The organism is Simiduia aestuariiviva, assembly GCF_014192475.1.
Taxonomy (GTDB): domain Bacteria; phylum Pseudomonadota; class Gammaproteobacteria; order Pseudomonadales; family Cellvibrionaceae; genus Simiduia; species Simiduia aestuariiviva.
Genome location: NZ_JACHXZ010000003.1, coordinates 115344 through 173014, shown reverse-complemented (window position 1 = coordinate 173014; position 57671 = coordinate 115344). Strand labels below are relative to the sequence as shown.

Genomic DNA, 57671 nt, shown 5'->3' with positions numbered 1-57671 from the left:
TGGCTGGCGGCCACTGGCAAGCGCAAAGACATAGTGCTCGCCACTAAAGTGGCGGGTCGCGGTGATGCCAATTCCGGTGTGGGCCATATTCGACAGGGGCCACGCCTGTCTGGCGATCACATCCGTCGGGCCGTGGAAGATTCACTGGAACGCTTGCAGACCGACTACATCGATCTCTATCAGGTACATTGGCCGGAGCGGCGCACAAATTTTTTTGGCCAGCTGGGCTACCAGCATCGCGAAGATGACGGGGTAGCCATTGAAGACACTTTGACGGCACTGCAAGAATTGGTCGACTGGGGCATGGTGCGCCATATTGGTATTTCCAATGAAACCCCGTGGGGCGTCATGGAATATTTGCGTTTGGCGCGCGAGCACGACCTGCCGCGCATCGCGTCCATTCAGAACCCCTACAATTTGCTCAATCGCAGTTTTGAAGTGGGCTTGGCCGAAATGGCCCTGCGCGAACAGGTGGACTTATTGGCCTATTCTCCACTCGCCTTTGGGATGCTTACCGGCAAGTATTTGCGGGGCGCTAAGCCCGCCGGTGCCAGACTGACACTGTTTGATCGCTTTGTGCGCTACGACAATGCCGAGGCCCGCGCGGCAACTGAAGCCTACGCGAACCTCGCCCAGCAACATGGGATGAGTTTGACGCAAATGGCCTTGGCGTTCGTCAACCAACAGGTGTTTTTGGGTAGTAATATCATTGGGGCCACCAGCCTCGAACAATTGAAAGAAAACATTGATAGTGCTGACATAACCTTGAGCGAAGTATTGCTGGCGGAGATTGAGGCCATTCATAAACGCTATACTGTGCCGGCGCCCTAACCATTTATTTGGCGCTTTTGACCCCAATAAGGAAGATTAACTCATGCAAAATATAACGCGCACACTGCACCTGATGTTCTCGGTAATGTGCTTAGCCGGCCTTTCGACGCTGGCAATGGCCGATCAAAAAGCCAGTAAAAGTGCCACGAATAAAGCGGGAATCTACTTAGGTATCAAAGGTATCTACACCGATCTCGCGCCCGAGGCCACCGAAAATGCGGGTGGTTTGGGAGTCTTAATGGCCGAGCATTACGCCAATGGTTTGGGCGTTGAAGTCGAGCTCAACCGGAGTCAAGCGGATGTTAATTTGCTCGACCTCAACACCGATTACACCTTGGATACAGCCGGCCTTTATGGCGTCTATCGCTCGCCCGGCGCGCTTTATGTGAAGGTGCGGGGCGGTCTATTGTGGAAGCGAATCAGCGTGGGCAATGATTCAACCAATAAAACGGGCTTCGGCGGCGGCATTGGCGGCGGGTATGATTTTGGCACGCTGTTACTTGAGGCCGAATACACTTATGTCGACAAAGATATCACGCAAATCGGTGTGTCATTGATCGGTAAGTTTTAAGGGCTCGCCGTGGAAACATCCCGCTTGACGGTCTACGGTGATCGCCGTTCCGGCAATTGCTATAAAGTGCAGTTGGTACTTGCGTTGCTTGCCAAAGAACACGAGTGGGTTGATATCGATATATTGGCGGGTGACACAAAAACCCCTGACTTTTTGCAAAAAAATCCCAACGGAAAGATTCCGCTTTTGGCGTTGCCAGCGGGTCAATTTTTGTGGGAGTCCAACGCCATCATTAATTTTTTGGCAGCGGGTACGCCCCTGTTGCCGACCGATGCGTTTGCCCTTGCCAAAGTTCAGCAGTGGCAGTTTTTTGAGCAATATAGCCACGAGCCGTTTATTGCCGTTGCGCGATTTATTAATAAATATTTGGGGCTACCTGAGTCGCGCCGCGCGGAATATGAGGCCAAACAGGTCGGTGGCTACAAGGCATTGGAGGTCATGGAGCAGCAGTTATCCCGCACGCCTTTCTTGGTGGGAGGCCAGTGCACCACGGCGGATATTGCACTTTACGGCTATACCCCGGTGGCCCATGAAGGCGGCTTTGAGCTCACCTCCTTTCCCGCAATTCAGCGCTGGATTAGCCGCGTGGCGAGTTTGCCCGGATTTGTTCCGATGGATTGATGCAATAACAGGCCAGTGAAGGATTATTTTTCATTGGCTTCTTTTTTCCCCATGGTCTGCTCGGCCAGTGCATAGCCCCGTTCAATGAGTTCTTTTGCCCGATCAAAATCCATAGTGCCACAGGCATTGCGCGGCAGCGTTATGGTGATATCCGGTGGATAGGCGGCCAGCATTTGCCGCGCGATACTGGCCTGCATGGCGTCAAATGCCTGATCGGCGATATCGTGGGCACTTCGACGATCATCGTTGGGGTTGTCGCCCGGTAGCCAATTGTCGGTAATGTGATCAATAAATTGCTGAATTTTGGGGTGTAGAAGGTTGGACTCCTGCTCTTGTTTGGCAGGTTTTTTTGGCTGACTCGGCTCTGGTTCACCGCCTAGGTTGACCGCCAATGTTATGTCCGAATGATCCCCAAAGGTGGGTGCAATGGGCACTGGATTGAGCACGCCGCCGTCCACAAGGGTTTTGCCATTTAAGGTATAGGGGGTAAAAAATAACGGCAGTGAAATGGATGCGCGAATGGCGTCGAATAAGGGGCCACTTTGAATCCAAACCTCCTTTTCAGTTTTCAAATTTGCCGCCACTGCCGTGAATTTAATCGCCAGATTTTCAATGTCGTGATTGCCCACTTTTTCAATCAGTGCGTTAATAATTTTGTCGCCTTTGAGCAGACCACTGCGTTGCCAGGAAAAATCCATGAGCCGTACAATATCCATGCGATTGAGGGCGGTAATCCACTTCTCAAAGTCCGGCAATTTTCCGCAGGCATAAACGCCACCTATCAACGCGCCAATACTGGCGCCACTAACGGACACAATCTTGTAATTATTTTCCTCCAGCCATTTAATCACCCCAATGTGCGCCATGCCGCGTGCACCGCCGCTACCCAATACCAGTGAAACGGACTTTTTTTGCTTGTCAGTCATGGGTTTTATTCACCTTGGCTTCATGAGATGTCGTTGCGCCCGCTAGCGCAGCCTCAAGTTTGTGGGCGCGCTCGCCGGGTGTGGCTGCGCGGTGTGCAAATAAATTATAGGCAGCGGGCACAATAAACAAGGTAAACAATGTGGCTGCCAACACACCATAAAACAGTGTGACTCCGATCATAGTGCGCGTTTCTGCTCCCGCGCCAAATGACAGTATAAGGGGTACTGCGCCAGCCATCGTTGTAATGCTGGTCATTATAATGGGTCGCAAACGAATCGCCGCAGCCTCGCGAATCGCGCCGCCAATGTCACGACCGGCGGTGCGCAGTTGGTTGGCGAACTCGACAATTAGAATGCCGTTTTTGGCGGCCAAACCGATGAGCATTAGCAGTGCGATTTGACTGTAAATGTTGAGAGAGTTGCCTGTGGACCAGAGCCCAAACAGGCCGCCCGCCATGGCCAGAGGTACGGTCAACATGATGATCATGGGGTGGATAAAACTTTCAAATTGAGCCGCCAATACCAAGAACACAACCACCAAGCCCAAGGCGAAAATAAAGGCGATGGACTGTCCGCTGGATTTATAGTCGAGTGAATCCCCTTTGTAATCGATCTGCGCGTACTCCGGCAGTTGGTCGGCTACCAATTGATCCAGAAACGCGAGTGCTTCACCCAGCGAGATGCCGTTTACATTGGCTTCGAGGGTGATGGCGCGGATGCGGTTATAGCGATTCAACGTGCCGGCGTCCGCAAAGGCTTCGAGGCTCACGAGGTTGGCCAGCGGAATCAACTGTTGGCTGCGCTGGGAGCGCACATAAATATTTTGCAAATCCGTGGGGCTGCGTTTATCGGCGCGCTCGCCTTCAATGATGACATCGTATTCTTCGCCATCGTCAATAAACGTGGTAACGCGGCGTGACCCCAAAAGGCTTTCGAGCGTCGTGCCGATGGCGTTGACCGTGACGCCCAGCTCCGCGGCTCGATCGTAGTTGATGATCACCTTGTATTGGGGTTTTGTCTCTTTGTAGTCCCAATCAATGTCCGTCAGGCCGGGGTTGTGTTCGGCCAAATGGGTGTTAATTTGATCGCGCCAAGCCGCCAATTCCTCGTAGGTGGCGCCGCCCAGCACAAACTGTATGGGCTTACTGGTGCCGCCGCGTATGCCTTGGCGCATGATAGGAAAAGCGCGCACGCCGGGTAAATCACCGAGCTTCGCGCGCAGCTCTGCCATAATATCCCAGGCTGAGCGGCGCTCGCTCCAATCGCTGAGCGAAAGAATGACCACGCCGCCGGAGAAGTCCGTGAGGTTGCCAAAGCTTCGCGGCGCGCGCACCAATACCCGCTGTGCCTCACCGGATTCGATGAGAAATTGTAGGCGCTGTTCAATTTCGTTCATGTAGTCCACCGTGTGCGCGTAACTGGCGCCCTCGGGCCCGCTGACGATGACAAAAAATGAACCGCGATCTTCTTTTGGAACATATTCATTGGGGATCTGTTGGTGCAACCAGCCGGCGAAGATGAGGAGCAATAGGGCTGCTAACCCCGCGATCCAGGGTTTGCGCAGGCTGACATCCAGCAGCTTTTGATAGCGCTGTTGCAGGCGGGTAAACACGCTATCCATGGCGTGCACTAGGGGCGATGGCGTGGAGTTTTTCTTTAACAGCTGCGCGGCCATGACCGGCGATAATGTCAACGCAACAAAGCTGGAAAAAATCACCGCCGCCGACAGGGTCAGGGCAAACTCGGTAAACAGTTGACCTAAATCACCTTCTAAAAAGGTAATGGGAATGAACACCGCCACCAGCAACAGGGTGGTGGCGATAACGGCAAAGCCCACCTGACGGGTGCCTTTAAAGGCGGCCAACAAGGGGTGTTCGTGTTTTTCCTCGATGCGCCGATGAATATTTTCCAGGACCACAATGGAGTCGTCTACCACCAAGCCGATGGCCAACACCAATGCCAAGAGCGTGAGTAGATTGATGGTGAAGCCCAAGGCAAACAAAATGATAGCGGTGGCAATCAGTGATACGGGTACCGTAATGGCCGGTATCAACATTGCGCGCAGGCTGCCTAAAAACAAATAGATAACCAACACTACCAACCCGATGGCGATGAACAGGGTCTTGTACACTTCGTTAATCGACGCCTCAATAAATACTGAAGAATCGTAACTGGGTTTAATGGCCATGCCCTCTGGCAACGTGGGATTGATACGTTCCATGGCCTCGCGGGCATTGCGCGCTACATCGATGGTGTTGGCGGTACTTTGCTTGGATATACCCAAGCCCACCATGGGTTCGCCGTTGCCGCGAAACAGCGTGCGGCTTTCTACCGTGCCCATTTCAACGCGCGCCACATCGGCCAAGCGCACTAGGTATCCGCTTTCGCCTTGGCGCAGCACCAGCTTTTTAAAATCATCGGCGGTTCTAAAGCTGCGTTCGACGCGCACGGTAAATTGGCGCTCCAAGGATTCGATTGATCCGGCGGGCAACTCCACATTTTCGGAGCGCAGTGCGGCTTCCACATCGGCGACGGTGAGATTCTGGGCTGCCAATGCTTGTCGATTGAGCCATATGCGCAGTGCGTAGCTTTGTGCGCCACCAATGCGCACCCGCGCGACTCCGGGTAGCACGCTGAATCGATCCACTAGATAGCGTTCGGCGTAATCGGTTAGCTCTGGCAGCGACATTTTTGTGCTCACCAAATTTAGCCAGATAATGGGCGAATCGTCGGCGTCCACTTTTTGAATGTCGGGTGCATCTGCCTCCCTTGGCAAGCTATCGCGCACACGGGACACCCGATCGCGGATATCGTTTGCGGCGGCGTCAATGTCGCGCGTGACGTCAAACTCCACCGTTACGCGAGAGCGACCGTCTTCGCTGGAAGACTGGATAAACTTGATACCCTCCACACCGGAGATCCGATCTTCAATCACCTTGGTTATGCGGGTTTCCACCACCGTGGCGCTGGCCCCGGGGTAGCGGGTGTCGATGGACACCACGGGCGGATCAATATCCGGATATTCGCGCAGTGGCAAACGATCGAAGGCCACTAGTCCGAAGGCCACTAGCAAAAGGGAAAACACTGTAGCCAGCACGGGCCGGCGAATGGAGAGGTCGGATAACAACATGATTTATTGCTCCGCCGCTTGCTCGAGGAGTTGGGGCAAGCGCTCGCCGTATTGCTGTTGCGCTAAAATTTTCACCTCGGAGCCGTGTCGAATTTTAACGGTGCCGTGGGTCACGACTAAATCGTTCGGCGCCAACCCGCTCAGAATTTCCACCTGACCTGGAATGCGGCTGCCCACCGTGACGACGACTTGTTCGATCGTGGCGGGATTCTGCTGGGTATTGACGCGCATCACCGATTGCGAGCGGCCTTCTGGGATCAATGCTTCTTCGGCAATGACCAGGGTTTGCCGAGAATTTTTGTAGAGTTCTACGCTCATCAATAAGCCTGGGCGCAACACGAAATTTGGGTTGTCGAGCAGGGCGCGCACACGCACAGAGCGGGTGATCGGGTCGACGCGGGAGTCGATGCTGGCAATGGAGCCGTTAAACGGGGTGTTATCCAAAGCCTTGGCCTGCGCACTAATGGGCAGGCCAACTTTAAGAAAGGGCAGGTAGGTCGATGGTACCGAAAAATCCAGTTTCATTACCGTGTCGTCGTCTAGCGTGGTAATCACCTGACCGGCAGACAATAGGGTGCCCACACTGACCGTGCGCAAGCCCAGTACGCCGGCAAAGGGCGCGACGATTTGCAGCTCTTGCATGCGCGCATCCAAGGCATCCAGACGGGCTTGCGCGGCTTGAAAGGTGCGCCGCTGTTCGTCCAGTTGCGATTGTGGCGCGAGGCCATCTTTGGCTAGTTTTTGCACGCGATCAAATTGCCTTTTGGCTTCATCGACCACTAAAAATTGTGCCTGCCGATCGGCCTTTTCCTCTAGGTTATTGAGTTCAACTAATAGATCGCCAGCCTGCACGCGCTGGCCATCGTTAAAGTGCAATTGGGTAATTCGATCAGTGACGCTGGTGGTGAGCGTGACGGACTCATTTGCGCGCAAGGTCCCAAGCGCTTCAACGCGGTCGGCGAATTCGGATACTTGCACGCGCTGGACGTAAACCCCAGTAGGCGCAGCGACGGCGCCGAGGGAAATGGTTAATAGGAGCAGGGGAAGTAGGCGCATGGGCATCTCCAAAAACGCATCGAGAATTGTGATATGAAAAAACGGATACGCACCAACGGTAGATTGGGATTAGTACGCGAGTGCCGCCAACTCTACAATATCTCAGGCCCCTGCGCACTTGCCTGGCTGGGGTTGTGCTGGGGCTGGGTGAGTAATATGACAAATGCTGTTAAAGATCGATAATCCTATTGAACTTTTTACGCAGGGCGCCTTCTAAGTACCATGAACGCTTACTGGCATTCATCTCTCTCCCCAACGTTATGCTTATTATGCCGCTTTAAAAGCGGCATTTTTTTTTCGATCAAGTTTAAGAAATTGTGCCCCTATTAACCGCCTTGTGTGAGTTGGCGCAGTTGCCACCAGCGGCGACTGTCGCGCCATATTTCATACGCCGACCACAAGCCAATGACTAGCAATATACTGTTGAGAGCCCGGTTGAAAACAGTCACTACCACCTCGCTTTCCGGCTTGGTACCAATGATTTGAGGAAGGCCGCCTTCTGGAACTGTCAGCAGGAGCGCAGTGACGCCAATGACTGCGGCGTTTAACAGCAGATTAGCCACAAGACTGTTGGCATCCCAGTGTGGGCGCAGACAGTGGTAGAGGTGTAGACCGGCGAATGAAATGAGAAGACTGCCAATGATGGGGGTCAATACGGCCATCAATTGCATAGTGCGGGCACTCGGGTATTCCAGTGCCAAGGTTTCTAGCGCTGGAAACCAGCCAAATACCATGCCAGCGAAAACCACATTCATGACTAAATTAAAGGCACTTTCGCCCCGTGAACAAGTGCTCCATTCGGGTCTCAGTGGGGGCAGTTGATCGGCCCGCCAGCTGTCTAAATCCAGCATCTTGCGCAGCTGGTTCTCGGCGAAATAGAACACGGCAGTGATGGCTGTGAAAAACCACACGAAGTGTTCAACGGTGTTGGTGATGATGAACAGCACCATGCCCACTGGGTGAACTTCGCTGTGCGACAGCCCATGCAGCAGTGCGTAGCCAGAAAAGACCCCCAGCAACACCCAGCAAATGTTGCGCAGCACCAATTTATAGACTTCAAACAGCGGTTGGCTAATCAGGGCTTGTTGAGTATGAAAGCCGCTGGCATAGCGCATCGGGTGGCCAAAGGATTGCACCAGGGCCTTGGCTTGCGCGTCTCTGGTGGGGCTATTGGGGTCGGCTTCGACCTCATCCCATTGATCGTTCATTTGTGCCAGCAGTTCGTCGCAGAGATCGTCGCGTTGTGATGCGGGGAAGTAGGGGCGTGCGGCCTGAATGTAGCGTTGAATCCAATTCATTCGTGGTTCTCCTTTGGGGCGTTTCGAATACGGTCCACCGAGTCAGCTAAGCTGCGCCACTCGGCTTCTAGTTGAGGTAGTAGGGCGTGTCCAAGCTCCGAGAGTTGGTAGAATCGTCGCTTGCGACCTGACGACTCGCGCCACTCGCTTTCAAGCAACGCATCTTTCTCCAACCGACGCACCAGTGGATAAAGGGTGCCTTCATCCACCGCCAGCCCGTGTTCGCCGAGGTATTTGCGCAGCGAATAGGCGTAGTGTTCCTCGCGGAATGCCAGCATGACGGCGAGCGAAAGGCTGCCGCGGCGCAGTTCCTGGGTCATCTTGTGAAGCAGCGTGTCTGTGTCCATGACGGTTTCCGTGTCATCCAACTATTACTGTGTGATACACAGTAAATACTATGCATCACACAGTATGGTGTCAACGGCCGATTGATATTTATTTCGCTGATGGCTGGGTGAGAACAAATAAAGTGAAATTAAATGGAACTTGGGGCGATTGAACGCATCAAAGCACTATATGAACGGCTCTGGTGTGTGTTTCATATTGTCTCCTCATTGAATATTGCTTGGCCGCGCCTTTTGGTGCGGCTTTTTTATGCCCGCTTTTTGGGTGCCAAAGAGCAGTGCTACGCCGGCGGCGTTTGGGCGCAACGGCGGGGCTTTAGGTGTCAGCAAAGAGGGGACTGAATCACGCCAGCAGGGCGTGATTCAGTAGTAGGTGCGAGCTTGGTAGCCGCCGGTAATGGCGCGAATGCCGTTGCCCTTGATGGCGGTTTTTGGGTGGCCGTGGTAGGTAATACGGCCCTGTCCCTCGGTATGGGCGGCGAGCTTTGCTTTGACATTGACTGTCATATGCGCGTCGCCGGCCACATGCAATTGCGCCGTGTGAGCCTGCAAGCGCGTTGCCGAACAGTCGCCACTGCCTTCCAAAACCCATTTAATGGATTGGGCTTTACCGGCCAGTGTGCAGCTAATCAGCCCGTTGAGGTGGCCCGTTAACTGTTGCACATCCATGCCGAGCGCTTCCAGATCGCCGGTGCCATTGAACGTTAATTTAAACGACTTGGTACCGAGATCATCTGTGTGCAAATCCACCGTGCCGTTGGCTGTTAGTGCCAGCGCTTCGTGTTTCAGGTGTTCAGCGCGCAGTTCGCCCAAGCCATTGAAGGTGACGTCGAGGGAGGGTTGGTTAATGTGGTGCACATGGGCCGCGAAGTGGCCGTTTAATGTCAGCGCTTGGGGATTCTTGAGCGTGACGTGATAGCGCACCTCCTGGTCGCCCACGTGATCGCCAATCATTTGCTGCCACCACTGCTTGGTTTTGTACCAAGTGGAATGGGTGCGGGTATCGACGACGTTGAGCGTGTCGTTCTGGTGCGTGAATTGAAGGTAGGGGGTGATATCTTCCCCTGCGATGACTTCCAAATTGTCCGCGGTACCCTGCGTCAGCTCGACGTGGCCATAGGCATCGAGCTGCACCTGCGATACGGCGTCGAGCGGGTAGGTGTGGCGGAAGTTGCCCGCCGCACCTACCCACATGCTCAGTGCGGAAATTGTCAAAAGCAAAGCTGTTGCAATTTTCACGTTCGCGTCCTTTAGATTTCGTAGCGGTTGTTGCGCAGCCAAATGGCGGCGTAGGTAATTCCGGCGGCGACAATCAAGCCCACCCATAGAGCTGGGCTGGCAATGAATTCACCCAGCGGGCTGATACCTGACTCGCTAAAGCGCACGTAGCCGCTGAAGCCATTGTCATCCACGGCGATACCGGGAATGCGATCACTGACCAGTTCCAGTAGCAGGTTGCTGTCGAAAATAATCTCTTCGGCAATCATCAGTACGGCAGGTGGCAGTATTGCCAGCATAAAGGGCGAGCGTTTGGCGGCCGCTGAGCAGAAGATTAACCACGCGAAGAACGGGAGGCTCCACAGTGCAACGCCCATGGCGGTAAACCAGTGGCCAATCGCCACGCTGAATAACTCGACACCCATCAAGATATCCCAGGGCGACGTGCTGGCGGCATAGCCGGCGACATAGAGCATGGTGAGTATGACAAATACGATGCCGACCACCAGCGCGCACAGGGAGGCAATGGTTGGCAGGGCCACCAGTGCGACACCGAGCTTGGTCAGTACTTGCTGTGTTTCCGATACGGGCATGGACTTCCAGAACAGAATGCTGTTGTCCTTGCGATCGGTGTACAGGCAAGACAGCAAATAATAAATGCTCACCATTAACATCAGTCCAGAAAACAAGGCATTAAATCCCGTTAACACATCGTTAACGCTTTCAATGTTGTCATCGGTAAAGCCGACATCTTCGGAGCGCTCGATTACCGTCACCGTTTCAGGAAAGCGGCGAATCTCGCTGGCTTTTGGTGCCGCCGGTTCGGGCGCGTCAGCGATGGCGCCATCTGCAGCGGGGGCTGCCGGTGCGACAGGTGCCACTGGCGGTACCCGGTGCATCGGTTGCTGCGCCAATTCGGCATCGATGCGCGCTATCTTGGTGTCGATGCGCTCAATTTCGCGATTTATTTGGCGACCCACCTCTTCACGGATTTTCCCGTGATCAATGCGAAGCTCAGTGCGCTTAATGGTGATGTCGATGCCTTGGCGATCCAGTTCTTTTTGCGCCTTGTCCAACTCTTTTTCAATGTCCACGCTCATGTCTTCGGTAAAGCGCTGGTGTACTTCATCACTCGCTTGTTGAAGATCTTTGCGCGCTTCTACGAGTGCGTCGCGCTCGATGATTAGGCGCTCTTCATGGCTGTGGGTTTTGTGGCTATCGGTGGTGATGTGAAAATCATCATCGGTTATCGAGTAGTTGATAACACCGCTTGCGTAGAGTGCTAACGCGGCAATCATGCACAGCGAGATGAGTGCTGCACTTATCACCGGCAGCCAGGTAAAGGTGCCCCTAAATTCCCAAAATTCACGTTTGATGGGTGTGATGTAGTTATTCATTGTGCGTGCCCCCATGCTACGTTCGGCTGAATTTTTGCGACAAACAAATCGGTAATGCTCGGTGTATGCAAACTACCCAATGCTTCCAATTGCGCGCGCTCTGCATTCTCAAAAATCGCCGTGTGACCACCAAGGCGCGGACTGACGTGAATGGGCTTTAATGCCGCAGCCTGATCCTGTTGCTGTTTGTTGATGTGAACTTCCACAAAGCGCTCGGCGATGTCTTCCATGGCGACGTTGAGCACCAGCTGGCCGTCGTTGATAAACACCAAATCGGTGAGGATGGTCTCCACTTCTTCCACTTGGTGCGTGGTAATTAAAATGGTTTTCTCAGCGTCGAAATAGTCGTTTAACAGCGACGTGTAAAATTGCTTGCGGTACAAGATGTCCAGCCCAAGCGTGGGTTCATCCAATACCAATAATTTGCTGTCAATGGCCATGATCAGTGAAAGGTGCAGTTGGGTGATCATGCCCTTGGACAGACTGCTGATTTTCGATTTCGGATTGATCTTTGTTTTTGCTAAAAATGCCTCGGCTTTCGCGCGATTGAATTTTGGGTGTACGCTGGCGGCGTATTCCACTGCCTCTGAAACTTTTAACCAGCGGGGCAATATCGCGGTATCTGCGATAAAGCTCACTTGCTCCAGCAATTCACGGCGCTGTTTGACGGGGTTCATGCCCAGTACGCTCAGTTCGCCCTCGACTTCAGCTAGACCTAAGATGCCCTTTAACGCAGTGGTCTTACCCGCGCCATTGGGACCGATGAGACCCACGATTCGCCCAGGGGCAATATCAAATGACACTTGGTTTAGGGCCTGGTGATTGCCGTAGCGCTTGGCGAGGCCACGGGCTTGAATGATCGGTTCCATTAGATGTTTTCCTCGGCCTGAGTAATGCGCTCGATCAGCTCATCCTTGCTGATACCTAATTGCATGATGCGTTGAAGTAACTGTGGAAATTCAACGTTCAAGAATTTTTCCTTTTCGGCTTTCAAGATGTTCTCTCTCGCACCTTCGATAACAAACATACCCAATCCTCTTCTTTTTTCTACCAGACCCTCGTCTACTAATTCTTGATAGGCTTTAGACACGGTCAGGTGATTAATTTGATATTCTGCGGAGACTGCTCGAACCGAGGGGATTGAATCCCCTTCTGCGTAGGCGCCTTCCATTATCAGTCCTACCATACGGTCACGTAGTTGACGGTAGATAGGCTGATCATCATTCCACTGCTGTTGCATAATTCTTACCTTGTGTGGAGGGCTTAGAAAATCACTTGGGAGAAGCTCCCAAGCTCTTCACGCTGCTAGCACCGCTGGTGTCAACTTTGACTAGTGGCTGGCCGAAGTACTGCACGTCTGAGGCGCCGCTGGCATCTACACGCAACTCTTCAGTTACCCAAACTGTTGCGTCTGCAGAGCCGCTTAAATCCATTTCCGCCATTTTACTTTTGAGGCCAGATGCCGAGTAATCACCAGAGCCTCCGATATCTACCGACTGACTAGTGACTTCACCGTTGCCGATAGCGGTGTCACCTGAGCCCGCCATTGATAGCTCTAAGCGCTCGGCATTCAGGCTATCGATGCGTGCATCGCCCGAACCGGCAGAGCTGATTTCGATTGTGGTTGCTACCTTTAGTGCGCCAATGTTGAGGTCGCCAGAGCCTGCGGAGCTCAACTCCACGGCGTGCGCTTGTACAGTGCCGGCCGTAAAGTCACCGGAGCCCGCAGAACTCATGTCGAGTTCCCGCACGGTAATGTCTTTAAAACGCATGTCTCCGGAGCCCGCGCTGTCGAGCTTAAGGTGATCTGCGTTTAGGTCGCTGGCCAGTTCAACATCCACTGAGCCCATGGACTTAATTTTGTTGAGCTGCTTAACGGTCAACTTATATTGGATGCCGTCGTCAATGCGGAAAAAGCCCCACTGACTGCCTTCCTTTAACCGCAAGCGCAGCGTGCTGCCATGGGCATCGACTTCAATTCGATCCATGATTTTTTCACTGGCAATGATCTCGAGGCTTTCACTGTCGCCCTGTGTGATGGTCAGCAGGCCAGGGCCGGCCACTTCCACTTGATCAATGTCTTCGATGGCGACACTTTTCTTTTGAATCGCTTCCGCCTGCAGGGTGGCACTAAACAGCAGCGCGACGGCGAGGCAACAGTTAGTGAGTAGGTGCGTAGTTTTCATGGTATCTCCCAGTGTTTTTATGTTTGAAATTAAAGACCGGCTAAATCAAGTGCTGATTTTGCGGTGTGTTGTGCAATTTTTTGGGCCATAGTGGCAACGATTTCAGTTACTTGAATTTCAATCAGTTGGCCATTGATGACATCGGTAAACTTCCAGCTGTTTGCGTCTTGAGCGACAAGTACCGGCTGAGCAACCGGCGCGGCATCGTACTGACTAGGCGCTTCTTCAACTGCGGCCAATGCCCATTGGGTATCAATGCTGGGCGTGGGCGCTTGAATGCTAGGGGTCGCTGCCATAGCGCTGGCGCTGGCGACGAGGGTTAGGGCGGAAAGGCAAAGGCTGCGCAATGTGTTCATGTCTGTATTCCTCAAAATATATGTGTCTGCGGGTGGATCGCAGAAATCTTCCTTGCTGATCCGGTGTTATACGTAACTATAACACTAGATTTGTATAGCGCAACAAATTTGTGCATTTAACGCGCAAAATTTTTGCGGCGACAAAAAATTCTTATAAAAAACAATTGGTTACGGATTTTTGGCTTATGGTGGTAGATGAGGACAAAGGGGTGGCGAGGTGTTTTTGGGGTGTTATAGGGCGTTACAGGGCGTTACAGGGCGTTACAGGGGGAGGCGGTCGATGGCGCTTTGCCAAAGGAAATTGCAGGGATGGCGCCTTTTTAGGCTATTCCTTGGTCATGGACGTGAGCCGTTCCATGATCTTGTTGAATTGCTTGCGCACAATGGCGCGGTTGGCTTCCAATAGCTCTGTTCGTTGCATGGCCTCATCCTCCATGGCTTTGAGCACTTGCTGTTGGCCCGGCGTGACCTTTTCGCCCGCTAACATGTGCGATTGGTCCACAATGCTTTGAATGATGCTGACGGTTTCATCTTTTTGGTACTTGTACTGGGCGTCTAGATTTTTGCTGATGGTCTGCATCATGTCATTGAGTTGTTCATAATTGGTGAGCCGCTTTTTCATGCCTTTTTGGAGGGCGACCTTTTCAGCCAAGCTCGAGGCAAAGCTGAATACCTGTGTCAGTACCTGCCGTTGATTTTGCGTTAAGGGCTTGGCCCGGTCTTGGTGTTTTAGAATGGCGCGCACATTGCGAAAGTGAAGGGTGATGTGTTTGCCAACGTCTTTAATGGGCAGATCCGGCTCGAAATTTAAATGTTCAATGAGCAGCTTGTCTTCTTTGGTCAGCTTGCCCATGGCGGCAATATCCACCTTGTTAGTACCCACCATGACGCGAATCAACGATTGAAAACTCATTTCGCTGACGGCGTGCTGCAATACGGTAATGAGGTCTTCAAGGGAGCCGGACTCGATGGCGTTTATCATAAATTCAGTGAGGAATTCAGCGCTGCTGTTGTTCGCGAGTAGGCCCGTTTCTTGCGCGTTGGCCTGCGCTTCAAATTCGCTAGATAAATTTTCGAGAATCTCTTCATCAGATTGATTCTGGTATTGCTCTTGTAGTTCTTCGCGCTGTACTTGTAGCTCCTTTAGGTGCGTGTGGAGGTTGTCCACTTCGTCTTCTAGGATCTTTATGCAACCTTCCGACTCCATAAGTGCGCGCTTTAGCTTTTCAAGTTCCGTGCGTTTGGCGTCGTCTTCTGCGCTGTCGCCTGTGAGTTCCGCTTCTAGCGCGGCGATGGTGTTCTCCATCGAAAGAATAGATTTGCGTTGATCGAAAATGGTTTTTTGTAGGCCGTCTAAATTTTTCCGGCTTTGGGTGCCGATATTTTGTGTATCGGCTACTAGGTCATCGAAAATATTACTGCTGCTGTCGTCGGAGTCTTTGTTGGCGCGGATGACGCTCAGCAAGGTCTCGCTTTGGCGTTCGCTGACCGGCACAGAATTAAAAGCTTCATCAACTTGATTTAATTTTTTCTGGGCGTCGCGCAAGGCCTTTTGCAGGCTGGCAGATTCGTGCTCCATTTTGTACAGCATGCGCTCGTACTCGGCGACTCGCTGCTCGAGGTCGCCGGTGTTTTTGCCCTCCTTAATCATCATGGTGAGGTTCTGGGTGTGCTGCTTTTGCTTCTCCAGTTGATCGAACAGTTCGATGCCACTGCCGGTGGCCTTCTTGGCCGACTGATGGGTAACGTCGACATCGCGGGCGAAGCGCAGTACATAGCCGGGTGGTTTTGTAATCTCGCCTTCGAGGACGCTGTTTTGATCAGCCCAATCTTTGTCGCCTAACTTTTCAAGGCGGTCTTTCAGCAGTTTAAGTTTCTGACGCAGGGCGGTGTTTTCTTTGCCGGTGCGCTTGGCTTCGGTAGATAGAATGCCGATGAGTTTATCGATCTCTTCTTTGAGCGCGAGCCAGTAGTCCTTGCTGTTTTCAGGGTTTTTGAGCGCGCGCCGCTCGGCGTTCAGGTAGGCGCAGCGAACGCTGGTAATCAGGGGGCTTAAATTGAGCTCCTTGCCAAGCTCGGTTTCTGATAGCGCGCGAGTGCGCTTGAGTTGCCCGACAAAGTAGGAGATGACGCTGACGTCTGTTTGGGTTTCTTCGCTGGCGCCGGCAATGCTCGGATTGAGGCGTTTGGCGAGCCGGGTTAAGCGTCGTTTGAGGCGGTACACCATGTACCCGCACAGGGCGCATACGAACAGCAGTTCCGCAATGATGACGATATAAAACAGGTCTGACATCTGGCGTTCTGAAGCCCCTGGCACAGTGAAGTTTATGGGCCGCCGTGACGTTGAAGTTATGCAAAGGGCGCGCCTGCCCTAAAGGTTAGTTGCCTTAGGTGAAAATCGCCATGTCCAGCGCTGTGCTTATTCCTCTACCCACTGCCAACGCAGCGGTTGGCCAAAATCGTCGTAGATGAGCTTTTTGCGGGGTTTGGGTGCCCGCCGGAGGGGTTTGTGCTGGCCTTTGTGCTGCCGGCGCTCCTCAATGGCGCTGATGACCTCGGTGACCAGCGTGCGATGCTGCTGGTCGCGATCGAAGCTGATAGGCAGTGGTGGGTGGGACGTGGGCTCGCGCCCGCTGGTGCCGCGCGGCACCGCAAGCACTTCGCCGCCTTGGGTTAAATAGGCCGCAATTTGGCTATCAATTTCATCGCGGATTTGGGCTTTTGTCTTTACGGGTTTCATGCCGGCCTTGGGTACGCTTGGCGCGCCTCTAAATACAACTCGACTGGATAGATTAGTACACGGGGGCCGTAGACAGCAACTTTACCCGTTTGCTGCGGCGGTGCAGAATGGCGCTGCCGGTGGATGTACGACAATAGGGAGAGACATCACGTGATTAAATTAGCAGCTTCAGATGCCGAAATTCAGGCGTGTTTGCCCGTAATGCGTCAATTAAGGCCGCATTTGATCGCCGATCGCTTCGTACCCTTGGTGCGGCAGATGCAGTCGGAGGGCTTTCAGCTGGCGATGGCGCAGGCAGAGAACCAAGTGGTCGCCGTGGCCGGGTTTCGCATTACCACCAATCTGCACCACGGTAAGAACTTATATGTGGATGATCTGGTGACCGACGCCGCGTGTCGATCGCAGGGCTATGGCGAGGAAATGGTGGCGTGGCTAGAAGCCTTTGGCAAGGTGCAGGGCTGTGTCACCTTGCATCTCGACAGTGGCTGTCAGCGCGATCAGGCCCATAAGTTCTATTTTTCGCAGGGGTTTACCATCGCGAGTTTCCATTTCGTTAAGTCATTAGTGGGCGCTTGATACTGACCGCAAGCAGGGCGGTGTGTCACACGGTGGGCAATCGAGTGCCTTTAAAATGCAATCTTTCCAGTAAATCTGCGCTCTAAGCGGGGCCCTTGTGTTGCTGCAAGCTCGGGTGGCTGGGATAATGCGCGGCTTTGGCGATTAAATAAGCGGGCAAATACTTGCAATTTCCTTTCCGATGGCTGAGCCACCACTCAGCGCTCTATGTATTAATCATTGGCTTTGCCGGCGCTCATCTGTTGCTTGCGCCCTGGCTTGGGCTGGGTGTGGATGAGGCTCACTACGCCTTATACGGTCAGCGTCCCGATTGGAGCTATTTTGATCACCCTCCGATGGTGGGCTGGCTCCACTGGGCGGGCCTGCAATTTGGCAGCTCAGAGTTCTTCGTTCGGCTGCCGGCGATGATCCTTTGGCCGCTCATTCTATTGATGGTGTGGCGTTTGGCCCGGCGTTGGTATGGCGCGTTAACGGTGGCCAATTTAGCCGTGGCGCTCTTGGTGTTTTCGCCCGTGGTAGTGGTATTGGGTTTTGGCCTGGTGCCCGATACTCCGTTAATGCTCGCGGTATTGTTGGCCTTGACCTTAATCGATCGACTGGATGCCGCAGAGGGGCGCAAGCTCGGCCATTGGCTCGGCCTTGGGGTGTTGCTGGGTGTCGCGGGTCTGAGCAAATACACAGCGGTGTTTTTGGCGGCGTCGTTATTGATTGTCATGGTCTTGAATCGCCGCTGGCACTGGCTGCGCAGACCGGGCCCATGGCTGGCCGTGATCATTGCCGCGTTGATGGTGGCGCCGGTGTTTTACTGGAACTGGCAGCACGACTGGTTATCCTTCAACTACCAAGTCGATCACGGCGCTGAAGGCGATTGGGCAGCGGTCAAGTCCCTGCGCTACGGTCTGGTATTGATCTTCAGTTATGGCCCGCTATTGACGCTCGCGGCTTGTATTGCCTTGGTGCGCCCCGAGGGCAATCGGCCGTCCATTGGCCGGCAGGCTAGCCACTGGTTGGCGGGACTCTTGTTGCTGGTGGCGCTCTGGTCGGCGGGCAATGGCGAAAACTTGCCCCATTGGACGGTTTTGACTTGGGTATTGTTGGCGCCGTCCGCGGCAAATTGGTTGTATGGCCGCGCTGGCACCGCTAAGCGCTGGTTTGTGGGTGTAGTTGGCGGCTTGTCGTTTATACTCAGCGGCCTCGTGTGGTGGTTGCTGGTTGCTCCCCCGTTACAGTGGCTGCCCCAATCGGCGGCGGCCGTGCGCGATTTACACGGCTGGCCGGAGGCGGCGGCGCGCGCCAATCAACTGCGTGCAGAGTGGCAGTTCGAGCAGCGCCTAGGGCGCGTGCAGTTGTGGGTTGGCAATTGGACGCAGGGCAGTCGCCTCGCTTGGTACAGCGGTCATCCAGTTCAGGTGGTGTCGGAAAAACCCAGTCAGTTTTCGTTGTGGTGGGGACGTCCACAGGCACCCGGACTTTTGGTGCGCGCCCAGCGCAAGGCATCAAAGCCGCGCGCCGTCGCTGCACCGGTTGGCGTCGAATGCCAGTTGGTAGACGAACTGGATTACCAGTTGCAGGGCGTAACGCTGAATTACTATGTGTTTTACCGCTGTGAATCTAGCGCTAATCTTGCGGATCAAAAGGAAGCTGCACAATGATGAGCCAACCCAGCCCGGCCAATCTATTTGGGTTGTTACAGGATGCCAAGGCACCCAGTCGAAATCCTGTGTTTGAAAACGCGCTCATAGCAGTGGCGTTAGTGTGTTTGGCGATGGGTGCGGCACTGCACAGTTTGCCCGCGTTGAATCAGTCGCTATTTCTGTCAGCTAATCAGGCGAGCGCGGCAATCCCCGCGGATCTGCGCGCCTTCGCCACTGTCTTTGGGGATGGATCCATCGCGGCTTGTTTGGCCATTGGCGTTTTTATTCGCAACCCGAGGGCACTGGCCTACATTTTTTTGGCCGCTGTGGTTGCCGGTATTTTGATTCAAGTGCCTAAGCATGTGTTCGATGCATCGCGCCCGCCAGGCGTGTTGGCTCTGGATCTGTTTTCTGTGGTGGGCAAAGCTCATAAATCCAACAGCTTTCCATCGGGGCACAGCGCTACGGCACTGGTTGCCGCGACGCTGGTGGGCCTGGCCTGTGGGCGCGTGTGGTTGGCCGTGTGTTTAATTGCAGCCGGTGCACTGGCTGCATTTTCACGCATCGCCGTGGGCGTGCATTGGCCGGCCGACGTATTGGCCGGTTCCGCCATCGGTATCCTGGTGGCAGTGCTGATGTTTCGCGGTTTTGCCGACCGCCCAGTGCAGCTGCCGCGCTGGGGTGCCTGGCTGCTTACATTGGCGCTGCTGGTGGTCAGTTTAAATGGCTTCATGCACGACACGGGCTATGAACAGTATGCCGGCGTCACCGGCTTGCGGTGGATTTCCTCGGGCATGGCGGCGGGTGTGGCGCTCTATTGGTTCGCGGTGTTGTTGTGGCCGGTGGCCGATTGGTTGGCTCAGAAATTATTCCGTGAGTCGGCCCGCCAATCGCTCACGCGCGTGTTTAAATTCGGCATGGTGGGCGGCAGTGGTTTTGTTGTTGATATGAGCCTCTATGCCCTATTTCACTCGGTACTAGGCATGAATTTATTGCTGGCGCGAGCCATTGCCTACTGGTTAACGTCTTCGTGGAATTGGTATTTAAACCGCATATTCACCTTTAAAGATGCCGACAATGGTCGCAAGCGCGATCAATGGGCCAAATATATTTTGATGTGCTTGATCAGCTTTGCGCCCAGCATGGGCACGTTTTATGGGCTGACTCACACCTCACAGTTTTTCATGGAACACAGTCAGCTGGCATTAATTGCCGGCGTACTGGCCGGCGCGCTATTTAATTATGTGGTGGCCGGCTTTTTAATTTTTAAGGTCTATGGGCAAGAAGACAGAGCTGCCGAGACCGTCGCAAAGGCAGAGAGTGCAAAACAATGAAAGTAGATACCATGCGCAAAATTGACCGTTGGGCAGGCATGCCCTTGTGTTTTTTGCTGTCGGTGTGGTTTTGGCTGTGGGAGCTAGTGTTTAAGCCGAAGCAGCAGCGCGCGCAAAAAGTATTGTTCTTGGAACTTTCAGAGATGGGCAGTGCGATCATTGCAGACCCTGCATTGCGCTATGTTAAAGCGCAGCCAGATGCCGAGGTTTTCTTTGCGATTTTTAAGAAAAATGTCAGCAGTTTGCATTTGTTAAACACTATTCCCAGCGACAATTTATACACCTTTCGCGAAGACAATTTATTGACCTTAGTGTGGGACACTTTGCGGTTTATGGTTTGGTGTCGGCGCAAGGGCATAGACACTGTCATTGACATGGAAATGTTTTCGCGCGTTTCGGCGCTGTTGTCGCGCGTGACCGGCGCCGTGAATCGAGTGGGTTTTGTGGCCTATCACAGCGAGGGGCTCTACCGCGGTAACTTTTTAACACGGCCGGTGGTGTACAACGCCCACCAACATATTGCCAAGAACTTTATGGCCCTTTCGCACTCCGCCATGATGGAAGAGGAGCAGGTGCCGTTCTGTAAGAGTTTGATTACCGACGATCAAGTGCAATTGGCTCAGGCGCGCCGCGATGATACCGCCATTGCAGCGGTGCAGGCGATTTTGAAATCGCTGTACGGGTCTTACGAAGTGGGCCAGCGCGTGGTGCTTATCAATCCCAATGCGAGCGATTTATTGCCGCAGCGGCGCTGGCCCGCGGAGCATTTTCAGGCGGTGATTGAGGACCTGTTGGCACGCTATGAAGATATTTTAGTGGTAATTACCGGTGCGCCAGGAGAGTTTCCGGGTGCACAAGCGCTGTGTGAGGCTGTAGACAATCCGCGCTGTGTAAATTCTGCGGGTAAATTTGCTTTCAGACAGTTGGTGCCTCTGTATTTTGTGGCCGACATGATGCTAACCAATGATTCTGGCCCCGGCCATTTCTCTGCGGTGACGCCCTTGCGCACATTTGTCATTTTTGGTCCAGAGACCCCCGCACTCTACAGTTCGTTGGGCAACTCCACCGCCCTGTACTTAGGTTTGGCGTGCTCGCCCTGTGTGAGCGCGGCCAATCATCGCAAAACGGATTGCGTGGATAATCGCTGCGTGAAGGATCTGCTGCCCCAGCAGGCGCTGGCGGCTATTTACCCGCACTTGGATCGCATCGAGGCGCGCGCGCAAGCGTAATCGATATCCATGTTCTATGGTTAAGCCGCCCGAGGGCGGCTTTTTTATTGGGGCGAGCCACTCGGTATTCTTGGTCTGTGGGGCCACTTCTGCTAGTATGCGCGCCCTTTTCGCGCAGTGCTAAGCTGTATCAAAATTTCTGGAATGAGCCATGTTTAATCTGATAAACGGCGCAGAGTCGAACGTTAAAAATGACATCCTCTCGGGCACCACGGTGGCCTTGGCGTTGGTGCCAGAGGCGGTGGCTTTTGCCTTTGTGGCGGGCGTCGAGCCCATGGTGGGGCTGTATGCTGCCTTTATGATGGGCCTGTTGACGTCATTATTTGGCGGCCGTCCCGGGATGATTTCTGGGGCGACGGGTGCGACGGCGGTGGTGATGGTTTCACTGGTTGCGCAACACGGCGTGCAGTATCTGTTTGCGATGGTGGTGCTGGCCGGTGTATTGCAGATGTTGGCGGGTATTTTCAAGCTTGGAAAATTCATTCGCATGGTGCCCTATCCGGTGATGCTGGGCTTCGTAAATGGCCTGGCCATTGTGATTTTTCTCGCGCAAATGGGGCAATTTAAATACGAAGTAACTGAAGGCACCATGACCTGGTTGCAGGGTGAAATGCTCTATACCATGGGCATATTGATCGCTGTGACTATGGCAATTATGCATTTTTTGCCCAAAATTACGCAGGCGGTACCGGCGGGGCTAGTGGCCATTGTGGCCGTTACCTTGGCGGTCTTGGGGCTGGATTTAGAAGCGCGCACCGTCATCGACTTTGTGCGCGACATGTTGCCCGCAGAGCAAGCTGCTACCGCTACTTTGACGGGCCAGTTGCCGAGCTTTGCCATTCCCGAGGTGCCGTTTAGCTGGGAAACCCTGCGCATTATTTTTCCTTACGCGCTGATTATCGCGGCAGTGGGTTTGATTGAATCGCTATTAACCCTGTCGTTGATTGACGAAATTACCGATACCCGCGGCAGCGGCAATCGCGAATGCCTGGGGCAGGGCGTCGCCAATACCGTCAATGGCTTCTTTGGCGGTATGGGCGGTTGCGCCATGATCGGCCAGAGCATGATCAACATTAACTCTGGCGGTCGCGGGCGCCTTTCGGGCGTCACTGCAGCGGTGGTGCTGTTGCTATTTATTTTGTTTGGCGCGCAATACATTGAAATGATTCCACTGGCGGCGCTGGTGGGGATTATGTTCATGGTGGTATTGGGTACGTTTGAGTGGTCGTCGCTGCGGATTATTGGCAAGATTCCACGTTCTGATGCACTCATTCTGATATTGGTTTCGGCAGTCACGGTGTTTTTCGATCTCGCGATCGCGGTGATTGTGGGTGTAATTGTGTCGGCGTTGGTATTCGCATGGCAGCACGCCAAGCGCATTCATGTTCACGCCTATGTGGATGAGCAGGGCTATAAAGTCTACGAATTGCGCGGTCCAATTTTCTTTGGCTCAGTATCTAACTTTAAAGAATTGTTTGATCCTGCCGGTGACCCAGAGCATGTGGTGATTGAATTTCAACGCTCTCGGGTGGCTGATCACTCTGCGCTTGAGGCCATCGATGGCTTGGCGGAAAAATACCGTGCTGCAGGCAAAACCTTGCACCTGCGCCATTTGAGCAAAGACTGTCGCAGATTATTGCGCAAAGCGGGCGATCTGGTGGAGGTAAATGTCTTGGAAGATCCTAGCTATCAAGTGGCGGTGGACGCTGAATAGTGGTTTCTTTGAGATACCCATAAGATAAAGCCGGCACTGCCGGCTTTTTTTTGGCCGCGTGTTGCGCCAGTATGCGTATTCAGAAATTGGCGGAGGCAACGATGAAAAGTTTGATTTTAGGTTTGGTGCTGCTCGGCGCGGCGGCGCAGGCTGCGCCCTTAACGGAGGTCGAGCAGGTGTTAACCCAGGCGGTGGCAGCGCGAGAGCCCGCGGGGCGACAACTCCTAGAGACCCTCGTAAATATTAACAGTGGCACTCGCAATCACGCCGGTGTTAAAGCGGTAGGTGATCAGTTGGCGCCGGCGTTTGAGGCCTTAGGTTTTAGCGTCGCCTGGGTGGATGGCCGGGCCTTTAAGCGCGCCGGTCATTTAGTGGCGCGCTTCGGCACGCGTGGCCCTAAGCTACTTTTGATTGGCCATCTCGATACCGTGTTTGCCGCCGATAGTAAATTTCAGCGCTACCAAGTGATCGATGAGCGCTATGTCAAAGGACCGGGCATTACCGATATGAAGGGCGGTAATGTGGTGATGCTGTTAGCGCTGCAGGCTTTGCACGATGCGGGGCTGTTGGATCAGTTGCAGGTGCAAGTCGTGCTCACGGGCGACGAAGAAGATCGAGGCGACCCGCTGTTGCTGGCCACTGAACCGCTGCGGCAAGCGGGGCGTTGGGCGGACATCGCCTTGGGCTTTGAGGACGGCGATGGCGATCCAGCCACTGCGGTGGTGGCGCGTCGCAGCTCTGCTAACTGGCGCTTAGAGGTCACCGGTCAGCCCGCCCACTCCTCACAAATTTTTCGAGAAGATATTGGCTTTGGCGCGGTTTACGAAATGGCGCGGGTGTTGGCAGGGTTTCGTGAGGCGCTCAAGGGTGAGCAGTTGCTAACCTTCAATCCCGGAGTCGTCGTGGCGGGAACCGACGTTCAGTTGTCGGATGACAACCGTGGCAGTGCCTTTGGCAAGACCAACGTCATTGCCCGCAAGGCGATAGTGGAGGGCGACCTGCGCGCACTGACGCCTGAGCAGCAAGCCAGAGCGTGGAGCGTTATGCAGCGCGTCGCTGACGCTAGCTTGGCGCACACGACATCGCGCTTTACCTATGCGGATCGATATCCAGCCATGGCGCCAACCGCCGGCAATACATCGCTTTTGGCGATGTACAGCCAAGCCAGCGAGGATTTGGGTTATGGGCCTGTGCGCGCCGTGGATCCGCGCCGCGCCGGCGCGGCCGATATCTCCTTTGTGGCGGGTGATGTCGCCCAGGCTTTAGATGGATTGGGGCTCATGGGGACCGGCGGCCACACCGACAATGAAGTGGCGGATATGCACACGTTAACCAGCCAGGCCCGTCGCGCAGCGCTACTGATGTACCGTTTGAGTAGTGTTGCCGATGGTCGCTAATAGTGCGCATGCACAAAAAATCGCTTTATTGTGCATATGCTTCAGGTTAGAATGTGATCACTAGCCAACTGGAGGTGAAATTCAATGTCAGCCTTGCAAATGAATCAACCCGAGGCAGCTGCCGTTTTGTGTAAGGCATTGCACAAAACCCAGCAAGCTTTTGGCTTGTCCAACGAAGAGCTGGGCCGTGTGATTGGCAAAGATCGCACGACCGTGGGGCGCATGTTTGATAAGGGACACTTATCACCTACCTCTAAGGAGGGGGAGCTGGCCTTGCTATTGGTGCGGGTTTACCGCAGCTTATTTGCGCTACTGGGGGGCAGCCAGAGCCAAATGCAGCACTGGCTCAATACCGCCAATAAACATCTGCAGGGCGAGCCCCGTGCGTTGATGACCAATGTACAGGGGTTGGTGAATCTAGTGGCCTACCTGGATGCCATGCGCGGGCGGGTGTAATGGATTTGTGGACCGAGTTAGACGGCCCAGAGAGCGTAGGTCCGCTAACCGTTGAGCTGGTGCGGGTGGTGGAATCGCAAGAGGAGATTGCCACGCTGTCACTCGTGGACAGCATGGAAGAGCAGGACATTCTAGAGTCACTGCTCGAACTGAGTAAGCCGGGTCACCTGCCGGCGCAATTGCATTATCTGCTTGCCAGCCCTTTTCGTTACCCGCCGCTGCAGTGGGGCAGTCGCTTTGGCCGCACCCATGAGCCGTCACTGTTTTATGGTTCGCTCAATATTGAAACGGCACTGACCGAGTGCGCATTCTACCGCTTCGTTTTTCTCGATGGCGTAGAGCAGCCTTTTGCAAAAGGCGTGGTATCGCAGCACACGAGTTTTCGCGTGCGTGGCCACGGTGAGCGTGGGGTCAATCTCACGCTGCCACCTTTTTCGGCGCACGCAGAAGCGCTGCGTTCGCCAGCGCAATATCAGCTATCGCAAGCGTTGGGGAGCGCCATGCGCGAGGCGGGTGTGCAGGTTATCATCTACCTTTCTGCGCGTGATCGACGGGCCAGTGCACTGAACGCTGCGGTGTTTGATCCGGCGGTGTTTACCAACAATCAGCCACAACGGTTTCAAGCGTGGACGTGTCACGCGACCAATGAATCGGTGCGTTTTGTGGCGGCACCGGGGGCGACGCCCGGTCGGGAAATATTTGCCTTTAAGCGCGAGGATTTTTTAGTGGGCGGCAACTTGCCCATGCCTCCGTCCTAATTGCGGCCACAAAAAAGCCCGCGTATGCGGGCTTTTTTTGCGTGAATCACACAATTAGACCAACCAAGTGGTCACATCTTCAATTTCTCGCTGTTCGCCAACGGCTTTCAATCCTTTCACGCAGCGCACGATGAACCAAACGAGCAGTGCCAGTGTCAGCAAAATGCCCAAACCAAATAGCGGCATGGTAACAATACAAATTACCCCGTACAGCAAGCTGATCCAAAACGTGCGAATCTGAAAGCGGTAGTGGTTATTACTCAGGCCCTCATCGCCATTTTTATTCACGTAGGCCATGATCAAGCCGATGATGGAGGTAATGCCCAGTAGTATGGAGGCGAGATACAGAACGTAGATTAATTTAACGTTATCTAATGATTGGGATGGTGCTGACACTTCATTCATAACAGGTCCCTGTAATGATTATTGTTGCAAAGCGCTAGTGTGTTGCGGCTGAGGTCGCTCGTCAAGCGTGGGTTTGGAACAATTTGAAAAGCAGCAGAATCAATAGATAAGGGTAGAAACTTCAAGCACTTTTGGATCCCAAGACAAACCTAAGCTTTTAGAGGGCGACATGCTGATACTGATACCCGGCAGGCCCTCGTCGTCGTACAAAATGAGCGCCACGCCGTGGTGCGCTTGCTTCAAGTTATTGCCGACGGTGACAGCGTGTTGGCTTTGCGCGTAGGTGCTTAGTGATGCTGGCTCGCGCTCCCCGTTGATGTAAATCGCGTGCAGTTTTGTGTTATCTGGCGCGCGATTTCGGTATACCGCGGCTAATTTTCCAGCGCCAATGGGTGAGCCAATTTTTTTAGTGAGCGCGTCGGCAAGGGCGTCGTCATTGACGACCAATATGTGCACGGCTTGCTGCTGGCTCACCGAGGCCTCAAAGGCCAGCAATTTAAGTAACAGCACACTGTTCAGTGCCGCGGGCAGCGGTTTAGCGCTAGCCAGTGACGACAGGAGGGCAACTCCTAGCAGCATAGATCGGCAGGCGTTTTTCATATCAAAACACCGCCCGTACATGCAGGCTGACAACCGGGCGGTTGACCTGGGGTATCAGCGAATTTTGGAAGCCGTCGTGGTCTGTATCGAAATCATTACCGCTGGCGGCCGACTCAACCCCGGGCTGCAAATAGTCTGCGCCCAGCACGTTGCGCACTTTTAGCCCCAGCTGCCAGGCGGAATGGCGATACAGTAACGTGGCGTCAAATTGGCTGTAGGCTTTGGCTTTTATACCCTGCGTGCGCAGTGGGTTTTCTGAGAATAACTTGCGCGCAGAGCGCCAGTGACCGCGTACATTGATATTCCAGTGTTCTGACAAGGGCAGATTCACAATGGCCGTTATTTTGTGGGGTGCGATATCGCCCTGATCATCCCAACGGGTGATCCAGTTACTGGCGAGTGGGTCGTACTGCTGCTCGGCGCGTGCGCGTGTAAAGGTGTAAAACACTTTGGCAGTCAGCGGTGAGTATTGGGTGAAGGGGTTTTTAAAGCGTGCGCTGGCGCGATATTCCAACCCATAAATGCGCCGCTGTCCCACATTCTGAGCGCCGGCAATGGCGTTTTCATAGTGTGCGAGAAACAGCGATGTTTCGTGTAGCGCCAGCGCACCTTGATAGATGCCAATGGCTTCCAAGTTATGTGCTTTTTCGGGAATTAACCGCTCGTTAGCGGGGCGCCCACTGAATTCTCCGTACAACTCTTTAGGCGAGGGCTCTTGAAACGCCTCCCCGTATACCAGTTTAAAGGTGGTGTCGGTGCGGTAGTGAAAGATTGCCGCGAGGCGGGGATTAACATCACTGCCATAGTCGCTGTTTTGATCCCACCGCAAGCCTGCATTAAAGCGCCATTGGCCCAGATCGTAGCGCCATTGGGTGTAGATGCCGGTGTCGGTGGTTTCGGCGCGGTTGTGTTTTGGAATTTGACGGTCTGCCAGTGAGGGCGGGAGGGGTGACGGGTTGTCGGAGCTGATGCTGTCGGCTGCGCGAATGCCGCTGCCGTCTGAGGTTCGACCGTCGATGGAATTTGCGGCCTGCGCAGGGCAAACCCCCGTGCCATTGAAATAGTTGCAAATCATGTAGAGTTTGGCCAGGGTCTTGCGTTCGTACTTGATGCCGGCACTCCAGGTGGTGCGCTCACTGGCGCGATAGGTCAGCGACTGCTCCAGTCGCCAAGCGCTGTTAAAGTTGTTCCAAGTGCTCAAGCTTACATCGCCTGCAAAGGATTCTACCCAGTCGCCCCCCACTCGGCTTTCTCGGTATACCAAATCGGTGCGGCCCTGCCAGCGATCGCTCCACTGGTCTTGATAGCGGCCAAACAATTGAGTGGATTCGTGTACCCACAAGGCGTTGGGTTGGCTATCTGCAAATGAATAGTAGGGGCCGTAGCCCTCCTCAGTTTGCCAATAACTTGCACCCAGCAGCCAGACACTGCCCTCGACTTCGGCGTAGATACCGCGATTGTCGCTGGGGTCTTGGTAGCGACCCAGTGGTGCGCCGTTCATCAACTCGGCGTCAGAGACTTGGCCATCGACATTGATGTCTCCCGAGGGGCTCACATTGCCCGTCGCAGGGTCTAGGCCGGCGCCGATGCCAGCGCCCCAGGTTCCAGGATCAGCCAGCCAGCGCTGCTCGGTATAACCCCAAGCGCTGTAGTCTTCAATGGGGGCCTCATCGCTGGAAAATAAGCGCGCGCCCAGGCTCCAGCTGATGTCGCTGTAGTTACCCAGCCACGCGAGGTCCACACTGCGCGACTGATAGCTACCCATATTGATCGAGGCCGTCAGCTGGTTGCTGTCGGCGCTCAATTGAGCGCCCTTGCGGGTAATGATATTGATCACGCCCAGAAATGCGTTGGGGCCGTAGACCGCCCCCGACGGGCCATAGAGCACCTCGACCCGGTCGATAATCTGCATGGGGTATTGCCGTGAAAACTGGGCTGCATGGTTCCACAGGTGGTTGTCAACGCGCCCATTGACGAGCAGGAGCGTACGCTGCGTCCACGGCGTGCGGTAGCCGCGTTGATAGGTCACCACTTGCTGTGTGCCATTGGTGATTATCGTGTCGAAGCCGGGCAGGTCGGCAACCAGCTCCTCCAGGCTGTCATAACCTCGGCGTTCAATCTCTTGCGCGTCAACCACCACCAGCGTCCCCGGCGCATCGCGCACGGTTTCTTTAATCGTTGAGGTGGTCTGGCTGTCGTCGTACAGCGCCGAGCGTTGGTTTAACAGTTGATCCAGGGTCATGCCGTCCAGCGTGCCGTCGCTAGACTGCGCATGCGCGCCAGCCAACGGAAGGCTCGCGATTAGCGCCAACCAGCGCGCTTGGCTTCGACGGGGCATCATTTGCACTGGTCTCGCGCCTGCGCAAATTGATGCAGCCCTGTAGTGAATATTAGGAAGATCATAGGCGGTAATTTATTCAGCTATCTACTAACCTGTCATTGTAGTTGCATACCATAGCGGCTGCGCGGACGGTGGCCCAGAAAATTCCTGCTCACTTCCTGTACTTTCGCCAGATTCGGGTAATTATGGCTAACGGAAAACCAGATAGCGCACTAGCGCAGACGCCGGCATCGGCGCATAACATCAGTCGCATGAGTGCGGGGCTGTTCGCGTCGGCGGTCATTCTCGTTGTCCCGCTGTTAGTCTTGGTCTACCTCTATTTGAGCGAAATTAACCGCGAACTCAAGACCCTAGAGAAGCAGATAGGCAGTATCAGTGTGCTACAGCAGCTGGTGGCCCTACAGATTCACTTGACGGATGAATACTACAGCCGATATTACCCCAGCCCTCGAGCCGTTGAATTGCTCGTTCACAAGCCGGCGCAGATAAAAACAAAAAGCACGAGTGGTGACTTGGCGTTGTGGCAGTTTCAATTGAATGCAATGGATGATGTCTTACAGGCCAATTTCAACCAAGATTTGGGGTGGGACGCTCTGCGTGCACAAATGGTACCGCTTTGGGAGAGTCAGAATTGGCATCAACAATTGGCCAACATTCGCGCGCTTGACGTACCCTCCACAGAATTTACCCAGCGTTTGATGGTGGCGGCAAACCTTATCTGGAGCCCAGAGCAATCCGTGCGCGAACAAGCAAAAATGCTGTTCATGGATTTGACCACGGCTAAGCAATCGTTGTTGCTCACTACCGAATCTATAGCGCAATACGTCCATAGCAGTGTTGAGGGCAACAGGGAAGAGGCCTATCAACAGCTGCAATTAATGCTGATGCAGCTGGCTAATCTAGAGCGTGAGGGTGAGTTCAGTGTGCCAGAAGGCATCGATACCCAACACATTGCCTATGGAAACATCATCGAATTTGCGCAAAAGGTATTAAAGAAAAAGCGCAGGCTTGATTTTTTGAGTGTCGTTGCAGGCTCAGCAGAAGACATGGGATTGGCGCTGGACGTTGAAAAGCTCCGAGGCCTTACTTGGGATAAGTACAGTGAGCTTAATCGGGTTCAATTGCAGATTGCCGGTCAGTTAAGTCAAAAGCTCAATGGCGCACTGGAGCGCGAGCGACAATGGCGCTTGGTAGTGATGTTTTGGGTTGGTCTGTTAATTATATCGGCCGTTGTGTTGGGTGGTTACGTTGTAGTGAATATTCGCGGCACGCAGATTTTTCTCGATGAAGAAAATCAAATGCTTGAAGCGCGCGTAAAATCGAGAACCCAGGAAATTATATCCGCAAAAAATGAAGCGGAGCAGCTCAATCGGATATTGGGTAAACAAACTCAAATATCTACTGAGCTGGCCCGCAAAGCTGAAATGGCAAGCTCGGCCAAAAGCCTGTTTTTGGCGGCCATGAGTCATGAAATTCGAACGCCACTGAATGCAGTCTTAGGTGGGGCCAATATTCTTAGTAAGTCGAAATTAGATGATCGACAAAAAGGGATATTGACACTCATTACCCAGTCGGGAAAAACGTTACTGGAGCTCATTAACGAAATATTGGACTTTTCCAAAATTGAGGCCAATCAATTGGAATTGGAGTCAGCCCCGTTTGATCTAGAACAGCAATTGCTTGAAATTATTGGCATGTTCACACTGAAGGCGCGTGAAAAGGATATTGAGCTGAGTTTGTTTTTCGACAGTCGATGTGAAGGGGAGTGGATAGGCGACGCGTTGCGGATTAAGCAAATCGTTATAAATTTGCTCAGCAATGCCGTCAAGTTTACCGCCCAAGGCAGCATCGCATTGCGCGCGACTTTGTCGGACGAGCAGCATTTGCTAATTAGCGTAGAGGACACTGGGATAGGTATCCGAACGGAGCAGCTCAACAGCCTGTTTGAGGCCTTCGTACAAAGCGATAGTTCTACCACTCGAAAATACGGTGGTACGGGGTTAGGTTTATCCATTAGCAAGCGTTTGGCGGAAATGCACGGCGGTAATATTTCTGTGGTGAGTACGCTGGGCAAGGGCTCCACCTTTGTGGTGGCGCTGCCGTTAAAGCATAAAACGATGCCGGAAGCGCTCGCACCCCACGAGCAGTTAAAAATTTGTTTGCTGTGCCAGGCCCCTGAGCTAGAGCGCCAATTGCGGCAGTGGTATGGGCGCCTGCACGTCGTCGAAAGTGCCTTGGCTCTGCGGCAATATTTGGATCAGCTATCCCCGTCCAAGAATGAAAATTTGGTGGTGGTGGCTGAAAGTACGGCATTGTTACGAGATCAGGATCGGTGGCAAGGGAATGAGCCTCAATTGCAGGCGATGAAGCTCGAGGTCCCTTGGGTACTGCTAACGAACCAAAACGCTATCGACAATGATGACGGCCAGCATCTGCAAGAATTTCTTCAGCAACTCGGGCCCAATGTGCAATTGCCTATGCTCAGCAAAGGGAGCAAGTTGCGAGAGGCTATTCACTATGCCGCTGAGCGCTCTGACGGCCCGGCTGTTGACTGGATGCAAACCGAGAGCGATGTGCAGGGCACTCGCTTTAAAGGCCGCGTGTTACTGGCGGAAGACGTGGAGTTTAATCGTATTATTGCCTGTGAAATACTTGAGGCCTGTGGCTTAACAGTGGATTGTGTCAATGATGGCGCGCAAGCAGTTCGATTTATTCGCAGCTATTACAATCAACCGGAAAGTGATGAGCTACCCGTTAAGTTGGTGCTCATGGATTTACATATGCCAGAGCTCAATGGCCTGGATGCCACGCGTCAAATCCGTGAGCTGGAACAAGTTGCCTGCTTACCCGCCATGCCCATTGTTGCTATGACGGCCGATGTGCTGGTAGATACTCGCGTTAAAATTACCGAAGTAGGGATGAATGGTTATCTGCCAAAGCCCTTCGAGGAAGAGGATCTCGTTGAGTTGCTGGCTAAATACTTCCCGGTTGACGACAGTCCGGAAAATGGATCACATCCCGCAACGCAGACTCTGATGGCGCGCAGTGTTGCCGCTAATCAATCGGTCGCCGCTCCGGAAAAGCTTGCGCAGAACAACGCTGCGCAAGGTGCGGCCAGCGCTGCTGATGTAAAACCAATTGATGCCAGTAGGTCAGAGGATCCTATATTTGATCACGAGGCGCTGTTGCGTCGCGTGCGCGGCCGCTATGATCGTATGTCTGAGTTGGTTCAATCCTTTTTGGCGTCGCTGCCCGATTCTGTAAATAATATGGCGGCATTAGTGACGGCGGCCGAATATTCGGAGTTGATTTTTGCGGCGCACACCCTGAAGGGCTCTTCCGCGAATTTGGGTGCGGTAGAATTGCAACGTCGCGTTAGTCGCATTGAAGATGCTGCACGCAAGTTGCAGTCAAATCCCAAAGACACAGAGACCAGAGCAGCGCTCGAATATGAGTGGTCGATGATCAATGACAGTGTGACGCAACTCACCGCCACAATGCGTGGCTATTTAGAAAACAATAAAGGCGCGCAGGTCACCTGAACGCCAATGATTCAGGGCTCCGATTGATCAACCTTTGCAAATAATTGTGTTGCTGCGACAGCGCGATGCCAGCGTTGCAGTAGCGTTTTATGCTGTTTGTCAGACAGTGCTGGGTTGCAGGAGGAGTGCGCGTGCCAAAGCGAATGAATATCCGTCAGCGTGTTGAGCCACCCCAATTGCAACGCTGTTAAATAGGCTGCGCCTAAGACAGTCATTTCCTCCTGCGCCGGCCGATAGATTGATAGCTGTAGAACATCCGCCAGGCATTGCAAAAACGCAGCATTGTTGGTCATGCCGCCATCGGTGCGCAACTCGGAAATTGCCACGCCGTCGGCATGCAACGCGCTGAGCAAATCGTGTGTTTGCAGGGCGATGGATTGCAAGGCCCCAACCACCAGGTCGGCCCGGCTGGTGTCACGGGTCAGACCGAAGACTGCGCCACGTGCCGCGGGGTCCCAGTAGGGGGCTCCTAAACCCGTAAACGCAGGTACCCATGTTACTGGACTGAGTTTGCCGGCGTAGTCGGCCATCAATTGGTTACACGCATGGGCGCTGTCTATTAAGCCCGCGCCGTCGCGTAGCCATTGCACTGCGGCGCCGGCCACAAACAGGGAGCCTTCGTTGGCGAAGGTACTTTCGCCATTGATTCGGTAGGCCAAGGTGGTGAGTAGGCGGTGTTGCGATTGGGGTATATCGCGGCCCGCATTGACCATTAAAAACGCACCGGTGCCGAAGGTGCATTTAGCCTGCCCCTTGGCTATACAGGCTTGTCCCAGTAGTGCAGCCTGTTGATCGCCCACCATGGCCAGTACGGGAATTGCGGCCCCGAACCAATGGCTCGCACAGCGCCCAAATTCCGCGGTATTGTCCGCCACTTCGGGCAGCAGGCTGCGGGGCACATCAAATTGATCCAGCAAATCGTCATCCCATTGGCCCGAGGTCAAGTTGTACAGTTGCGTGCGCGAGGCATTGGTGGCATCGGTTTTGTGTGCTTGCCCCTCGGTGAGTCGCCACAGCAGCCAGCTGTCGATGGTGCCGCAGGCCAGCTTGCCCTGTGCCGCGAGTGCTCGAGCACCGTCGGTGTTGTCCAATAGCCATTGAATTTTGGTGGCGGAAAAGTAGGGGTCTAGCAGCAGGCCGGTTTTAGCTTGAATCTGTGGCTCCAGGCCCTGCTCGCGCAATTGGGCGCAGCGCGGCTGCGTGCGGCGGTCCTGCCAGACAATGGCGGGCGCAATGGGCTGGCCGGTGTCTCTGTGCCACACCACCGTGGTTTCCCGTTGATTGGTAATGCCAATGCCCGCCACTTGATCGGCGCCGATGCCGGCCTGCTGAAGCGCGTCGCGGCAAGTGGATAGCACCGATTGCCAAATTTCCTCTGCGTCGTGTTCCACCCAGCCGTCGTCGGGAAAGTGCTGTGCGAACGGTGCCTGAGCACAGGCCAGTACCTCAAACTTTCGGTTAAACACCAAGGCCCTTGAGCTGGTGGTGCCTTGATCAATGGCCAACAGATATTCTGAAGACATGTGGAAGTCCCGTTTATGCGTTTTGGTTCGAGTGTAATTCATGGGGCGTCATCTGAGCCAGCCTTGAACAAAGGCGTGGGGATTGGGGTATGATCGACGGACAAGGAAGCAACATAGTGATGTAAAAAGGTGTAGTAATGACAAGTGTATTAGAACAACTCACTGGCATGACCGATGTGGTGGCAGACACCGGTGACATAGATGCCATCAGCCGTTTTAAGCCCATGGATGCCACCACTAATCCCAGCTTGATTTTGGCCGCCGCGCAGCTGCCCGCCTATAAGTCGCTGGTCGATGACGCCTTGGCCAGAGCCAAGGGTGATGTGAGAGCCGCCGTCGATGCGCTGGCAGTGGCCATTGGTCAACACATTCTTACGAAAATTCCCGGCCGCATATCCACGGAGGTGGATGCGCGTCTGTCGTTCGATAGCGCGGCAATGATTAACAAGGCCCATGATCTGATCAGCGCCTATGAGGCCGCGGGCGTAAACCGCGAGCGCGTACTGATAAAAATTGCGTCTACCTGGGAAGGTATTAAGGCTGCCGAGGTGTTGGAGCGCGAGGGCATCAATTGCAATCTGACGCTGCTGTTTTCTTTCGCCCAAGCTGTAGCTTGCGCGGAGGCCGGGGTGTATTTAATTTCACCGTTTGTGGGGCGCATTTACGATTGGTATAAAGCGCAGGGCCAGTTGCCGGCCACGCCTGCAGAGGACGAGGGCGTGCGCTCAGTTCAGCGCATCTATCACTACTACAAGACGCACGGCTATAACACCGTTGTGATGGGCGCGAGTTTTCGCAACGTCGATCAAATTAAAGCCTTGGCCGGTTGTGATCGACTGACGATCAGCCCCGGTTTATTACAGGAGCTCGCTGAAGATCAGGCGGTCTTACCCCGTCAGTTATCTGCCGGTGAAGGCCCTGCGGAAGCCAAGCTGCAATTAACGCAAGCCGATTTTCGTTGGCATCACAATGAAGACGCCATGGCCACTGAAAAATTGGCCGAAGGCATTCGAAAGTTTGCCGCCGACCAAGTGAAATTGGAGCAGCTGTTAGCGCAGTGGTAGTGCCTTTTTAGTTTTACGTTTAAAACCGGTGCAGGCAGCTGCGCCGGTTTTTTTATGGGTGTTTGTGTGGTTGCAGGGATTTGCCCATCACCGGTTAAGCGGAATGATTGTTCGGTATAAGTTGAATAATTGTTCGTAAAAATTGCAGTAAAATCAATTGTTTACAGGTTTTGCACTATGGCGCTAGAATCCGCGGCCCGCCAAAATTACGGGCTCCGCTGCCAACCATAGGTTTTCTGCTCATGTCGACATTTAACACGCCTTTTTACCAGATTGATGAAGCAGCGCTGCTGAAAAACATGGAAAAAATGGCATTTGTTGCGCAGCACTCCGGCGCCAAATGTTTACTGGCGCTCAAATGTTTTGCCACCTGGCCGGTGTTCGATCTGATGCAGGACTATATGGCGGGCACCACTTCGTCGAGTTTGTACGAAGTGAAGTTGGGGCGGGAGAAGTTTGCCGGTGAAACCCACGCCTACAGCGTGGCGTGGGCGGATCACGAAATTGACGACGTACTGCAAAACTCTGACAAGATTATTTTTAATTCCTTGACTCAATTAGCACGGTTTCGCGAACGTTCCGAAGGCTGCGCGCGAGGCCTGCGGGTCAACCCACGGGTCAGCAGCTCCGACTTCATATTGGCCGATCCAGCACGCCCCCACAGCCGCTTGGGCGAGAGCGATCCCGCAAAAATTGCGGCGGTGCTTGATCAAATTTCTGGTTTTATGTTTCACAATAATTGCGAGAACGGCGATTTTGCGCTGTTCTCAAAAATGCTTGACCACATAGAATCCACCTATGGCGAACTATTGCATAAAGTGTCTTGGGTAAGCCTCGGCGGCGGCATACATTTCACCGGTAACGATTACCCGCTCGATGCCTTCTGCGCGCGCTTAAAGCGCTTTGCCGACACCTACCATGTACAGGTGTATCTTGAGCCGGGCGAGGCCTCCATCACCAACACCGCCAGTCTCGAAGTGACGGTTTTGGATATCGTGCACAACGATAAAGACATTGCCATCGTCGATAGCTCCATCGAAGCGCACATGCTCGATCTATTGATCTATCGCCTGCCCGCAAAATTGAACGAGCAGGGTAGTCACCGTTATCAAGTGTGCGGCAAGTCGTGCTTGGCGGGCGACATATTTGGCGAGTTTGATTTCCCGGCGCCGCTGCACGTGGGCGATCGGTTAAGCATTCAAGATGTGGCCGGTTACACCATGGTGAAGAAAAATTGGTTCAATGGTCTGACCATGCCGAGCATTGTGATCAAGCGCCGTGATGGGCGCTTAGAGCAGGTGCAGAAATATGAGTTTGCCGATTACCTGGCGAGCTTTGGCAATCAATCGTAATTTAAATCACTGTTTCACAACTGAAGGAAAAGGGCACTGATCGCCGTTTTCGAGGAGTTTATTATGTCCAAAAAAAACGTACTGATTATCGGCGCCGGTGGCGTGGCAAAAGTGGTGGCGCACAAATGTGCCCAACACAATGATGTACTCGGTGAAATACACATTGCCTCGCGCAATATTGCAAAGTGTGAAGCGATTATTGGAAGCATTGCGCGCAAGCAAAACTTAAAAGTTCCGGGCACCTTGCAAGCGCACGCGGTTGATGCACTCGATGTGCCTGCGCTTGTGGCGTTGATTCAGAAAATCGGCGTGTCCATGGTGCTTAATTTGGGTTCTAGTTTTGTCAACCAAACGGTATTGAAGGCGTGCATAGAAGCGGGCGTAGCCTATTTGGATACCGCCATCCACGAAGACCCTGAAAAAATTTGCGAAACGCCGCCATGGTATGCGAATTATGAGTGGAAGCACAAAGATGCTTGTGCCGAGAAGGGTGTAACCGCTATTTTGGGTGCGGGCTTTGATCCGGGCGTGGTCAACGCCTACGCCGCGCTGGCCTGTAGTGAGTATTTCGACAGCGTGGATTCCATTGATATTCTGGATGTGAACGCGGGCAGTCACGGAAAATATTTCGCAACCAATTTCGATCCTGAAATTAATTTTCGCGAATTTACCGGCCAGGTGTGGACCTGGCAGAATCGCGAGTGGACCTCAAATTCCATGTTCGAAGTAAAGCTTACGCGCGATTTTCCCGTCGTGGGCGAGCAGTCGCTGTACCTCACCGGCCACGATGAAATTCATTCGCTAAGCCAAAATTTAGACGTGCCCAATGTGCGCTTTTGGATGGGCTTTGGCGAGCACTACATCAACGTATTCACCGTTTTGAAAAATCTGGGCTTGTTGTCTGAAAAACCGGTGACCACGGCCGAGGGCCAAAGCATAGTGCCGTTAAAAGTGGTTAAAGCGGTGTTGCCAGATCCCGCGTCCTTGGCGCCTGCCTACACGGGCAAAACCTGCATCGGTGATTTGGTGAAAGGTGTCAAAGATGGTCAGCCCAAAGAAGCCTTCTTCTACAATATTTGCGATCACGCAGAAAACTACGCAGAAGTGGAAAGCCAAGCCATTTCCTACACCGCTGGCGTGCCCGCGGTGGCTGCGGCCCTGCTAATTGCCGATGGCACCTGGGACGTGGGTAAAATGGTGAATGTGGAAGAGCTGCCGCCTAAGCCTTTCTTAACAAAATTGAGCGAGCTGGGTTTAACCACTTTTATGCAGGATGCAGAGGGCGAGCGTCAATTGTTCTAATTTGCAGCGTAATCCGAGGGACAGCACGCAATGTGTTGCCCATCCCATCGCCGGCTGGGTGATGGGATGGGGTGATTGGATTGGGTGATGGAGTGGCACCCATGGCGAACACTTCGCCTATGCCATTTCAATCACTGCAATAGAAATATTGTTGCGCGAGTCAATTAGCGCGAACTTCTTACTGCGGTAATGTCTCGTTGATCATTTAATGTCACTAAGTGGTCGACGCGCGCGGGCAGGGTGCGCAGCATGTGTTCAGTCAAGCGCTGGTAATGGGCGATGAAACGCGCTAATTGCTCTGCCGACATAATGCCGATAGGCGATTCAACTTGCGTGTGTTCATGGCTGGCGCGCCACTGCGCGAGCAGTTGTCGCTCCTGCTCGCTGCGCCAGCGTTGAACGCAACTGAAGTTTGGCGCTTGTAACATCACCCATTCATCCACGCGTGCAAACCAATGTGGGTATGTGTTTGCGAGGGCGTCGTTAACGAACTGTCGCCAGTGGCCGCTCGCGTCATCTCTGGCCTCTAATTCATTGACCGGCTGTGCAAGCTCAGCTGCAGATTGCGGTGGGCACCCCATGCACCAGCCTTCGATAATGATTACTGCTAGCGGTTGTGTTTGTTGATGCCATTGATCGCTGGGGGCGCGGTCGTCGCGGTGCTTGTCAAAGTGCGGAACTGCCGTGGGCTCACCGCGAGCGAGTTTATCTAACACTGCTATGGCGAGTGATACATCGTGAGTACCCGGCACTCCGCGGGTGGCTAGCAGTGGATGTATGCGGTGCGCCAGCTGTTGGCGCTCGGCGCGCGTGAGGTAAAAATCGTCTTGGGATAGGCTCAATGTGGCAATGTTTTTAGCGTTGAGTTGCTGTGCTAAAAATGCTGCCAGGGTGGACTTGCCGGAGCCCTGACAACCATTAATGCCCAATACGAAGGGCTTGGTGACTCGGGCAAGGTGTCGCAGCAGCGCGTCAAAATGCGGTGCAGAGGTGTCGAGAAATTGCTGTGCGATGGGCGTGGTCAGTATGTGCGTCACCGTCATTCCTTGGACTGCCGAAGGCCTTGTCAGCCGGGTATCAGCATGAGCCGCAATGCGTGCGCGGCATTGCGGCTCTTTCTTGGGGTAGCACCCCAGGGGTTAGATTTCTTCGAATCGATTTTCCTCGACGTTTTTTACGCATTTTGCCGGATCAAATACGCGACCATTCATGGCGATGTATACGCCTTCAGGCAGGGTCTGTGCCGCCATGACGGCTGCACCTAAGTTAAATACGGCGTCGGAGTCGCGAAATTCCGCGGGGTACATGGCGCCCATCAAAACAATGGTTTTGCCTTCAATGCCCTGCAGTGCCATGCCGGTTTTGGTGAGCGTATCAGTGCCGTGTGTGATAACGATGTTGTGGCCGGTTTGTTGCTCTACGGTTTTGCGCACGAGTGCTCGGTCTTCCTCGCTAATATCCAGGCTGTCTTTGCGAAACAGCGGGATGATGGCCGTGTCTAATGTTACGCCCGCGCGCTCCAGAATTTTAGGTGCCTGTGGCTGGCCAATGTGATAGTCGTTCTTGGCGTCGTAGTAAATTTTGTCGATGGTGCCGCCGGTGGTGATGATGGTGACGCTCATATAAACCTCAATAGCTGGTGGTGCGGGCAATAATACCAAAGGGCTAACCTATGGTTGCCATTTGTGCGAACAGGTGTGACGAACAGTATGGCAAAAACCCGAGGGCTTGTTGTGCCTGCGCGCGGTAGCGAGAGTCGGGTACAATGCGCGCCCACGCAAGGGTACAGCAAGGTCATGGCGAAAACAGTGTTAATAGTGGGCTATGTGTGGCCCGAACCCCGATCATCTGCCGCTGGCACACGCATTGTGCAGCTCATTCGCTGGGCGCAGAGCGCGGGCTATACCGTGACCTTTGCATCGGCCTCTGAACCCGGAGAGGCGGCAGAGGATCTCACTGCGCTGGCCGTCGAGTGCCATTCGGTAAGGCTTAATTGCAGCAGTTTTGACGACTTTGTGCGTGAGCTGGCGCCGGAGCTGGTTATATTCGATCGATTTATCTGCGAAGAGCAGTTCGGTTGGCGCGTTGCCAGCGCCTGCCCGCAGGCTCTGCGAGTGTTGGATTCCGAAGACCTGCACTGCCTGCGCGACGCCCGCGAACGCGCCCACAAGGCCGGCAGACCGGTGTTGACGCCCGTGGATGACGATTTGTTTAGCGATATGGCGCAGCGCGAGCTGGCCAGTATCTACCGATGCGATATCACTCTGGTGATTTCCGATGCTGAGCTGGCCATATTGCGACAAGAATTTAACGTGCCGGCGGCGCTGTTACACCACTGCCCCTTCATGTTTGAGCCGATCGATCCCGCCCATTGGACGCCCCTCACTGAGCGTCAGCATTTCGTGTTCATCGGCAATTATCGTCACGCCCCCAACTGGGACGCCGTGCGCTATCTGCGGGAACTCTGGCCCGCCATACGGCAGCAGTTGCCCGAGGCCGAGTTGCATCTCTACGGTGCTTATCCCCCTAAAAAAGCCATGCAGTTAGACAATCCTGCCCTGGGTTTTCGAGTCTTGGGTTGGGCACCCAATGCCTACACCGTGTTGGCACAGGCGCGGGTGTGTTTAGCGCCGCTACGTTTTGGCGCGGGTATTAAAGGCAAGCTAGCGGAGGCCATGGCCTGTGGCACGCCCAGTGTCACCACTGCCATCGGTGCTGAAGGCATGACGGCAATGGGGCGCTTAGCCTGGCCTGGTAAGGTGGCAGAGTCCGATGCGGATGTGATCAAGGCGGCGGTGGATTTGTATGAACAGCCGGATTGCTGGCGCACCGCGCAATCGCACTGTGCTCCGGTGTTTAATGCGCTGTTTGATCGTGCGCGCGTAGAGCAAGCGTTGAGCGAGCGCCTTGCGCAGATACAACACAATCTCAAGGCACACAGACTGCGCAATATTACGGGCGCCTTGTTACAACAACAGCATTACCGCAGCACGGAGTTCATGTCGCGCTGGATTGAAGTGAAGACGAGGTTAAAAGCCTTGGAAGATGCTGAGTCCGACGCATAGTAAATTGCTATCGAAACTCGGTGCTAACGCAAAAGACTATCTGGCGGCAAACGCCAAATAGTCTTGCGAAGTAGGCGCAGGGTCAGGCAGATTTACGCACGTTATCGTCGTATTTTTTGCTGAGCACATCGTAAAACTGTTCGCGCAATTTGTAGATGTCTTGCTTGAGGTCGGCAATCTCTTGATTGCTGATATCCCGCCGGCCTACGTACACCTGTTTGCGGAACAGGGCGATTTGAGCACCGTACAAGCGCAAGTTTTTCTCCAGCCCCTTTTCGCCGATCAATAATAGGTTGGCCTCGGCGTCAGCCATGCGCCGAAATTCCTGCACCAGCTCGTTGTTGATATTGTCCAGCTCAGCCCGACGCGCCTGTGGCCAGCGCGCGCCAAAGCGCACCGACTCAATCACCAGCGCCGAATATTTGGCGAAGCTGTGGCTGACGTTGCCCATTTGGCGAGAGACTTCCTCGTATATTTTGAGCTTGCGTTTAGCGGCAATAGACTCCGGTGAGGCCGGTTGGCTGGGCTTGCGATAGTGGGCAAACCATAGGCCTATGGCCAGCAGTAAGGCACCCATGCCGATTTTTGCCAGTGTATCGAGTAGTGACCAAAATGTTGCTTGATCCATGGTAAAACCCTCTGGAAACTGAGCGCGACGTCAATTAATTGACGGTTCGCTCGCGTTAACTGTTCATGGGAGGGGTAGAGCAAAAGTTGGGCCAGCGTGAATTTATGCGTGGGGGTTAAAGTGGGCGGGGCGGTTGCGCAGCGGTTCCAAAATGGGTTCAAGGCCGTTGACCTTGATTTCGAAGATGAGCGCCAACAGCTCGCCCAGTTTTCCCTTGGGGAACCCCTGACCGCTAAACCACACCAGATAGGGCTCCGGCAAGTCGGCCAGCATTTGGCCTTGGTATTTTCCGAAGGGCATGGGCGTGGTGACCAACAATTTTAAATACTCGGGCGGGAAGGGTGCGTCGTTCATGCTTAGCCACCTGCCAATTTGACGGTATAGCCGCGCTTTTCCAGCTCGGTTTTGAGCTTGTCGCGCATGTCACCTTGGATTTCGATGTCCCAATCTTTGACGGATCCGCCCACACCGCAGACCTGCTTCAGTGCTTTGGCCAGTGTTTTGAGTTCACCTTTGCCGAGCCCGAGGCCGGTGATCACGCTCACGGATTTGCCCCCACGCCCTTTCGAACTGCGCTGTATGCGCACGATCCCGTCGCTGTCTGGCGGCGCTAAGCTCTGGCTGGGCGCGTCTATACGACCGGACTCCGTCGAGTATACCAACCGGCTATTTTTGCTCATGTTGGGGCTCCTCTGCAGCATCGACTTTTTGCAGTTTTTGAAAATAGATGCCGGTGAGCACCATGGACACGCCGAGCGAAAAGAGCAGGGCGGGATTAATGCCGAGCCAGCCGCTGTAGGCGAATATAGGCGCTAAAAAAACCGACACAAATAAACCGCTGCTGATGAGCTTTTCAGCGCGTTCGGGGAGGGTGATCTGTTGTTGGCAGTGTGGGCACGGAAAGGCTTGCCGCTTTAAATAGACTTGCAGCAGGTTCTGCTCCTTCAATTGGGCCTTGGTGACCGGGGTTTGGCACCAAGGGCATTTAAGGCGGGACAAAATAAGCGACATGGCGGTGACATCCTGTAGTGGGGTGCAGTTGCCTTCGCGCCAGCGCGATTGGGCATTGCAAAATGATCGGGCTATTGTAATCCTTGGCGGCCTCGTATCAACCATTCCGTCAGAATAGGGTTACACCCCATGAACGATGCTCAGAATCAGAGCCCAGCGACGCTACGCACGCGCATATCCGACATCATTTTTGGCTATGACACGCCCGCCGGTCGCGCCTTTGATTTGGTGCTCATCGCGCTGATTTTGTTGAGTGTGGCGGTGATGATGCTGGAAACCCTCAAGGGCCTAGGCGAGCAGTGGGCGCTGGCGATGTCAGTGGCGGAGTGGGTGTTTACCCTGATTTTCACGCTCGAGTATGGCGTGCGGGTGTATGTATCCTCCGACCGCTGGCGCTATATAAAAAGTTATTACGGCTTGGTGGATCTGCTGTCGATTTTGCCGAGCTATCTCGGTTTGTTTTTCGGCGATCTCAACTACCTACTCACCATTCGATTACTACGCGTGCTGCGCATTTTCCGCATTTTAAAACTCGTGCGCTACCTGAAAGAAGCCAATGTGCTGGTGCGCTCAATGATGATGGCGCGCCGTAAAATCTTGGTGTTTTTTAGCTCTGTATTGGTGCTGACCACGGTCTTCGGTTCGCTGATGTATGTGGTGGAAGGGCCGCACAATGGCTTTACCAGTATTCCCAAAAGTATTTATTGGGCCATTGTCAGTATTACCACTGTGGGCTACGGCGACATCACGCCGCAAACGCCCATCGGGCAATTTTTGGCGGCACTAGTGATGCTCACGGGCTACTCAATAATTGCCATTCCCACGGGCATTTTTACCGCTGAATTGGTGCAGCAGGTGACCCAGCAGCGGCAGCAAGCGCGCTGCGGTCAGTGTGACAAAGGCAATCACGAATCGGATGCACGCTTTTGTAAATATTGCGGTGCCGCGCTGCCCGAGTAGCGACCATTGTCGCTATCAGAGTCGAAGCCAGATTCATTGCCAAACTATGCTGATAGCCAATAGTGCAATCACAACGGCGAACACGCGGTTCAGGCTTTGTTGATGGCGCTTGAGCCATGCGAGTACGGCAGGGGTCGCCAGCCCCCACGCCACCAGTAGGTACCAAACGGTGTCGATAACGCCGGCAGTCAACGCCAAAATCAATTTGTCTTGCAGGTTGGCATCCACGTCGATGAACTGACTAAACAGCGCCAAAAAGAAAATGGCCATCTTCGGATTTAGCGCCGCGATGAGCAGCCCGCTGACGAATCCCTGTGAGCCTTTTTGAGGGTGTTGTTGGGTGGTGCCCGCCGGCGCGGTAAAACTTTTGTAGGCCAGGTACAGTAAAAATGCCGCGCCCGCATAGCGAATGGCATCGAACACCAGGGGCGAGCTGGCGATGATAACTGCCAGGCCCAGCGCCGTGGCCGCCGCATAACCCGTGACGCCCAGCCCGTGTCCGATGGCGGTCAGCATGCCGGCCCGACGACCGTGATTGACAGTGTTGTTCATGACCACGGCTAAACTCGGCCCCGGTGACATAGCGCCGAGCGTGCAAATTCCAGCCACCGCGAGCCAACTGCTTAACAACATGTCCAAATTCCTCGTAATTATTCGTGCGCAATGGCCACGGAGTGTGCAGATTTCACGGTACAATTGCCAGCTTTTGCACAGAGCCAATCGTTATGCCGGAATTTTCAGTGCAGGGTGATATCGCGCCCGGTTTTGAGCCCGTGGCCGAGGTTTTCGCCGACCTTCAGCGAGCATTGCCTCAGGGCGCGGCGCTCGCAGTCTACCGCGACGGCGAGCCGTTGCTCGATATTTGGGCCGGCGCGCGCGACAAGGCCGGCGAGCTGCCGTGGGTGGCCGATACGCGGGTCAATATCTTTTCAGCGGGCAAGCCCTTGGTGGCCATCGCGGTATTGCAGCTCGCCGCTAAGGGCGTTTTGTCGTTGAACCAACCCATAGCGGATTTTTGGCCGGAATTTGGCGCCAACGGCAAGGCCTCCGTCACAATTGAGCAGGTGTTGTGCCACCGATCGGGTGTCAACGCGTTTCATACTCGGGTTGCCGATGCCGCCATTTTTGATCCGGCGCAGGTGCGCGCATTGGTCGCGGCCGAGCAACCCTGGTGGACCCCGGGTGAAGCCCAAGGCTATTCGCCCATTCTGTATGGCTGGATATTGGCCGAATTGGTGCGGCGCGCCAGTGGTGCAGCCAATTTCAATGAATACTTTCAGCAACAGATCGCAGCTCCGCTGGCGCTGGGCATCGCCTTTGGTGTGCCTGAAGCAGAGCAATCCTTGCTCGCCGAGGTGGGCGCAATTCGCGGCGCCAAAGCCGAGCAGGGCGTATTGCAATTAGGGCGCGCCATGAAGGACGACCCGCAAGGGGTGGTCAATAAAGCCTTCACTAACCCCATGAGTTTGATGGTGGGAACTAATGGCGCAGCGTGGCGCGGGGCCGAAATTCCCGCGGCTAACGGCCATGCTTCGGCGCGAGATTTGGCCCGTGTCTACGATGCCTTGATCAGCGGCGAACAATTGCTGCCGTTGGCCCAGCGCGAGGCCTGTTGGTTAGAGCGATCATCCGGCGATGATCGGGTATTGCAAACGCCAATGCGGTTTTCCCTGGGCTTTATGCTTACCCAAGAGGGCGGCGATCGGCGCTTGGGGCGCGGCGCGCGCGCATTCGGCCATGCCGGTGCCGGTGGCTGCTTGGGCTTCGCCGATCCAGACTACAATCTAAGTTTTGCATTTGTGTCCAATCAAATGGCGCAAAGTCTACTCATCGATAGCCGCGCGGAGCGGCTAATCAACGCCTTATATCAGGTCATCTAGAGGAGTTTGGCATATGTCAGAAGAATCCATGGCGGCCTGTGTCGCTCGGTTAGAAGAACTGGAAATCAGGCTGGCGTTTCAGGAGGATATGCTGTCTGAACTCAATACTGTCCTGTCGCGCCAAGATACTGAGCTCCTGCGCCTGCGCGAGCAGGTGAGAACCCTCAGTGAAAAACACTTGGACCTGCAATACCGCGTTGACCAAGGCAGTGAAGCTGGCGATGAGCGCCCCCCTCATTACTAGCGGCCAACAACGAAATCGGTCAAAAGGCACTTTCTAGTACTTTGGTCATTAAATTTGTGCGCTGAATATCAGCAAAAAGGCTAGATCGAGCAGCAGAGCTTCATGCGTCGGCTAAACTCATGGTGGAGATGTCTACGCATGGAGATGCAGGCTCGCAATGTCAGCCCACCCCACCCGGTCACAACTAGACGATAATTGGTCGACCCTCGACTCGAGTGCGGCAGCGGCTTTGTGCTGGCGGGTGATGACAGACAATGACGTAGCGCTGTGGCACTGGACGATTCCCTCGGGTGAATTTCAGTTGTCCCCCCAATTTATCGCGCTGGCCCAATTGCCGACCCGCCAGCCGATTCAACGCTTGGATGACTTTCTGCGTTTGGTGTCGCTCCAGCATCAAGGGGTATTGTTGGCGCAGGTGGGGCGCATGCTCAAAGGCGCACACACGCGCTTTGAATGTCCGCTCACATTGCACAATGGACGCCAGTTAGTGTTCCTTGGCACCTTTGATCCAGAACGCAAATCTGCCACGGGACTCGTGGCGCCCGCGCTGCTTGCCGAGCCGCTAGAGAGCGACAATTACGCGCAGTTATTTGATAGTTTATTTCAACACAGTCACGTCCCCAAGGCGCTACTAGATGCCCGTGGTTGTATGATGCGCGTCAATCCCGCGTGGGAGCGGATGTTTCAGCAAATACCCGGTCAGTTTTTACAGCGCCATGCGCATTTTAATCTGTTGGCAAGCCCCGGTTGCTCGCTTACCGATGACGAAAAGGCGGCGATTCAGGCGGGCCTTGCCGCTGGTCAGCCACAAACCTTTAACTTTTCATTTGCGCTGGCGAATTTGTTGGACATTCAACCCGCCGAGGCGCCCACCCTTCACTTGCGTGCCACTCACGCGCCATTGTTGGATTATGATGGTCAATTGCGCTGTGTATTGGTGGTGTATGAAAACCGCTCGGAAGAGCTGCGCGCAAGTAATGATCTGGCGCGCAATACTCAGCTATTAACCGGTGTGCTGGGTCAGCGCAGTGCACCGCCGGTGGCCGTTAAGGATCTGGAAGGCAATTACCTTTTTGCCAATAAGTTATATCAGCAATTGTTTATGGGCGCGGCCACTAAAGTTCAGGGTTTGCGTGATGAACACTTGGTGGACGCCGCCACCGCAAACTTGTTGGCGCTGCGCGAGCGGCAGGTGATGGAGCAAGATAGAGCCATTACCTCGGAGCAAAGTTTGCCACTTTTTGCAGATCACCCGGCGCGATTCATTTGGTCTAGCTTTCCTGTGCGCGACGAACACGACAGCGTGTTTTCGATCGGGCACCTGTTTACCGAAATTACCCATTTGCACGAGCAGCGGCTTGTCATCGCTAATCAACGCCAAGAATTGCAGTTACTGTTGGACAATGTTCAAGACATTATTCTTTATTTAGATCAATGGGGGCGCGTTAAACACGCAAATACTGCGGCCAGTGCCTTTTTTAAAGGTACTCATCTGATCGGTAAAACACTGGTTGAAGTGTTTCGAGACTGCCATCAAATGGCGCAATTGCAGCGTGAAGTGATGCAGGTGGTGCGCACAAACATTGCAGAAGTCGGGGTGACAGAAGCACTGCATTTTGGCGATCGACAGTATTGGTTCTCCCTTGATAAAGCGCCTACCACTGATACCGACGGAATCGTTAATGGCGTGCTACTAGTGATGCGCGACATCACCAAAGAAAAAGTCATTGAGCAAGAATTGCAAGACAGTGAGCACCGCTACCGAGCCTTCATTGCTAACAGTATGGATGGCATTTGGTGCTGCCGTATTGAACCCCCCATCGATACGCGCCTGCCGGTTGAAGAGCAGGTAAAACAGTTGGGTGAACGGGCGGTGTTTACCGAGTGCAATCAGGTGATGGCCGAACTTCGCGATTGTGAAAGTGCCGATGCACTGCTCGGGGTGCCCATGTTTGATCACGGTATTGAAACCCATCGCAGTGCGATGTGTCAGTTTGTGGAATCCGGCTACCGACTGCGCGACATTAACACCTTTCGCGAGCGGGCCAACGGTGAGCGTATTGAGCTAACGGTCTCGACCTTGGGGATTTTGGAGGGACATGCCTTAAAACATGTTTGGGGAATCACTCGCGACGTCACTGAGAAGCGCCGCTATTTGGCCGAAATGGAGTATCAAGCGCAACACGATGCACTCACGGGATTGCCCAACCGAAATTTTCTCTACAGAACATTGCGCGAACACTTTAGCGAATGTCCGGAAAGCCAGAAGATGGCACTGCTGTTGATTGATTTGAATCGCTTTAAAGATCTAAACGATACCCTTGGGCACCAGGTTGGCGATAGATTATTAAAACAGATAGGCCCGCGGCTGCAAGAAGAGCTGCGCGACGTGGAGTCCTTTGTGGCGCGTTTGGGCGGGGATGAGTTTGCGGTGTTTTTGCCGCAAATTCGCAATGAACAGCAGGCCGTGGTCGTAGCGCATCGGTTGATGGAAGTGATTCGTGAACCCTACGATTTGAAGGGGTTTACTAGCGAAATTGGCGCCGCGATTGGCATTTCTTTGCGGCCCCAGCAAGCCAAAGATATCAGTGCATTAATGCGCTTTGCCGATGTGGCGATGAGCAATGCTAAGTCACAATACTCGGGCGTTGCCATCTACAGCCCAGAAATAGATCCGCATTCCCCCAAGCGTTTTTCGCTCATGAGCGACTTGCGGCGCGCTATTCGCGAAGATGAATTGATGATGCATTTCCAGCCGAAAGTGGAGTTGCACACTGGGCGCTTGCACGGTTTTGAAGCGTTGCTGCGCTGGAATCACCCAACCCTTGGCTTTGTGCCGCCCGGTGATTTTATTCCTATGGCCGAGGCCACGGATATTATTCACCCGCTCACTGAATGGGTCTTGGAGGCGAGCATTCGCCAGTGCCGGCAGTGGCACCAGCAGCGTTTCTACGTGTCGGTGGCAGTGAATCTATCGACGCGCAATTTAATGGATGAGCGTCTGCCCAAAAAGCTGGCAGATTTATTGACCAAAAATGATTTGCCTGCGTCGGCCCTGGAGTTGGAAATTACGGAAAGCGCCATCATGGAAGATCCTGAGCGAGCGCTTCTACTTTTGCAGCAAATCAGTGATCTCGGCATTAAATTGTCCATTGATGACTTCGGTACTGGCTACTCCTCGCTGGCTTACCTTAAGCGATTGCCAGTTCAAGCGCTTAAAATTGATTATTCCTTTGTACGATTGCTACTCGAAGATAAGCAAGATGAAGTGATCGTGCGCTCCACGGTGAATCTTGGCCACAACTTAGGTTTGCATGTGGTGGCAGAGGGCGTAGAGGATCAACCGACATTAGATTGTTTAATTGATATGGGCTGCAATCAGGCGCAGGGCTATTTTTTAGGTCGGCCTATGCCGCCATCGGCGGTACCTGAGTGGTATGCATCGGCCCCTTGGGAGGCCGATGTGGAGGAGGGCGATTTGCCGCCAGATTTTTCGACGGACAATTGAGCGCGCAACGCGCTCGCGTTACATCTTGTCGCTAACTTCTATACCCAATAACTCCAAACCTTGCGCCAAGGTGCGCGCAGTGGTCTGACTCAGCTGCAAGCGACTGGCGCGCATGGGCGCGTCAATGCCGTCTTTTAGAATTGGGCAGGCTTCGTAGAAACTCATAAACTGGCTGGCCAACTCGTATAGATAGGTACACAGCACGTGCGGTAGGGCTTCGGCGGCCACTTGGTTTAAGGCCTCTCCGAATTGCAGCAGGCGCAGCGCCAGCGCTTTTTCTTGGTCCGCTGCCAGTACGATGGGCGCATCCGCGGGCAGTTCGCCGGCCTTGCGGAAGATACTTTGAATGCGGGTGTAGGCGTACTGCAGGTAGGGGCCGGTGTTGCCTTCGAAGGCTAGCATGGCGTCCCAATTAAAAATGTAATCGTTGGTGCGCGTTTTTGACAGGTCGGAGTATTTCACCGCGCCAATGCCCACTTTGCGCCCAATCTCTTTCGCTTCGGCCTGCGACAGCTCTGGATTTTTTTCAGATACCACAGCGGTGGCCCGCTCAATGGCTTCGTCCAACAGCTCGGCCAACTTTACTGTGCCACCAGAGCGTGTTTTAAAGGGCTTGCCGTCGGTTCCCATCATGGTGCCGAAGGCGTGGTGCTCCAAGCTCACCTGATCGCTGACGTAACCGGCTTTGCGCGAGAGCGTGAACACTTGCTGCATGTGCAGTGACTGTCGTGCATCAATGAAGTACATAATGCGATTGGCGCCCAGGTGATTGACGCGATAGCGCATGGCGGCCAAATCGGTGGTGGCATAGAGGTAGCCGCCACCTTGTTTTTGAATAATGACCACCGAGGGGTTGCCCTCTTTGTCTTTCATTTCATCTAAGAAGGCTACCACGGCGCCCTGATCTTCAACGGCGATGCCGCGCGCCAATAAATCCTTTACCAGCACTGGCAGATCGTCGTTGTAGCTGCTCTCGCCCATGACGTGTGAGCGGTTCAGGGTTACGTTTAACGTGCGATAGTTGTCTTCACCGTGTTGCAGCGAGATGTCTTTGAACTTCTCCCACAGACCCAAAATGTGGGCATCGCCACCTTGCAGTTTGACCACGTAATCGCGCGCCTTGTGGGCAAAGGCCTCGTCGTCGTCGAAGTGTTTTTTGGCTTGCTGGTAGAACTGCTCTAAGTCTTTTAAGGCAAAGCCGGCACTGTCTTGGGTGGCCAACTGTTCTTCAAGTTCCGCAATTAGCATGCCGAACTGGGTGCCCCAGTCGCCCACGTGGTTCTGGCGCAGCACGGTGTGGCCTTGAAACTCCAGTAGGCGCGCTAAAGCGTCACCGATAATGGTGGAGCGAATGTGGCCGACGTGCATTTCCTTGGCGAGGTTGGGGGAGGAGTAGTCCACCACCACGGTATCGGGTTTGGTCACTGGCGCGAGCGCTAGGCGCGCGTCCTTCAAGACCGCGTCCACTTGCGCCGCTAACCACTCGGGCTTTAGATGAATGTTGATAAAACCAGGGCCAGCCACTTCCAGTTTCTCAGCAATGTCATCGAGCGCTAAGGCACCCACGATTTGCTCAGCCAGCGCGCGCGGGTTGGTTTTCATCTGTTTAGCGGCGGCCATGGCGCCATTGATTTGGTAGTCGCCAAAGCCGGCTTTCTTGGCCGGCGCCACGTTGGGATTGACGCCCTCTGGGATGCCGACGGCGGTCATGGCCGATTGCGCTTTCTGGGTAAGTAATTCGCGGATATTCATAGGGTCCGTTGCAGGCCTGCGCCCGCGCTGAGATGACTGGAAAAAGGAAGCGAATTTTAACGGCCCTAGAGCCATATGCAAGGCGCAATCGGGGTGAGGGTTGTGTAAAGCCCGTCGCGGTTCGTTACACTGCCATCTTATTTTGGGTAATTAGGAGTCTCACATGCCCCATTCAGCACCTACGCCGACCGACATTCACGCCCGTCTAGAGGCCGTGCGCGGTCAGATGGCCAATGCCGGCGTGCAGGCCTACATTCAACCTCGCGCCGATGAATATCTGGGCGAGTATGTGCCGGCTTGCAACGAGCGACTGCTGTGGTTGTCGGGTTATACCGGCTCTGCGGGCTTTGTGGTGGTGTTGGCGGACAGCGCGGGCATCTTTGTCGATGGCCGCTACACCATTCAAGTGCGCAATCAGGCGCCCGCCGAGTGCTACAGCTATCACAGCATGAGCGACGATAATTTGGCCGACTGGTTAGCGGAGCGACTACCCGCTGGTGCAAAGGTGGGTTACGACCCGCGCCTGCACACCTTGGCCTGGGCGGAGCGCACTGCGCGTGCGCTGAGCCCCTGCAAATTAGCGCTATCAGCCATGGACAGCAACCCTGTGGACGCCAGTTGGGCCGATCGGCCGGCGCCGGGCAAGGCCCCCATCCGGCTCTATTCTCATGCGGCAGCCGGTGCTAACAGCGTGCAAAAGCGCCAGCGAGTGGGGCAATTAGTGGCTAAAGCCGGGGCGGATGTGGCGTTGATAAGCGCCTGTGATTCCATTGCCTGGCTACTCAATATTCGCGGTGACGACATTCCCTGTTTGCCGGTGGTGTTGGGTACAGCGCTGTTACAGACCGACGGCCAGATGATCTTTTTTACCGATACAGACAAATGCATTGAGGCCCTCGCTGAGCACGTGGGCGAAGGCGTCAGTTTTCGTCCAGAAGCTGATCTTGCCACCGTGCTCGCCACGTTAAAGGGCCAGCGGCTGCTGGCAGACCCCGCGGAATCCAATGCTTGGTGCCAGCAGCAGGCCGTGCAGGCCGGTGCTGAGCTCATCGCGGGTGCCGATCCGGTGGCACTGCCCAAAGCGGCTAAAAATGATGCGGAACTGGCGGGCATCCGGCAGGCGCACCTGCGCGACGGCGCCGCGGTCTGCCGGTTTTTGGCCTGGCTCGATCGCGAAGTGGCTGACGGCCGCTTTTACGACGAAGGCGAATTAGCTGATAAATTGCTCAGTTTTCGCCAGGCGCTGCCCGAGTTTTTAGACCTGAGCTTTGACACTATTTCCGCCGCCGGCGGCAACGCGGCCATGTGTCATTACAACCACATGAACGGCACGCCCGCCATGCTGCCCAATAACAGTATTTATTTAGTGGACTCGGGTGCGCAGTATGCCGATGGCACCACAGACATCACCCGCACCGTCGCCATTGGCAACGTCACCGACGAGATGCGCCGCATGGTGACCTTGGTGCTCAAGGGCCATATCGCACTCGACTGTGCCCGTTTTCCCAAGGGCACCAGCGGTCACCAGCTAGATGTATTGGCGCGCCAATTTTTGTGGGCCGAAGGCTTTGATTTTGACCACGGCACCGGCCACGGGGTGGGGCACTACTTAAGTGTGCACGAAGGGCCTCAACGGATCTCCAAGGCGCCTAATGCCGTGCCCTTGTTACCGGGGATGGTGTGCTCCAATGAGCCAGGTTACTACCGCGATCACGCCTTTGGCATACGGTTGGAAAACCTCGTGGCCGTGCGCCGATGTGACTCGCTCGTGGGCGCTGAGCGCGAGATCTATGAATTCGAAGCCCTGACGCTAGTGCCCATGGACACACGGCTTATGGATACCCAATTGATGACGGCCGCCGAGATTGATTGGGTGAACCGCTATCACCGCCGGGTATTCGATGCCATGGCACCTCAATTGTCGGGCGATGACCTGCACTGGCTGACCATGGCCACCCAGCCGTTAACAGCCGGATAAGCGTGTAAGGAATTGCTCTACATTTCGAGCAATTCCCCAATTCTTTGCCATACTGATTGACAAGCATAATCAATTGGGAACTTTGGCTTACTGTGCGCATTCTTATCTGTGATGATTCCGGCATGGCGCGCAAGCAGGCGGCTAGGTCGCTACCTGCAGGTTTTGCAGAAGAAATCACTTTTGCTGAACATGGCGCAATGGCCATGGATGTTTTCAAGCAAAAGACGATCGATTTACTCCTGTTGGATCTAACCATGCCCGTGATGGACGGATTCGAGACGCTCGCGGCCATCCGAGAGCAGCAAATCGAATGCGGTGTCGTGGTTATTTCTGGGGATATTCAGCCCCAAGCCCGCGAGAAGGTCATGGCATTGGGTGCCTTGGACTTCATTCAAAAGCCCATAGACACAGAAAAACTGCACAAGACGCTACGCGACTACGGATTTATTGGCGATGCCCCGCCGGCCGAAGCGTCTGGCGATGCCAGTGCGCCAGCCGCGCCAGCGCCACCACCGATCATAACCACCCCCGATACCGAAACCAGCCCCCTTGATAGCCTGCGCGAAGTGTCCAACATCGCCATGGGTGACGCCGCTGCCAAACTCGCCATTTTGCTAAAAACGTTTATCCAGTTACCGATTCCGAATGTGGCTTGGTTGACGCCTGCGGAGCTGGAAATGGCCATGGGCGTGTTTCAATTAGGTGGTCAAACTGTGGTGTCGCAGGGGTTTGTATCCCGAGGTCTCGCGGGAGAGGCCATACTCTATGCAGATCGCGATGGCGTGACTGGCGTACGCAAATTGATGGCCGGCCTTAAATCTGAAAACGAGACGAATAGCGCCCCCATTCTGGACGCCGCGTCGGTGCTCATTGGAGCCTTTTTATCGCGCTTCGGTCACGAGGTGGATTTGACCTTCAGTAAAAGCCAACCAATATTGCTGGGCCAGAATGTTATGGGCACGGAGTTTGTCTATAACTCCGCGCTCGATGACGTCTTGTTAATTGAAATTCCCTACGAATTTTCAGAATTAGAATTTGGTTGCGACTTGATGATTCTATTGCCCAAGGCCAGTGGAGATAAAATGCTGGATCGCGTTAGCCTGTTATTGGATGAGGGCCAAAGCTAATGGAAATGCGTGAAATTCATTGGCTGATGGATATGGTTACCCACATCGATTTGGGTTTGGTGGTCTTTGATCGCCAGGGCAAGATTGCCGTGTGGAATCATTTCATGGAAAACCATTCCGGCTTAAGTTCCACTGAAATGCGTGAACAGTGTTTGTTTGATGTCTACCCAGAACTGAAAAAGGATTGGTTTCAGCGCGAGCTCGATACCGTTCTACTGCTGGAAAACGAAGTTTTCATCACTTGGGAGCAAGTGCCTCATTTGATGGGTTTTGCCGCCTATCGCCCCATTACGGCCAAGTCACATTACATGTATCAAAACGTTGTGCTGCGCGCAATTCGCAGTGCTAGCGGCGAGACCGATCTGGTGTCGATGACACTGTACGATGTAACCGATATTGCATCCAACAAGTTGGCGTTGGAATCGGCCAATAAAGAGTTGGCTATCTTAAGTCGCACGGATCGCCTCACCGGTTTATTCAATCGCGGTTACTGGCAAGAACAATTGGAGTCTTCGTGGGCGTTACATAAGCGCTACAACCGCCTGTACAGTTTGGTCATTTTTGACATAGATCACTTCAAAAAGGTCAATGATACCTATGGCCACCAGGCCGGCGATGAAGTGATAAAACTGGTGGCTGAGTTGGTGCAAGATTGCGCTCGCGATAGCGATTGTGTTGGCCGCTATGGCGGCGAAGAATTTACGGTCATATTGCCGCACACAGATGCTGAAGGCGGCCGTGTATTTGCTGAACGCTTGCGCAAAATCATAGAGGCGCAGGAGGTGGTGCATGAAGAGCACACAATTAAATTCACCATCAGTTTAGGTGTGGCTGAAATATCGCCCCATTTTGGTTCAGAAACGGGATGGCTAGAAGCGGCAGATCAGGCGCTGTACCAGTGTAAGCACGGCGGCCGCAACCAAACGTGCATTGCCCCAACGCCTGAACCGCCCAAGTAAATACTGCTTCCAATCAATCCACTCCCCAGCCCAGAGCGCCGGTGTGCCGGCTTTTTTCAGGATCAGACTCAGGCTCAGACTCAGACTCAGACTCAGACTCAGACTCAGACTCAGGCTCAGGCTCAGAATAAGATAAAGTCTCAGATTAAGTCTCAAATTCCGAATCCGACTTAATGGGCGCAGCCCTAACCAACCAGCGTTTATGCGCATCGCTTTGCACTCCGTCAAAGGGAAAGCAGGTAACCAGTAACAGTCGGTGAGTATTTTCTAACTGCAGCGGTTGCTGGCGAATATCCACAACTCCTGCAAATTGCACTTCATATTCGATCGCAGTGCCGTTGCGGGTGTGTACGAAAATCCGGTCGCCCGCCATCGTATTGGCCAGTGAGGCAAAGTGCGTGTCACGATGGCCGCCCACCACTGAAAATCCCTCACCGGGCAATGCGCTGCCCTCGACCAGACCTGGGCCAAAGGCCAAGCTGTTGCCCTGCGCGCCGCGCAAGACGACCCACTGCTCACCGTTCGCCAAGGTGAGTTGCGCAACGGGCTCCGTATCGGCCCAGGGCCAAGGCTTAATGTGCAAACTCTGCGACCCCTTTAGTGCCTGCTGCCATGCGTGTTGAATTAGCCATTGTGCGAGTTCCGCTTTAACGTGAATCCAACTGGCCGCGCCCAGACAATAGAGCGTTGCGAGTAGTAACGCTGCGCAAATAACGCGCTGCGCGCGCAGAAGTGGATAGGTCATCATGATGAAAGCTGCGCAGTGGTTAAGCTTAAGTGTCGCTGCAACCTTGACCAACGTTTTGGCCAGTACAAGGCAAGCAGGAGCGCACAAAATGACAGCAGTCCGGCGGCCAGCCACAGCGGCGCTGCGGTAGCGGTGCGCGGGTAGGTCAGCGACGACGCGCGTTGGCCCGCGGGCAATAAATTTGTAACAGCGTTCGACGCCAGCATTTGATCCGTGGCTCGTCGAGGCGTTTCGTCCACAGCCACAAGACTGGTATACGGTGACAAAAGCTCATGGGTGAGTGCAAGGGGCAAGACGCGCGCCTTGATGGTTTCAGAATCTACACCGCGCACTTTTTCGTCGAGTAGCGCCGAAATTTTTGCCCGCGCCCACACGGTGGCGATGCCCTTGGGTGCAGCTTCCCTCACTAAGGGCGCTGCGTGCAGAGTCAATGGGATATGTCGCTGCCATTGGCCTTGTGCCGTATAGCCACTGACAGTGATTTGCGACGGTATTGATTGTGGGCCCGAGAGTTTCACCGCCAACAACAGTGGCTCATTGGCGTACACATCGGGAAGCCGTTGTGGCCAGATTTCGGCCTGCATGCCTTTGGGCCAATCTATGTTCAATTGCGCGAGCTGAGCACTTTGTAGCTTAACGAACAGGGCATCCATTTTTTCAGCTACTTCCTGTTGGCTGCCAATATGGGTAAAGGTGCCGCGACCGAATTGCGCAGCTTTACGCATAAAAAAGCTGTTGGGTGCTGAGCCAATTCCCACGGTAAACAACCGCGCATTGCCCAGCTTATTGTGAATCAAAGTAAACAGTTGTTGTTCATTGCCAACGCTGCCATCAGTGATAAACACCACTTGTTTTAACCAGGATTCGTCGGCGGGCGCCGCGAGCGCCGCAGCCAGTGCGGGTGCCATTTCGGTGCCGCCGCCTGCGTGTAAACGCTGAACAAAATGCAATGCGCGCTGAATATTATGTGAATGAGCAGATTGCGGTTGAGTGAACAGTGTAGAAAACGTTGAGTTGAATTCGATCACGTTAAAGCGATCGATTGGTCGCAGCCGTGACAGCGCGCGAGCAAGACTCGCCTTCGCCTGTAGGATGGATGGTCCATCCATAGACCCAGAGGTGTCAATAATAAATGCCACATCGCGCGGCAGATGGGCGGGTTGCTGTTGCAGATGCTGGGGCAGCACCATGAGCAGGCCGTAGTATTCGCCATTGAGCTGTTCGGTAAACAGCGCGGCCTCTGGTTGTTGACTGGCCACCGGTTGCCACGTCAGTTCAAAATCGCGGTCCATGGCGACCTGTGATTGTTGGGTGCTGATTGCGTGTGTGTCGCCCTGCTTTACCACGCTAATGTCGTGATAGCTCGCCTCGATGCGCGCCAGTGGTAAGCCTGCGTTCAAGGAGATGTGTAAGCGCATGGGGTTATCGGTGATGGTCGGTGCAGGGTGATAGTGTGGTGTGATAAGCGGCGCGTCGGGTACCTGCGCGGTGGGTAGTGCCCAGCCAAGGCCAGTGAGTGTGAGTGGCAGTGAGTGTCGTTGAGTTGAATTTCGCACATCCTCTTCGTGGGCTGGACGGCCATAGGCGTTGCTGTCTCGCAGGGGCGGGCCGGGAATGTAGCGGGGCGTCAGTGTCATTGGCAGGCGCCAATGGAATCGACCGTTTTGGTAGTCCACCGGCTGGGTCACATGCAGCACAATTGATACAGTTTCGCCGGGGCCGATGTTTGCCACTTGCTGGGTAAATATATTGGGTCTTTGTTGCTCAGTTAACGCGGCTGTTTTGCCCGCATCGCGCGCCTCTTGGTAGATTTTTTTAGCGGCCTCCCGCTCGCGTATGCGCGCCACGATTGTGCGCTCACCGATGCGCATTTCCATGCGATTAACGGCGGAGGTTTCGCTCAGGGGAAA

At 54.2% G+C, this 57671-nt stretch carries 50 protein-coding genes (2 of these 50 cut by a window edge); 23 read left to right on the top strand and 27 right to left on the bottom strand.

All coding sequences use genetic code 11. The features are described from left to right. The 3 genes in view from FHS30_RS10490 to FHS30_RS10480 are tightly spaced (at most 43 nt apart) and all read left to right on the top strand, a layout consistent with a single transcriptional unit that may run on beyond the window. Positions 1–831 carry the 3' portion of an NADP(H)-dependent aldo-keto reductase gene (locus FHS30_RS10490; protein ID WP_183910944.1) on the top strand. Its footprint begins 213 nt before the window's first position, so 831 of the gene's 1044 nt are visible here — the last part of the coding sequence; the start codon falls outside the window, past its left edge; it ends in the stop codon at positions 829–831. A 43-nt stretch (positions 832–874) separates the two neighbouring features. Continuing rightward, positions 875–1402, top strand: a complete 528-nt coding sequence (locus FHS30_RS10485) for an outer membrane beta-barrel protein (RefSeq protein WP_183910440.1) — start codon at positions 875–877, stop codon at positions 1400–1402. Between the two features lie 9 nt (positions 1403–1411). Then, the gene (locus FHS30_RS10480) at positions 1412–2023 is read left to right on the top strand and encodes a glutathione S-transferase family protein (protein WP_343049052.1); all 612 of its coding nucleotides are present in this window, start codon (positions 1412–1414) and stop codon (positions 2021–2023) included. Positions 2024–2046: 23 nt separating this feature from the next. Here the strand turns inward: FHS30_RS10480 and FHS30_RS10475 are convergent, their stop codons facing one another. The 13 genes from FHS30_RS10475 to FHS30_RS10415 form a co-directional block, all read right to left on the bottom strand. Beyond that, on the bottom strand, positions 2047–2949 hold the full coding sequence (locus FHS30_RS10475; RefSeq protein WP_183910439.1) for a patatin-like phospholipase family protein: 903 nt from the start codon (positions 2947–2949) through the stop codon (positions 2047–2049). Further along, positions 2942–6079, bottom strand: a complete 3138-nt coding sequence (locus FHS30_RS10470; protein ID WP_183910438.1) for an efflux RND transporter permease subunit — start codon at positions 6077–6079, stop codon at positions 2942–2944. The genes FHS30_RS10475 and FHS30_RS10470 overlap by 8 nt, the downstream gene beginning before the upstream one ends. Before the next feature lie 3 nt (positions 6080–6082). After that, positions 6083–7135 (bottom strand): efflux RND transporter periplasmic adaptor subunit, encoded by a 1053-nt coding sequence (locus FHS30_RS10465; RefSeq protein WP_183910437.1) that lies wholly within the window; start codon positions 7133–7135, stop codon positions 6083–6085. A gap of 326 nt (positions 7136–7461) precedes the next feature. Further along, on the bottom strand, positions 7462–8433 hold the full coding sequence (locus FHS30_RS10460; RefSeq protein WP_183910436.1) for a hypothetical protein: 972 nt from the start codon (positions 8431–8433) through the stop codon (positions 7462–7464). Then, positions 8430–8780, bottom strand: a complete 351-nt coding sequence (locus tag FHS30_RS10455; RefSeq protein ID WP_183910435.1) for a PadR family transcriptional regulator — start codon at positions 8778–8780, stop codon at positions 8430–8432. Before FHS30_RS10455 ends, FHS30_RS10460 begins: the two co-directional genes overlap by 4 nt. Before the next feature lie 360 nt (positions 8781–9140). After that, positions 9141–10016 carry a GIN domain-containing protein gene (locus tag FHS30_RS10450; RefSeq protein WP_183910434.1) on the bottom strand — a complete coding sequence of 292 codons (876 nt, stop codon included), beginning with the start codon at positions 10014–10016 and terminating at the stop codon, positions 9141–9143. A gap of 11 nt (positions 10017–10027) precedes the next feature. Further along, entirely contained in the window at positions 10028–11392 is a 1365-nt protein-coding gene (locus FHS30_RS10445) for a hypothetical protein (RefSeq protein ID WP_183910433.1), read from the bottom strand. After that, positions 11389–12261 (bottom strand): ABC transporter ATP-binding protein, encoded by an 873-nt coding sequence (locus FHS30_RS10440; RefSeq protein WP_183910432.1) that lies wholly within the window; start codon positions 12259–12261, stop codon positions 11389–11391. Before FHS30_RS10440 ends, FHS30_RS10445 begins: the two co-directional genes overlap by 4 nt. After that, on the bottom strand, positions 12261–12632 hold the full coding sequence (locus FHS30_RS10435; protein ID WP_183910431.1) for a GntR family transcriptional regulator: 372 nt from the start codon (positions 12630–12632) through the stop codon (positions 12261–12263). The genes FHS30_RS10440 and FHS30_RS10435 overlap by 1 nt, the downstream gene beginning before the upstream one ends. A 31-nt stretch (positions 12633–12663) precedes the next feature. Continuing rightward, complete coding sequence (locus FHS30_RS10430) at positions 12664–13578, bottom strand: head GIN domain-containing protein (RefSeq protein ID WP_183910430.1); 915 nt, start codon at positions 13576–13578, stop codon at positions 12664–12666. A 29-nt stretch (positions 13579–13607) separates the two neighbouring features. Next, a complete protein-coding gene (locus tag FHS30_RS10425) occupies positions 13608–13934 on the bottom strand; it encodes a hypothetical protein (RefSeq protein ID WP_183910429.1) in 327 nt (108 codons plus the stop codon). Between the two features lie 325 nt (positions 13935–14259). Beyond that, positions 14260–16227, bottom strand: a complete 1968-nt coding sequence (locus FHS30_RS10420) for a hypothetical protein (RefSeq protein ID WP_183910428.1) — start codon at positions 16225–16227, stop codon at positions 14260–14262. Positions 16228–16353: 126 nt separating this feature from the next. After that, the gene (locus tag FHS30_RS10415; RefSeq protein WP_183910427.1) at positions 16354–16674 is read right to left on the bottom strand and encodes a hypothetical protein; all 321 of its coding nucleotides are present in this window, start codon (positions 16672–16674) and stop codon (positions 16354–16356) included. A 150-nt stretch (positions 16675–16824) separates the two neighbouring features. Here FHS30_RS10415 and FHS30_RS10410 point away from each other — a divergent pair, with 150 nt between their 5' ends. The 8 genes from FHS30_RS10410 (at position 16825) to FHS30_RS10375 (ending at position 25772) form a co-directional block, all read left to right on the top strand. After that, on the top strand, positions 16825–17250 hold the full coding sequence (locus tag FHS30_RS10410; protein WP_343049045.1) for a GNAT family N-acetyltransferase: 426 nt from the start codon (positions 16825–16827) through the stop codon (positions 17248–17250). 164 nt (positions 17251–17414) lie between these two features. Next, positions 17415–18902, top strand: coding sequence for a glycosyltransferase family 39 protein (locus tag FHS30_RS10405; RefSeq protein ID WP_183910425.1), 1488 nt, complete (start codon positions 17415–17417; stop codon positions 18900–18902). Continuing rightward, positions 18899–20218, top strand: a complete 1320-nt coding sequence (locus FHS30_RS10400) for a GtrA family protein (protein ID WP_183910424.1) — start codon at positions 18899–18901, stop codon at positions 20216–20218. Before FHS30_RS10405 ends, FHS30_RS10400 begins: the two co-directional genes overlap by 4 nt. Beyond that, complete coding sequence (locus FHS30_RS10395; protein WP_183910423.1) at positions 20215–21447, top strand: glycosyltransferase family 9 protein; 1233 nt, start codon at positions 20215–20217, stop codon at positions 21445–21447. The genes FHS30_RS10400 and FHS30_RS10395 overlap by 4 nt, the downstream gene beginning before the upstream one ends. 151 nt (positions 21448–21598) lie before the next feature. After that, positions 21599–23161 (top strand): SulP family inorganic anion transporter, encoded by a 1563-nt coding sequence (locus tag FHS30_RS10390; protein ID WP_183910422.1) that lies wholly within the window; start codon positions 21599–21601, stop codon positions 23159–23161. Between the two features lie 101 nt (positions 23162–23262). Next, positions 23263–24558, top strand: a complete 1296-nt coding sequence (locus FHS30_RS10385) for a M20/M25/M40 family metallo-hydrolase (protein WP_183910421.1) — start codon at positions 23263–23265, stop codon at positions 24556–24558. An 84-nt stretch (positions 24559–24642) separates the two neighbouring features. After that, positions 24643–25014 carry an MbcA/ParS/Xre antitoxin family protein gene (locus FHS30_RS10380; protein WP_183910420.1) on the top strand — a complete coding sequence of 124 codons (372 nt, stop codon included), beginning with the start codon at positions 24643–24645 and terminating at the stop codon, positions 25012–25014. After that, on the top strand, positions 25014–25772 hold the full coding sequence (locus tag FHS30_RS10375; protein WP_183910419.1) for an RES family NAD+ phosphorylase: 759 nt from the start codon (positions 25014–25016) through the stop codon (positions 25770–25772). The genes FHS30_RS10380 and FHS30_RS10375 overlap by 1 nt, the downstream gene beginning before the upstream one ends. Positions 25773–25826: 54 nt before the next feature. Here FHS30_RS10375 and FHS30_RS10370 read toward each other — a convergent pair whose 3' ends face one another. From FHS30_RS10370 to FHS30_RS10360, 3 genes are all read right to left on the bottom strand, one after another. Beyond that, positions 25827–26177 (bottom strand): DUF4870 family protein, encoded by a 351-nt coding sequence (locus tag FHS30_RS10370; RefSeq protein WP_183910418.1) that lies wholly within the window; start codon positions 26175–26177, stop codon positions 25827–25829. A 99-nt stretch (positions 26178–26276) separates the two neighbouring features. Next, on the bottom strand, positions 26277–26777 hold the full coding sequence (locus FHS30_RS10365) for a YfiR/HmsC family protein (RefSeq protein ID WP_183910417.1): 501 nt from the start codon (positions 26775–26777) through the stop codon (positions 26277–26279). A 1-nt stretch (position 26778) separates the two neighbouring features. Then, positions 26779–29118 carry a TonB-dependent receptor plug domain-containing protein gene (locus FHS30_RS10360; protein ID WP_183910942.1) on the bottom strand — a complete coding sequence of 780 codons (2340 nt, stop codon included), beginning with the start codon at positions 29116–29118 and terminating at the stop codon, positions 26779–26781. Positions 29119–29303: 185 nt separating this feature from the next. Here FHS30_RS10360 and FHS30_RS10355 point away from each other — a divergent pair, with 185 nt between their 5' ends. After that, complete coding sequence (locus tag FHS30_RS10355; RefSeq protein ID WP_183910416.1) at positions 29304–32660, top strand: hybrid sensor histidine kinase/response regulator; 3357 nt, start codon at positions 29304–29306, stop codon at positions 32658–32660. 11 nt (positions 32661–32671) lie between these two features. Here the strand turns inward: FHS30_RS10355 and glpK are convergent, their stop codons facing one another. Continuing rightward, a complete protein-coding gene (gene glpK, locus FHS30_RS10350) occupies positions 32672–34183 on the bottom strand; it encodes a glycerol kinase GlpK (RefSeq protein ID WP_183910415.1) in 1512 nt (503 codons plus the stop codon). 137 nt (positions 34184–34320) lie between these two features. Between glpK and tal the strand changes: the two genes are divergently transcribed. The 3 genes from tal to FHS30_RS10335 all read left to right on the top strand — a co-directional run bounded on the left by tal (position 34321) and on the right by FHS30_RS10335 (position 37901). Further along, positions 34321–35247 carry a transaldolase gene (tal, locus tag FHS30_RS10345; RefSeq protein ID WP_183910414.1) on the top strand — a complete coding sequence of 309 codons (927 nt, stop codon included), beginning with the start codon at positions 34321–34323 and terminating at the stop codon, positions 35245–35247. Positions 35248–35489: 242 nt separating this feature from the next. After that, on the top strand, positions 35490–36599 hold the full coding sequence (locus FHS30_RS10340; protein WP_183910413.1) for a carboxynorspermidine decarboxylase: 1110 nt from the start codon (positions 35490–35492) through the stop codon (positions 36597–36599). Between the two features lie 63 nt (positions 36600–36662). Beyond that, a complete protein-coding gene (locus FHS30_RS10335) occupies positions 36663–37901 on the top strand; it encodes a saccharopine dehydrogenase family protein (protein ID WP_183910412.1) in 1239 nt (412 codons plus the stop codon). Between the two features lie 164 nt (positions 37902–38065). Here the strand turns inward: FHS30_RS10335 and FHS30_RS10330 are convergent, their stop codons facing one another. Continuing rightward, positions 38066–38938, bottom strand: a complete 873-nt coding sequence (locus FHS30_RS10330) for a hypothetical protein (protein ID WP_221197256.1) — start codon at positions 38936–38938, stop codon at positions 38066–38068. A gap of 102 nt (positions 38939–39040) precedes the next feature. After that, positions 39041–39523, bottom strand: coding sequence for an asparaginase domain-containing protein (locus tag FHS30_RS10325; RefSeq protein WP_183910411.1), 483 nt, complete (start codon positions 39521–39523; stop codon positions 39041–39043). Between the two features lie 174 nt (positions 39524–39697). On the opposite strand from FHS30_RS10325, the gene FHS30_RS10320 reads away from it, so the two are divergent. Beyond that, entirely contained in the window at positions 39698–40966 is a 1269-nt protein-coding gene (locus FHS30_RS10320; protein ID WP_183910409.1) for a glycosyltransferase, read from the top strand. A gap of 82 nt (positions 40967–41048) precedes the next feature. Here FHS30_RS10320 and FHS30_RS10315 read toward each other — a convergent pair whose 3' ends face one another. The 4 genes from FHS30_RS10315 to FHS30_RS10300 all read right to left on the bottom strand — a co-directional run bounded on the left by FHS30_RS10315 (position 41049) and on the right by FHS30_RS10300 (position 42605). Continuing rightward, positions 41049–41594, bottom strand: coding sequence for an energy transducer TonB (locus FHS30_RS10315; RefSeq protein ID WP_183910408.1), 546 nt, complete (start codon positions 41592–41594; stop codon positions 41049–41051). A 102-nt stretch (positions 41595–41696) separates the two neighbouring features. Then, positions 41697–41948, bottom strand: a complete 252-nt coding sequence (locus tag FHS30_RS10310) for a DUF3820 family protein (RefSeq protein ID WP_183910407.1) — start codon at positions 41946–41948, stop codon at positions 41697–41699. Between the two features lie 2 nt (positions 41949–41950). Next, positions 41951–42274: a stress response translation initiation inhibitor YciH gene (gene yciH, locus FHS30_RS10305; protein WP_183910406.1), complete on the bottom strand. Its 324-nt coding sequence runs from the start codon at positions 42272–42274 to the stop codon at positions 41951–41953. Next, positions 42261–42605 (bottom strand): hypothetical protein, encoded by a 345-nt coding sequence (locus FHS30_RS10300; protein WP_183910405.1) that lies wholly within the window; start codon positions 42603–42605, stop codon positions 42261–42263. Before FHS30_RS10300 ends, yciH begins: the two co-directional genes overlap by 14 nt. A 129-nt stretch (positions 42606–42734) precedes the next feature. On the opposite strand from FHS30_RS10300, the gene FHS30_RS10295 reads away from it, so the two are divergent. Then, a complete protein-coding gene (locus tag FHS30_RS10295) occupies positions 42735–43565 on the top strand; it encodes an ion transporter (protein WP_183910404.1) in 831 nt (276 codons plus the stop codon). Between the two features lie 33 nt (positions 43566–43598). Here FHS30_RS10295 and FHS30_RS10290 read toward each other — a convergent pair whose 3' ends face one another. After that, the gene (locus tag FHS30_RS10290) at positions 43599–44198 is read right to left on the bottom strand and encodes a LysE family translocator (protein ID WP_183910403.1); all 600 of its coding nucleotides are present in this window, start codon (positions 44196–44198) and stop codon (positions 43599–43601) included. Between the two features lie 92 nt (positions 44199–44290). On the opposite strand from FHS30_RS10290, the gene FHS30_RS10285 reads away from it, so the two are divergent. The 3 genes from FHS30_RS10285 to FHS30_RS10275 all read left to right on the top strand — a co-directional run bounded on the left by FHS30_RS10285 (position 44291) and on the right by FHS30_RS10275 (position 49197). After that, positions 44291–45445, top strand: a complete 1155-nt coding sequence (locus FHS30_RS10285) for a serine hydrolase domain-containing protein (protein ID WP_183910402.1) — start codon at positions 44291–44293, stop codon at positions 45443–45445. 13 nt (positions 45446–45458) lie between these two features. Further along, a complete protein-coding gene (locus FHS30_RS10280; protein WP_183910401.1) occupies positions 45459–45689 on the top strand; it encodes a SlyX family protein in 231 nt (76 codons plus the stop codon). Between the two features lie 157 nt (positions 45690–45846). Beyond that, entirely contained in the window at positions 45847–49197 is a 3351-nt protein-coding gene (locus FHS30_RS10275; RefSeq protein WP_183910400.1) for an EAL domain-containing protein, read from the top strand. A gap of 18 nt (positions 49198–49215) precedes the next feature. Here FHS30_RS10275 and argS read toward each other — a convergent pair whose 3' ends face one another. Next, a complete protein-coding gene (gene argS / locus FHS30_RS10270) occupies positions 49216–50949 on the bottom strand; it encodes an arginine--tRNA ligase (protein ID WP_183910399.1) in 1734 nt (577 codons plus the stop codon). Positions 50950–51112: 163 nt separating this feature from the next. Between argS and FHS30_RS10265 the strand changes: the two genes are divergently transcribed. The 3 genes from FHS30_RS10265 to FHS30_RS10255 all read left to right on the top strand — a co-directional run bounded on the left by FHS30_RS10265 (position 51113) and on the right by FHS30_RS10255 (position 55013). After that, the gene (locus tag FHS30_RS10265) at positions 51113–52927 is read left to right on the top strand and encodes an aminopeptidase P family protein (RefSeq protein ID WP_183910398.1); all 1815 of its coding nucleotides are present in this window, start codon (positions 51113–51115) and stop codon (positions 52925–52927) included. 92 nt (positions 52928–53019) lie between these two features. Continuing rightward, entirely contained in the window at positions 53020–54054 is a 1035-nt protein-coding gene (locus FHS30_RS10260; protein WP_183910397.1) for a response regulator, read from the top strand. Beyond that, the gene (locus FHS30_RS10255) at positions 54054–55013 is read left to right on the top strand and encodes a sensor domain-containing diguanylate cyclase (RefSeq protein WP_183910396.1); all 960 of its coding nucleotides are present in this window, start codon (positions 54054–54056) and stop codon (positions 55011–55013) included. Before FHS30_RS10260 ends, FHS30_RS10255 begins: the two co-directional genes overlap by 1 nt. 145 nt (positions 55014–55158) lie before the next feature. Here FHS30_RS10255 and FHS30_RS10250 read toward each other — a convergent pair whose 3' ends face one another. Both FHS30_RS10250 and FHS30_RS10245 read right to left on the bottom strand, forming a co-directional pair. After that, the gene (locus FHS30_RS10250) at positions 55159–55761 is read right to left on the bottom strand and encodes a class GN sortase (protein WP_183910395.1); all 603 of its coding nucleotides are present in this window, start codon (positions 55759–55761) and stop codon (positions 55159–55161) included. Next, a protein-coding gene (locus FHS30_RS10245; RefSeq protein WP_183910394.1) for a marine proteobacterial sortase target protein crosses the window boundary here: on the bottom strand, positions 55758–57671 show its 3' portion. 348 nt of this gene lie beyond the right edge of the window; 1914 of the gene's 2262 nt are visible here — the last part of the coding sequence; its start codon lies off the right edge, out of view; the stop codon is at positions 55758–55760. The genes FHS30_RS10250 and FHS30_RS10245 overlap by 4 nt, the downstream gene beginning before the upstream one ends.

Excerpts from the sequence above, each read along its gene's own strand:
- FHS30_RS10485 (WP_183910440.1), top strand. The coding sequence starts at position 875 with ATGCAAAATATAACGCGCACACTGCACCTGATGTTCTCGGTAATGTGC.
- FHS30_RS10475 (WP_183910439.1), bottom strand. The coding sequence starts at position 2,949 with ATGACTGACAAGCAAAAAAAGTCCGTTTCACTGGTATTGGGTAGCGGC.
- FHS30_RS10470 (WP_183910438.1), bottom strand. The coding sequence starts at position 6,079 with ATGTTGTTATCCGACCTCTCCATTCGCCGGCCCGTGCTGGCTACAGTG.
- FHS30_RS10465 (WP_183910437.1), bottom strand. The coding sequence starts at position 7,135 with ATGCGCCTACTTCCCCTGCTCCTATTAACCATTTCCCTCGGCGCCGTC.
- FHS30_RS10460 (WP_183910436.1), bottom strand. The coding sequence starts at position 8,433 with ATGAATTGGATTCAACGCTACATTCAGGCCGCACGCCCCTACTTCCCC.
- FHS30_RS10455 (WP_183910435.1), bottom strand. The coding sequence starts at position 8,780 with ATGGACACAGACACGCTGCTTCACAAGATGACCCAGGAACTGCGCCGC.
- FHS30_RS10445 (WP_183910433.1), bottom strand. The coding sequence starts at position 11,392 with ATGAATAACTACATCACACCCATCAAACGTGAATTTTGGGAATTTAGG.
- FHS30_RS10440 (WP_183910432.1), bottom strand. The coding sequence starts at position 12,261 with ATGGAACCGATCATTCAAGCCCGTGGCCTCGCCAAGCGCTACGGCAAT.
- FHS30_RS10435 (WP_183910431.1), bottom strand. The coding sequence starts at position 12,632 with ATGCAACAGCAGTGGAATGATGATCAGCCTATCTACCGTCAACTACGT.
- FHS30_RS10430 (WP_183910430.1), bottom strand. The coding sequence starts at position 13,578 with ATGAAAACTACGCACCTACTCACTAACTGTTGCCTCGCCGTCGCGCTG.
- FHS30_RS10425 (WP_183910429.1), bottom strand. The coding sequence starts at position 13,934 with ATGAACACATTGCGCAGCCTTTGCCTTTCCGCCCTAACCCTCGTCGCC.
- FHS30_RS10420 (WP_183910428.1), bottom strand. The coding sequence starts at position 16,227 with ATGTCAGACCTGTTTTATATCGTCATCATTGCGGAACTGCTGTTCGTA.
- FHS30_RS10415 (WP_183910427.1), bottom strand. The coding sequence starts at position 16,674 with ATGAAACCCGTAAAGACAAAAGCCCAAATCCGCGATGAAATTGATAGC.
- FHS30_RS10400 (WP_183910424.1), top strand. The coding sequence starts at position 18,899 with ATGATGAGCCAACCCAGCCCGGCCAATCTATTTGGGTTGTTACAGGAT.
- FHS30_RS10395 (WP_183910423.1), top strand. The coding sequence starts at position 20,215 with ATGAAAGTAGATACCATGCGCAAAATTGACCGTTGGGCAGGCATGCCC.
- FHS30_RS10390 (WP_183910422.1), top strand. The coding sequence starts at position 21,599 with ATGTTTAATCTGATAAACGGCGCAGAGTCGAACGTTAAAAATGACATC.
- FHS30_RS10385 (WP_183910421.1), top strand. The coding sequence starts at position 23,263 with ATGAAAAGTTTGATTTTAGGTTTGGTGCTGCTCGGCGCGGCGGCGCAG.
- FHS30_RS10380 (WP_183910420.1), top strand. The coding sequence starts at position 24,643 with ATGTCAGCCTTGCAAATGAATCAACCCGAGGCAGCTGCCGTTTTGTGT.
- FHS30_RS10375 (WP_183910419.1), top strand. The coding sequence starts at position 25,014 with ATGGATTTGTGGACCGAGTTAGACGGCCCAGAGAGCGTAGGTCCGCTA.
- FHS30_RS10370 (WP_183910418.1), bottom strand. The coding sequence starts at position 26,177 with ATGAATGAAGTGTCAGCACCATCCCAATCATTAGATAACGTTAAATTA.
- FHS30_RS10365 (WP_183910417.1), bottom strand. The coding sequence starts at position 26,777 with ATGAAAAACGCCTGCCGATCTATGCTGCTAGGAGTTGCCCTCCTGTCG.
- FHS30_RS10360 (WP_183910942.1), bottom strand. The coding sequence starts at position 29,118 with ATGATGCCCCGTCGAAGCCAAGCGCGCTGGTTGGCGCTAATCGCGAGC.
- FHS30_RS10355 (WP_183910416.1), top strand. The coding sequence starts at position 29,304 with ATGGCTAACGGAAAACCAGATAGCGCACTAGCGCAGACGCCGGCATCG.
- glpK (WP_183910415.1), bottom strand. The coding sequence starts at position 34,183 with ATGTCTTCAGAATATCTGTTGGCCATTGATCAAGGCACCACCAGCTCA.
- tal (WP_183910414.1), top strand. The coding sequence starts at position 34,321 with ATGACAAGTGTATTAGAACAACTCACTGGCATGACCGATGTGGTGGCA.
- FHS30_RS10340 (WP_183910413.1), top strand. The coding sequence starts at position 35,490 with ATGTCGACATTTAACACGCCTTTTTACCAGATTGATGAAGCAGCGCTG.
- FHS30_RS10335 (WP_183910412.1), top strand. The coding sequence starts at position 36,663 with ATGTCCAAAAAAAACGTACTGATTATCGGCGCCGGTGGCGTGGCAAAA.
- FHS30_RS10325 (WP_183910411.1), bottom strand. The coding sequence starts at position 39,523 with ATGAGCGTCACCATCATCACCACCGGCGGCACCATCGACAAAATTTAC.
- FHS30_RS10320 (WP_183910409.1), top strand. The coding sequence starts at position 39,698 with ATGGCGAAAACAGTGTTAATAGTGGGCTATGTGTGGCCCGAACCCCGA.
- FHS30_RS10315 (WP_183910408.1), bottom strand. The coding sequence starts at position 41,594 with ATGGATCAAGCAACATTTTGGTCACTACTCGATACACTGGCAAAAATC.
- FHS30_RS10310 (WP_183910407.1), bottom strand. The coding sequence starts at position 41,948 with ATGAACGACGCACCCTTCCCGCCCGAGTATTTAAAATTGTTGGTCACC.
- yciH (WP_183910406.1), bottom strand. The coding sequence starts at position 42,274 with ATGAGCAAAAATAGCCGGTTGGTATACTCGACGGAGTCCGGTCGTATA.
- FHS30_RS10300 (WP_183910405.1), bottom strand. The coding sequence starts at position 42,605 with ATGTCGCTTATTTTGTCCCGCCTTAAATGCCCTTGGTGCCAAACCCCG.
- FHS30_RS10295 (WP_183910404.1), top strand. The coding sequence starts at position 42,735 with ATGAACGATGCTCAGAATCAGAGCCCAGCGACGCTACGCACGCGCATA.
- FHS30_RS10290 (WP_183910403.1), bottom strand. The coding sequence starts at position 44,198 with ATGTTGTTAAGCAGTTGGCTCGCGGTGGCTGGAATTTGCACGCTCGGC.
- FHS30_RS10285 (WP_183910402.1), top strand. The coding sequence starts at position 44,291 with ATGCCGGAATTTTCAGTGCAGGGTGATATCGCGCCCGGTTTTGAGCCC.
- FHS30_RS10280 (WP_183910401.1), top strand. The coding sequence starts at position 45,459 with ATGTCAGAAGAATCCATGGCGGCCTGTGTCGCTCGGTTAGAAGAACTG.
- FHS30_RS10275 (WP_183910400.1), top strand. The coding sequence starts at position 45,847 with ATGTCAGCCCACCCCACCCGGTCACAACTAGACGATAATTGGTCGACC.
- argS (WP_183910399.1), bottom strand. The coding sequence starts at position 50,949 with ATGAATATCCGCGAATTACTTACCCAGAAAGCGCAATCGGCCATGACC.
- FHS30_RS10265 (WP_183910398.1), top strand. The coding sequence starts at position 51,113 with ATGCCCCATTCAGCACCTACGCCGACCGACATTCACGCCCGTCTAGAG.
- FHS30_RS10255 (WP_183910396.1), top strand. The coding sequence starts at position 54,054 with ATGGAAATGCGTGAAATTCATTGGCTGATGGATATGGTTACCCACATC.
- FHS30_RS10250 (WP_183910395.1), bottom strand. The coding sequence starts at position 55,761 with ATGATGACCTATCCACTTCTGCGCGCGCAGCGCGTTATTTGCGCAGCG.